Source organism: Pseudoalteromonas sp. MMG012, from assembly GCF_018100875.1.
GTDB lineage: Bacteria > Pseudomonadota > Gammaproteobacteria > Enterobacterales > Alteromonadaceae > Pseudoalteromonas > Pseudoalteromonas aurantia.
The window spans coordinates 1-57671 of the sequence record NZ_JAGJEF010000014.1 but is presented as its reverse complement, the minus strand read 5'-3'; the positions used below and the strand labels follow the sequence as shown (position 1 = coordinate 57671).

The following is a 57671-nucleotide window of genomic DNA, read 5'->3' as shown; positions in this document are numbered from 1 at the left end:
ATGCACATCAGTAGCAATAACCCCATCACCAATTGACATCAAAGTTGTTTCCAGTAGCTCTCGGTCTTGTGCTAGTTTCTTTGTCAAAGTGATTTCAGTAGTTACGTCTTTAATAACAGCCAAAGAGTTAAAGTATCTTCCTAAATGTAATGACTCCGGCTCCATAACACTGGTTAGTTCTACATCAATACTCATGCCTTTTTTATGCAGGACTTGATAACGAATATTTTCAACTTTACCCAATTTAAAAAACTCAGGAAGAACATAATTAATTGCATACTCTCGTGAGTTAGGTGTTAAAAAATCAATCGCTCTTCGACCTAAAACATCTTTCCTTGTGTAACCTAGTAAATCTAACCACTGCTCACTTACCGCGTTTACAATGCCTTTACTATCAATAGAAAGCATAGCAACTGGCGTATAATCATACATTCGTTTAATCGTTGCATGTGCTGACGTTAATTTAGCGTAAGTATGCCGATAACTTGTCAACGCAGCTGAAAGCAGTGCTGGCGTAATATAGGTGATCAGCATAGGCAGTAGAAACAAAGTTTCAGCGTGTTCACCTTTAGTGATCGTGATGAGGCCAATTGAAACGAAGTATAAACTCACAATACTATTAACTAATATATTAATAGAAACCATACTGAATGGCATGAATAATGCTGAAAGCACCAATGCTAGTGATGTATAAGCGTATGGAAAAGGTAAATATTTTAATGCAACAACATTAATTACAGTAGTCAGTCCAATAAGAAATATTGACTTATGTTCATATTGAGTTTGACCTTGTTTTTTAGTATGACAAATATAGTAACCTAACGGAAAAATAGAAACGGCGCCCAAAACAGTTGCTATTAACTTTGTACTGAAAGCAGAAAACCAAGGTTGGTTTCCTAAATTAACTTCTACGCAGGCAAAAAACAAAGCCCCTAACACACTCGGAATAACAACAACTTTATACAATAATAAAGTAAACTCAAGTACATTATATCCATTAACTTTTTTAAGCATTGCTTGCTTTACTAAAAGCGCAATTAACACCGCTTCTATAATATTGCTGAGCATAGTAATAATCGCGACCATAGAAATCTTGTCAACTAATACATAAAGTAATAAGTTACTACTGAAAATGATTAAGCAATGCTTAATCCAATGGTGGTAGCTTTGTAGGGAGAGTAGCAGTCCAAAAGCCATGTTCGCATACCAAATATCAATACCCACCCGTCCCGTAGATATAAATAGTGATATCGCACTAAACACAAGGAATACCAATACTGAGGTTGTTATCGAATATTTATTAGTCCATTGCTTAAATATCGTTCTAGAGTTCACATCTGCCGCTCCGTGCTCCTGTGATGAATGATGTACCCTAAACTGCTAGCTTCGGTCACCGTTCAAAAAATCACTTGTTATTATATTTATCAGTTATAAGGCTAGCTCAAAGAATGCTTGCTATCAAGCATTAAGCGGCTGTAAAATCGAACTATTCATCGCAAAAACGTCAAGTTATTGGTATTTTGTTGTTTCAATATTAAGGACCCTCGATGATAAAAATAATAAAATTGATGATATTGACTCTGTGTCTGGGAATAACAGGGTGTAAGCCAAACCATATTGCGCAACTTGAAACTCAATTGCAAAATGCGCAAGTAAATAGAGACTTAAATGCTCAGTATAAAGTGCTATCTGAATTAGTTAATTACGGTAGTGATGAATGGAAAATACATCTCGCGAATATCCAAGGCAGCATAGAGCAATTAAATAATGCAAATCAACTCTTAGCCGCAGGCCAAATAATTGAGGCACAACAAGCCGCACACCAAGCTAAACTGTCCAACAATTCAATACAAGTTGATGAAACTTTAAAAAAGTTACAAACTTATGCGCAAGTGTCACACCTTATTGAAGCAGTGCAATCTTACAATGCCTATATACGTGTCAGTCAACTCAAAACATTTTTATCAACTAACGCGTCACGCTGGAAAATCTTAGCATCAAATGAGCTTTATAAATCATTAATTACACATGATGACACCATTTCTCAGGTACTGTCTCAACTCCCAAAGAACACTCGACAAGACCCAATAATAAAGGAGCTAATCACTGCCAGTCAAAATCAGGTTGATCAACTACAAACTACTTTAGACCTATTACTAACAAAGCAGCTTGCCGATTTTTCCACTGCAAGTGTGTCTCAGTTAAATGAGCTTTATACAATAACAAACTATAACCTTAATTTGTTTAGCCCTGCTGTTGTCATTCCGATGATGAAACCAATGATCCGACACACTAAACATACCCTTGCATACTGGGATGAATCTCTAAATAACTCCAGAATAACATTGTCTCGCTTGAACTCTCCGTTAGCCTCCCGTGTAATCGAAGTACGAGATGCTTATTTACAGCTAATCAGCCAAGAAAGTGAATATACGAATTATCACGGAGCGAGTAAAAAAAGTATGAAAATCATTCAATCATTGGCGAAAAACAAAGAAAGGGCACCCGTAACCCACCTTGCCTCAATTCACATTAGTGCCAATATTTTATCTTTCTCACAACAATTGCAAATGTATAGGTATCTGTCACGATGAGGTATTTGAAAATAACTCAGCAAGTATAAACAGACTCTTAGCCGCAGAGAGCATTACCCTTATGATTTTTTAGCCTATGTATATTTAAATATAAGTTCTTTATCTTCTTATATTTAAATTACAACGTAATAACTCTGGTTTTAACCTTCGTTTCAAAGTACTTTTTTAAAAAATCCAGCAAAACTCATTAATGAAACCGATAAGGCCCAAAACAAGCCTTAGTTACCTATTTAAATCCAGCATATATCCTAAAAATATGCGCTCTATTAATACCACGTCAACATGCGTATGCCATTCACGTATTTTGAATGTCGAGAAGGTCTTAGCGGACAACTCCCTACCAACGCCGACAACTGACGTTCATATAACTCGTCTGTTTTGAGCTCCATCAACACATAAGCACCTAAAGATATCTGCTTACGTAAATTCAGACTAGTATGATACCGCTGATCAAACACATGCATATCTTGATCAAATGTCGCCCGTATTCGCCGGCATTTTGACTCAAAGTATTGTCTTTGATAACGACATACTAAAATCGGCATCTGCTCATTACCCCATAGCAGTTGTCCTCGATGGGGCAGCGACTTATGAGCCACGCGCAATATGTCCGGCCACCTCCCTTGCCCATTAGCTAAGTCAAAATCTAATGGAAAAGTTACTTTATACCCTTTCCCTGCTTCTCGGTGTTTAAATTCTAGCTTTGCTTTCTCAGCCTGTACCAAATCATGATACCAACGAATTCGAACTTTCTTGCGAAAACTAATACCACTTAAGTTCTCTTCATATCGCTCCAAATGAGCATCATCTAAATAAAGGCTGTTAACATAACGCTCAGGAAAACTCTCTTCAAACCCAAGTAAATGTGTTTTAAGCCATGCTTGAATATTATGTAGCCGATTTAATGGTATCGGTATCTTAACTTCAAACCGTCTATTTTGTTGCGTCATTTTGGCTTATCCGATTTCATAACTGTTTGATACAACCCTTTAACGCTTAAAGGCTGTGGTGTTATCTGTTTGTCATTTACACTAAGCATACTCCCAATTTGACTCACCATTTTTTGACCACAACCAACATCTTTACAAGTAAATTCTGAAATATCCATTTTAGCAGGCCCAAAATATGGTTTTTTGCTGTAACTCATTAACGCATAGTGATTTACGTTCATTACCGTTAATTTACTTCCTACAATCGTTGAGTCATCCTTTGCTACTAAGGCAAAGTTCACCCGAGAAAACTGACTATCATATACCGCTAATTTACTTCGCTCCCCAGCCGAGATAGCTTTATCACGTATATTAGTAAAATGCGTACCACTTATCTTTAAGTTAGACCCACTCACATCAATTCCATCGCCCCCAGAACGAGCCCCAACATCATTGAAAGCCGAGTTACTCACGCTTCCTGTACAAAAATCACAATCGAATGCATCTGATAAGGCATTTCGTATCGATAACCTCGATATTGTGACATCGCCATTGATGATATTTAGTGCATCCTCTGAGTAATTGTCACTTATTTTTAAGCCATCTATATTAACTTTCCCACCAATAAAATAGGCTGAGCCTCTTGGTTGCCACAAACCTAATTTAGGACTACTTGCATGACTCAATTGGGTATGTGTGATTGATGAACCTAAGCGACTATTTTTATTAAATACTGAAATTCCGGCCCAATATGAGGCATTTTCAGCACGTGTAATGACAATAGGTGCTTCAAGCTCTCCTTTTAACATCACTCCTCCAAATATCATAAGCCCCGAACCTTCGGTAAACGTCAAATGTGTACCTGCGTCAATGACTAAATCAATATCATCTGTAGAGACAATATAGTCATCAATAGTCCAATGACCCGTTTTAATTTTCCAGTGCCCTTCTGCCACTTCAATAAATGGATACTTTTTAAGATTTAAGTGCTGTGTTGGTCTTGGTATAAAGCTCAATGGCTGTATATTCTCTATAAACGTAAACCGTGCTTTCTTTTTACCACTTAAACCCGCAGTCACTTCTACCTGTGTTAACTCCTGCGGTAGTGAAAAGGTCAATTCAGAGCCGGCTGTAAGCATTACCGGTAATTGCGCATTTATATTCTCGAGTGGAAACTGTAAATCAAATTTATTTACACCACTGATCCCCTTTATTTCAAGAGACTGCGAATCCGGATTGCGTATAGTCACCTCAGATATCCCTGAGGATTTAGTAAAACCACTCACCAAGTCCCAACTTCTTTGCGCTACCATACTTGTCATATGTTGATGAAGCGCGCTATCCATCGGTTGAATATTTTGACAAGGCTCATCTAAATACCCATTTTCAATACAATGTAATTGTTTTTCTAGCAATGCTAAATTAAATGTATTTACAAGCGGGGCACTAGTGTGAATGCGTTGCATAAAATGCTGCTGGCGTTGTGACAGTTTTGCCAACAACTCACCACGACTAAATTGCTGTTTTAATGTTTGTAATGCTTGGTTATAGGCATGTTTCACGCGAGGGTCTGCGAGCATTTGTTTACTGATCAAAAAGTCATTTGAAGGTGGCTGCATAAGCCAGTGATGCTCAGCGGGGGTAACAGCTACGTCACTTTGAATTGGCTCTAACTTCGCTGTATGTGGATTGTAATACCAACGCCAATTATTCCACGTTAACGCATGCCATGCCCCCCATACATCAACTGTCGCCAAATATTGCCCTAGCCTTTTTACATCAAAAACATCACTCGCAGTGCGTCTGCCATCAAGAAAGTCGCTCAGCAATGCCAACGCTATTTGTCGCTGTTTACTTAGGCTGGCATTTTTCAGTACCGTGTTTCTTTGAATAACTCGTGGCTTCAATATCCGCTGCAATTGCAAATTTTCTGATGCTGTTTGCTGATGTAAATCTAACCGAACAATCATCCCCTCCGTGCGGTTATTTGTTGCAAGCATATCTTGACTAAACGCTTGCTCAAACATCATTACGCCCCAGTTCTGGCCATTAATTACCACTTTTACAGGCCTATACGTCGGAGTGATGATATCAAAGCCCGCCAGCTTTAACGTTTCAGAAAATAGCATAGGCCCTTGATGTATTCGAACATTAGAGCTCAATAAAGAAAAACGCCTTGCCGAGAATAAAGCCTGCTTCTGTTTCAATTCAACACGCAATGACCAACGATTATATGCCGCCACATGATCTAACATATCGCCTTGAAGCCTAATCGTCGCTTTTAGTTTCTTGTTTTCAAAAAATACACTCCCAGCCACCTCGCTTCTTTGTTCTGGAATTTGCCCGTGCGTAAATGCAGTATCCCGATCTTTCTCAAGCAACAACCAATCTTGGTATTTAATGTCTATTTTTAACAGAGGGTGGTCGCTATCAGCCATAGCCCAATTCAAAGGCGCTCGCACTACATCACTGACTAGCTGCATGGCTTTTTCTTTACTGTCTTGATGTAAAGATACAAAGCCACTTTGAATCAGCAGCGTTTTAACCATATTCACCGATGGCAATAATAAAATCACAATAACGCATAACGCACCTATTAGTGCTAGCTTTTCAGCCTTTGAAGTACGCGCGTGAGTTGAATCTAAACGCATCGCTATACACCTGTAATGTTATGCTGCTCTAACAACGACACATTTATTCCATTATACTGAGATTTCAAGTCATCAACTAACTTGTCAACGTGCTCTGCATTTTTGATTGAAATAAAAAATGTTGCGTCAAATCTATCATTATCAGTATCATATCTCCGCATTTCCATGCGCACGGAGTACCTTTCCAAGGTCGTCTTTAAAGCGTCTAAAGACACGTTTGTTGAAGTACCAGACTCAGGATTTAAATAACTCAAAGACAAAAATAAGCCATTCTCTTCATACGATTTGGCATGACGCTTTTTCGCTAAAGTCACTAGTACCAACGTAACCACACATGCCACAATAGCCGCTAAAGTTTGCCCTGCCCCCAGTGCAACTGCAATTCCAATGTTTAAAAACAAGTAGATAAGCTCTTCAGGTTCTTTTATAGGTGTTCTAAAACGTACAATTGACAAGGCGCCAACTAAACCCAGCGCCAAGGCCAACGATGCCTTAACAACCGTAATAATCAAAATAACGGTTAACATCAATAGTGGAAATAACCTTGAAAAGTCCTGCCGATTACAAAATGCCGAAGAATATTTACGAAAGTGGTAGCCAATAACTGATGCAAGTACAAACCCCAGTAGCAAGTTAAGCAATAACGCCCCCAATTGAACACTCGCATATGGGAAAAACATCGAACGAATATCTTTCGGTAGAAATGCAATTAAAAGTGGGTCTACTGACTCCATAAATATTTCCTTTTTGTTTCTGTTTCTATGAGCTAATACGCTATATTCAGCTCATCGTGTCATGATATGAAACTAAATATATTATTCTAAGCATAGAGCTAACATAGCGAACTGCAAAAATTCTATCTGAATAATGTGTGAATACTTCCGCTTTTTTGATGAAAATAAAATCATCATCTAAAATAGATGTTGCTACCACCTTTCATCTCTTGCAGTTATATAAATAATAGAGCTTTTACAAATTTAGCGAAATTAGGATAGCTATGAGCGAAAATAGAATGAGTTATTTTTGGTTAAATAGAATGATAGAATTTATTTTGTTAATTCTTTTTTTTGCATTAATAGGTTGTAATTATAAACCCGACGATTCGGATAATAGCCTTCCTAATATCGATATACCAGAACCCCCTCAAACTATTGAGCTTCCAGATTTACCTTTGTGCAATGGTTCATGCAGTTGTGACGAAATAGTGCTAAAAGGAAATGACACAGGGATTCAATATAGCGCAGGATATACCTCTGAAAACTTAGCTTCTTGCAACATACAAGACCCGTTTTTACAAGATTGCCAAATAGGCCGAGATTTCCTAGCCGATGCGACTGGATTAATTAAAGTCGGGTTTGGTGCTGCCAGTTTTGATTATTCTAAAATAGCAAACGATGGTCAGGTTTTACCTAATGATTTTGCTACATGGCAATGTGTTCGAGATAACCTAACCAACTTAACATGGGAAGTTAAAACACAACCTACGAGTGGCCTTTTTAACGCATCAGACCAAACCTATAGCTATGCAGATCCTAAACACCCAGAGTACTCGACCTATGATCAAGGAGAATGTAATAACCCTGGTAACTGTGATACTCAAAAATATATTGCTTACATCAACAACCAAAACCTTTGTGGGTACAATGATTGGCGACTGCCCTCAAAAATAGAATTACAAGACCTTGTAGATTATAGCGCCGTACAACCTGCTATTGATGTATCCGCTTTTCCAAATACCAAAGTTGGTAATTATTGGACAAGCACTCTCGATACCGATGATACAAATAGTATCTGGTCAATCAACTTTAACTTTGGCACAGTTGCCGGAGGGATTAGTTCAAATAAACAAATGATACGGCTTGTTAGAGGTAAACGCTTCGAAAACAAATTGCCAGAAGCAACAGTACGTGAGTTAGACCCCTCATTAAGAAATCAAGTTGCCCCTAAACAACGCTGTAACTCAATAGTATCACCTACAGCACCAATCGCTCGATTTAAACGAGATGTAACTGGAGAGATATTTGATACATTTACAGGGCTTATTTGGCAAGCCTGTGTTGCTGGACAAAGTGGTGAAAATTGCGCAGAAGGAGAAGCTTCACTCCTAACTTGGCAGGAAGCACTCGCATATGCAAATCAAAATAAAGAACAAACAAACAACAAAACCCCCTGGCGATTACCTAATATTAAGGAGCTACAAAGAACCATAGAAAACCAATGTGAAGAACCTGCGCTTAACCCCTTTGCATTTGCAAATGTACCAATGACACAGGTTTGGAGCGCAACGCCACATAGTAAAGAGACTGAAAAAACCTTCCATTATCAATATCAAAATAGCATTATTTTTTATGGTGATAGGACCGAAAAGCATGCCGTACATTTAGTACGAGATTGCCAATTCAATTAAAGGAGCTTTAATCTATGAAATACTTTTCAATTACCATATTCATATTATTACTCGCGCATAGTGTAAAAACTCAAGCCAACGATTTAGACTTTTATAAGTATCATATCGGGTTAAAAACCAGTTACCTGAGCGTAAATAATAAAACGAATAACCCTGAACAAAACTTATTGTTAGAAGACTTTGGCGTTAGTTTAGGCGCTTTTTATAGTGGCCAATACGAGTCCTTCGGGCTATTTTCAGCAGGAATTGATTTCATTTACATAGAAGATAAACTCCCCTTTTCAGAGTCTGTAAGAAATGAATTCACTGGCGAGTTGTCTGAAAAAGAGTCTAGTATTTTTGGAAAAGCTATCTACGTAGAAGCAGGTGTATTTACCAGTTTTCTTTATCAAAATGCGCTGCAGTTCGGTGTATTGGGAGGGTATCAGTATACCGATTTGACCCGAACAATATTACGCTGCGAGCAATGTACAGAACAAGACTTGTATCAATTTGAAAACTCAACTTATGTAAAACCATTTATAAAATATAAATTTACTGCTCGCTTAAGCGTTCAATTCGCATATAGCCACTACTTCAATGATATGGGGTTTGATGACGCAATCAGTTTACAAATTACACTGGTTAGATTTTAATTAGTGCATTCAACCTCGCAGCGACTCAAAGGTTAATAAACTAAAGCCGCAAAGATACTTACCAAGGTATCTCGTCACCAGTATAGCTATAAAAACCACCGCTTTGGGCATCTTGCAAATTATCTATAATATACTTGAGCCCTTGCGCTGATTCATCAGCCTCAATCAAAGCGTTAGGGCCACCCATAGAGGTTTTTACCCAGCCAGGGTGCAATGACACCGTTTTGATCCCTTCCGGTAAAAGATCATTCGATAAACTTTTTATCGCTGAATTGAGTGCAGCTTTAGAGCTACGATATATATAACCCCCACCCTTTGTATTTTCAGTATGACTGCCTACTTTTGAAGAAATAGCTGCAATGACTTTTAACTCACTGCTTTTAATATGTGCCACAAATGCTTCTGCTAGTTTAATCGGTGCAATCACGTTTGTTTCAAAAACATCTTGCCACGCCTGTGTGTCACAATGGCCAAAGCCATAATTCTGAGGGCCGTAAATTCCGGCATTATTTAACAAAACGTCAATTGGTTGGCCTTGTAGTTGCAAAGCCACCTGAGTTACTTGTACGTAATTGGTTATATCTAAAGTAAAAATAGTTAACGAACGGTAGCGAAGCGTAAGCGATTGAAGCGCTTCAGCACTTTTAGGATCTCTACATGTCGCAAGCACTTGCCATCCTGCACGTAAATACAACGTGGTTAAAGCAAATCCGATACCACGGTTTGCTCCTGTGATAAGAACCGTTTTCATGTAAAACACCTCGCTTTAAAATAAGGAATCGTAAGTTTGTACCTAAAGGTACTATTACTAAAGTCAGTAAAAATAGCAATGTAAAAACCCTAAAACAGAGCGTTTTATATTGAATCATGAATCACAATTTTTATAGCTAAAAGAAAATGATAAAAATCATTTTGCGTGACAAAAAGTTAGATATTTAAGTATTTAAATTAAAATATTTGATTTTTAATACAATTATGTTTGTGCCAAAATTGGTTTATCCGCCACATACAACTGCATAAACATAGATTCCGGATCTGGTTTATATGCTCCGTAACTATCCCGCTCGTAAAAACCAAAGTAACGATACAATGCGATTGCTTCATATTGTTTAACCCCAGTCTCAAGCATAATTTTATTTAAACCCCGCTCTGTTACCAGCGAAATCAAGTGTGATAGTATTCTTTTTGAGAGACCCAAACCTCTAAACTGAGGCTTGACATAAATTCGCTTAAACTCCCCATATTTAGCATTCTCTTCCTGCTTGAAAATAACAGCACCACATGCGGCTAACTCCCCTTCAATATAAATTCCACACAACTCACTATTACTCTGGTCAACTTCATCGACGGACAACAATATGTTGAGTTCGCTTGGGTACAATGAGTGCATCAATTTATCTATTTCTGAAAAAATCTCACTCACCCCATCACAGCTTGAAGTTAACCGTACTATTGAGCCTTTCATTTAATGTCCTTTATAACTAAAACCAAAACAAGGTACTATATAAGGTACATCCATTCAAGCTAAGCCTGATAACAGCTTGGCTCCCTAGGACACGTATTACCGCGAGTACAAATAACTCTTACTTCATTTTCAATTCCACGCTCTATCCAATTTATGTTTAAGATTCTAGCAACACTCACAAGTTGTGTTTTTAATACGTGAGGCACAACACTTGATCCCCCATGTTTAATACATAATTGCTGCAATTGACGTATTATCTCGGGGGCATCAAAGCCTTGCGCTGCAATTGCAGGAGTGAGATCAATACCAGCACATAAAATATGTGGACTTCCAGCTAAATCATGTACCTGTATAGACTCGCAACAATATAATCTCGGCTCGCCTGCCACCATTAACACAGACAATTGCGCGCTACTCACCCCTGAGTCATCAGTAAATTTACGAAACACCGCCCAATGTTGGCAAGGGTCTTCGACAACACGCATGTTACCCCATGGTAATGGGATCCCATTACCTCGGTACACCGCTTTTAGTTTGCCTGGTTGATAAGCATCAAAATAATGCCAATGAGGATAAGACGACACCACCGTCATTCTGCGCATTACGACAGATGCTGAGATATTAAGCTGTTCATGCACTTTAATCTCATATCCACAGCTATCGAGTAATTGACGAAATGGGGCCTTAGGGCACAACAAAGCCCCTGCAAAAAAGCTAGATTCAAAATCTCGCCATGCATTCAGTGTATCTTGTGCATTGGGTGTACTCAGCTCAGTCTGTACTTCAACATCACTGCCACCTATTTTTAATACACAGTGTAAGCCTTCCAAGTTATGTAACACGGCATGACCAATATGAACAGCCAGATCATACTTTAAACGGCTCTCTCGCTGATGCAATAGTGTATTTAGATTTACAGTATTTGGTGGTGTGAAATAGGATGTTACCAATACGTCATCTACCGTCCTCTCTTGATTTAATAAATTTTTTGGTGCGTTATCAAACCACTTGATATTTAAACCTTTTTCCTTGGCAATGGTGAGTAAATCGTTGGCATTTAAATAGAGGTTTTTCTTTCCCACTTCTTCGGCAGCACGCTCTAAATCAGGGAAATGATTTTGATGGTGCTCTTGATGTGCACGTATCAATAAATGAGCAAATTGACGGCCACTTATCCCCGTTTGCGACAGCATCTCAGGGATAGCAATTTGTAGTATCTCATTAGAGAATAAAAAATTAGGCTCTAACGCCATACCTTCAATTCCACCGTGATTCCCCTTAATCGGCGCGATTGTGTTGGGTTCAGGATCATTGTCTAAAAACCAATCAATGGGCTTTTGAAACACCTCCGCTAAATTGTCTAACATGTCCATACTCGGGGTTCGCTTTCCTCTTTCAATCATTGATAAATATGAAACCGAGGGTGCTGAACCTGCATCAATTCTAATACAGCGTGCCGATAAATCTTCAAGCGTTAAATTATTTCGTTTTCGCAAATTACGAATTTTTGTTCCCGTAAAATGAGATTTTCGCATCAAACTTTGGTTATTTTTCATTGTTTTTATTTGACCTCAGTGACATTGCATAGACATTAACCTTAGCATTATTTGTAAAATTCACACTGTAAAATTCTTTTTGTCAAATTATAAAAAATATTCTTCTACACTGAATTTGTCCACTCTCACAATATTTATCTGACTCGAAGAATGAGGAACATACCATGACAGCACTTACCCGTTCACCCATCGACAATTCTGTACAAGGTTGTCAAAAACTAGAACTAGCAAAACGATTTTTAGATGAACATTGCCCATTAGATTACGGCTCACATATGCAAACCACGCATTACGTTGTTTACTACAATCATCTAATGGCTTTCTTCGCAGATGGGACTCATTGTGGGCTAAAACAGCCCTGTCAATTTGTTGCTTTATGTGGACATAAAGATGATCCAACCGCTATTTTACTGAAAAAAGAAGATGGATTACACGTTGAACTCACATTTAACCGCTGTGGAAATACTGGTAAAAGTGATGTCGCGCATATCGATGATATTCAATTCGAAACAGCATTAAGTGCGTTAGATAATCAACATGTTCAGCCACAGTTAAAACGTCTTTGGGTGAGCTTTTTAACCGGTGTTCAACATGCGTTATGTAACACTTCCAGTGTTAAACAGTATACGGCCAAAGACGGAAGTGACTACCAACTTACTGCATACTAACTTAAAAAGTAGGCCATACTCATTCTAACAGTATGGCCTATTACCGGTTTTATGTTCATATTTCGCCATGTCAAAATGACAAATATGGATAGCTCATCTTTTCTCAAATCACGTGTATTTTGTTGAAATGGTCATTGCTTGTTATTCTGCACTAGAAAAAACTAAAATAACCAATTAGTAGCACCAAATAAAACAGGAAAAGCAATGAGTTGTCCGTACAGCAATAAGCCCACTGACCATGAAGGTCAAACCAACTATCGAGCAATTGAAGACAACATTCATACTGACTTTAAAGATGACATGTCATACGGTGATTATTTAAATTTAGAAAAAGTACTGAATGCTCAGCACCCTCTTTCTAACCAACACGATGAAATGCTATTTATCGTCATCCATCAGGCCAGTGAGTTATGGATTAAACTCGCAGGACATGAGCTCAATGAAGCGGTAGAAAATATCAAAAGTGGCGATTTTGGACATGCCTTTAAAGTAATCGCACGAGTAAAACAAATACTTAGCCAGCTCACTCAGTCTTGGGGAATTCTATCGACGTTAACCCCTGTAGATTACTTAAAATTTCGCGATACACTCGGTCACTCTTCGGGGTTTCAATCTTATGGTTACCGCAAGATCGAATTTTTGTTAGGCAATAAAAACGCTGAGCTACTAAAAGTACACGAAAGTAACCCTCAAGTGCATCAAGAACTGCAATACATTCTCAATCAACCAAGTTTATACGATGAAGCATTGCTTGCACTCAAATCCCACGGGTTACCAATCGATAAGGCGGTACTAGAAAGAGACTTTAGCCTGCCGTATCAAGCAAACAAAAGTGTTTTAAACGCTTGGTTAACGGTTTACCAAAACGCGGAGCAGTACTTTCACTTATATGAGCTTGCCGAGAAATTAGTGGATATTGAAGATAGCTTCCAGCAGTGGCGTTTTAAGCATATGTATACAGTTCAACGTATTATTGGCAATAAAATAGGCACAGGAGGCTCATCAGGGGTAAGCTTTTTAAAAAAAGCACTAGATATCAGTTTTTTTCCTGAGCTCTTTGAGTTACGTACTCACCTATAACTGCTTTTATTGGAGTAAAATAATGACAACAGAACTCGCCAAATTACTGCAGCCGCACTACAGTGATTTTAAAGTTGACAAACGAATCCTCTTATCAGGTCATTCTCATCAAGCGTGGCCAAACGTTGCCAAGCAAGGGATCTTAGAGTGTTACCAACACGCTGCTGAGCACATAGACGATAAATGGCAGTTGGCTTTTAAAAAAGCAGCTCAAGTGAAAGCGTTTTATGCATCTTTACTCGATGATCCCACTGCCCAAATTACATTAGGCGCATCCACTCATGAGCTATTACTCAGGTTCCTATCTGATCTATCATGCTTTAAAAAACCACGAAAACGCCCTATCAAAATTGTTACCACTGATGGTGAATTCCATTCTATGCGACGACAACTGAATCGCCTAAAAGACCTCAATATAAAGATAGTGAATGTACCTGTTCAACCGAGTGAAACATTGGCTGAACGACTTATTGAGGAAATTGATCAACACACTGACGCGGTCATGCTTTCCGCTGTATTTTATGGTACCAGCGAGATATTCAATGACATAGGCCATGTTGCACGTTACGCCCATACGCTCACGGTTCCTTGTTTAGTCGATGCATATCATGCGCTCAATGTCATACCATTTAGCCTAAAAGAGTGGGACTTAGAGCATGCATTTATTGTCTCTGGCGGATATAAATACTGCCAAGCCGGTGAAGGAAACTGCATGTTGCGCATACCACCAAGCCATCAAGGAAGCCCTATCATTACTGGGTGGTTTGCAGAGTTTAGCCTGCTAGAGCAATCACCGGGTGAGGTACGATATGGGGTGGGTAGTAGCGCATTTGATGGTTCAACATACGATCCAACGAGTCACTACCGCGCCGCTGCCGTATTTGATTTTTTTGCCCAGCAGCAACTAACCCCTTCAAAATTAAGGGCTGTTAGTCAACAACAAATTTTGTATTTAGCCAACGGCATTCAATCACAGCCAAAGCTGAATGCACACTTTGAATTTTCGTCTCACTCACTAACTCACAATGCCGGTTTTTTAGCCCTGAAAACCCCAGTAGCGGCTCAATGGGTCAGTGCATTAGCTACTCAAGGCGTGCAATGCGATAGTCGTGGAGATCAGTTGAGATTAGGCCCTGCGCCATATATAACCACTCAACAATTGGAACAAGCCATTGAAACAATAGACAAAGTGAGTAAAACCATCTCCTGAAATTAATCCATAAATTAGCCGTATCTATCGGTGACTATTTTTCTCTTAGAAGCGTATTAGAGCATCAGTCTACCCGGTTAATATAACCGATACGAAAACAAAAAAGGGATTATCTCAGCTAAAATCACAGCTCAATTGTAAAGGTTTATTTGCTAACGAATATAATCACGACTTAAATGTCGTGATGCTCACTTTCGACAGTCAAGCTTCACTATTGTGTACTTACTATCAATGTAAAGTTATTCACTTACCAGCACATACTTAAAATAGACAAATTTACTCAAAATTAAGAGCCCGCTATTTCACTCTAATCCAGACATACCAACCTTATCCGGCAGCTACTATACCAACATAGCCTAACCAAATGTTTCTAATTCTATGCTAAAAAACAAGACGCCCAACCAAAAACACAACAAAATAAAAACATTTGACACATTTTAGAAACAAAATTAAAGTAGAATATCTACGCTAAATTTTCTATTCAAAATAATAAATCTAACACGGGAACAATAAGAAAATGTTAAAAAAAGCGATTTTAGCATCACTCATTTCAGCAGTATGCGTACCAGCACATGCACAACTCATTATCTCTGAATATATAGAAGGCAGTAGTAATAATAAGGCTATTGAGCTTTATAATACTGGCACAGATACTATTAACTTAGACGGTTATGCACTCTCTTATTACTTCAATGGTAAAACGACCGCAGGCAGAACCATCAACCTTGAAGGCTCTATAGCAGCAAATACCACCTTTGTTATTGCACACGCTAGCGCAACGGCCGAACTTGCGAATAAAGCACAACTACTCTCAGGTGGCAGTTGGTACAATGGTGATGATGCCGTAATACTGAGTAATGCAGGTAATACAATCGATAGCTTAGGCCAAAAAGGGGTTGATCCTGGTAGTAGCTGGTCTGATTCAGGTGTGAGCACTAAAGATCGCACTTTAATACGCATTAGCAGTATTTCACAAGGTGATAGTGACGATAGCGACGCGTTTATTCCTTCTGAACAATGGACAGCATTGGCAAAAGATGACTTTTCTAATATTGGCAAACATAACAATGAACAACCACCAGAACCGCCGACGCTCACTTGTAACGAAAACAATGTACTCATAAGTACAATTCAAGGTAACACCGATGAGAGCCCATTATTAGGAGAATATGTTGAGATACAGGGTGTTGTTACAACAGCACTGCAAGGGGACGACCAACTCAAAGGTTTTTTCATACAAGAAGAAACCACTCAGTATGATAATGATCCTCTCACTTCAGAAGGAATATTTGTAGCCTATACTGGCTCCACTGTGACTGCTGGAGATGTAATCAAACTTTCAGGGAAAGTGCACGAAGAATACGGACAAACTCAAATTAATTCTGTCAATGGTATTGCCAATTGTGGCACAGCACCGGTATCTTCAACGGATATCACCATGCCAGTACTTCCAAGCCTAGAAGCATACGAAGGTATGTTGGTTAATGTGACCAATGAACTCATTGTAAATGATACATATGGTTTAAAACGTTATGGTGAAGTGAAGCTCGCCAGTGAGCGACTGTATCAAGCAACTCAACTCGCCCTACCCGGTGAGCCAGCTAATGCATTAGAAGTACAAAATAAGCAAAAAGAGCTGACCCTCGATGATGGTATTTCAACTCAAAACCCAGAAGTGATCCCCTATCCAACTCCAGAGCTTGATGCTTACAATACTATGAGGCTAGGAGATAAAGTCAACAATATTCAAGGCGTATTAGGCTTTGGGTACGGGCAGTATCGTATTCACCCAGTACAGCAACCGAACTTTATACAACAGAATCTCCGTACTGAAGCTCCTCATGTAGCCGAGCGGGGAGATTTGCGTATTGCCAGTTTTAACGTCTTAAATTACTTTAACGGTGACGGCCAAGGTGGCGGATTTCCAACGCCCAGAGGGGCCGACACTCAAGAAGAATTTGACCGTCAAAAAGCCAAAATAATCACTGCTATGCTTGATCTAGATGCCGATATCATCGGTATTTTAGAAATGGAGAACGATGGTTTTGATGAACTCAGTGCACTGGCCGATTTAACCTCTTCATTAAATGCACAAGATAGCACCAATCAATATGCTTATGTCAATTTGAACACCGCACAAGTCGGTGGCGATGCCATTATGTCGGCACTCATATACCGAAGTAATAAAGTCAAAGAAATAGGTAATCCGTCATTTACTGAAGCCGAACCATTTGATTACGGGAACCGTCCACCTGTCATGCAAACTTTTGAGTCGCTGGCCAGTCAAGAAGCGTTCAATGTGGTTATTACACATTTAAGATCCAAAGGGAGCTGTAGCCGTGCTGAAGGGTTAGATCAAGACCAAAATGATGGGCAAGGTTGCTGGAACCTTACTCGTATCAATGCAGTAAAAGCACTCTCAGCGTGGGTTTCAACTGAACCAACGGGCATATCTGATCCTGATACATTGATCTTAGGTGATATTAATGCCTATGCCCAAGAAGATCCTATTCGTACCTTCACTGAGCAAGGATATACCAATATCAAACAACAGTTAAATGGCAATACAGCTGACTATTCATATGTATATAAAGGACGTATTGGAAGCCTTGACCATGCCTTTGCCAGTACAGAGCTTATGAATAAAGTCATAGCCGTATCTGATTGGCATATTAATGCAGATGAACCAGCTGCACTTGACTATAACACTGAGTATAAATCTGATAAGCACAAGGCAAGTTTGTATTCAGAGCATGCTTATCGCTCTTCAGATCACGATCCCATTGTGATTGAGCTTGATACGACGCCTGCCCAAGATATCATTGAAGGAGAATTTACAGATATCAATGGCTGGTTATGGTGGCAACGTTTTTCTATTGAACTTCCTGAAGGGTATAATACTTTAGAAGTGAATATTGAGGGACAAGGTGAAGCCGACTTGTATGTTCGACATAATAAAAAGCCTTATTTTCTCAGCTTTGATTGTCGTCCATATCTTTGGGGCAGCAATGAACAATGTACCTTAACCAATGCCCAAAGCGGTACGTGGCACTTTGGTATTCGCGGCATATTCCCCTATCAAAATGTCACACTAAAATATAAAGCAACGAAATAATATCAGTTGTATTAGGGGCTGTGTTAAATAATCGCTATAAGATATCCACACTGCAATAAAAAAAGCTGGGTTACTTAAACCCAGCTTCTACTGTTATCTGATAAAAGGTGACACCCTACAGCACTAAAACCTCATCAACTTTAACACCAGTCATCTACTCACTTATTTTACATAAATACGCAGCTGGTCTTGCTCTGCACCACTGTATCGCGTGTCTAAATAAGGCCAAATATCAAATTTAGTGCTGTGCTGGTATAACGATGCACCAACAGTAAGGTAAGCATCGGCTCTAGAGGTATGTTTAGTACTCAATGAAATGTAAGAATAGTCAAGCCCTGTACTGCTGCAACCACTTACTTCATCATGCCATAAATATGCAGTATCGTAAGGCACCACGGGATAACTTAAACTAGAAACATCACTAATTTTTACGCACAAGCTACGCTGCAGTTTTTTCTTATTAATGAAAGCAACCTTGTTATTCTCATCAATGGTCATAATACCTACTTGCATTGACGTCAAAATACTCTGCCATTTATCATCTGTAAACACACCTAACTCAGTCGGTTCCACTAAGTGTTTGGTCACGAGAGTGTCTTGTGCATCCTTATGATTGGCGACCAGTGTCCAGCCTCCATCAAGGTTAGTCATATCACAATAAGCATTAAATCCATTATCTTTATGTAAGCCTGAGGGTTCTACATAATATATACCATCTGACGCATTAGGTGTTTGTGCATAGATTGATGCACAAGTAATGGCATTTGGATCTAGCGGTGTTGGCTCACTTAAATCAATGTGACCTTGCACAAATTTACCATAATATTCCAACTCACCAATCACGATAGCATTATGACCATAATTAGATTTAACAACCAACCTAACGTATCGGCCAAACGCGGGTTCATCCAAAGTAACGACACTTTGATTGACATTTTGTAAGGTAAAGCTTTCGTGATCCTCAAACGTTATATTGTCATTTGAAACTTGAAGTGTTACTTCCTGAGGCGCCATACCTCCTTTTCGTGCACCTTCATAAACAAATAATTTGAAGCCAGAAATGTAAGCAACTTGCGTAAAAGCAACTTGCAACCATTGAGGAGTATTCTTTTGATAACCAAGCCAAGCACCATTGCTTACTTTTCCTAAAGAATCAACATTCACCTTAGTGGCACTGTCATAGCCATCAAATGCACTGGCAGGTACATATCCCGGGTAGAACGTACTTGCACTATAGTGGCTGTCATTGAGTCCATTCGTCTTGTTCAGTGCTATATTTTTATTTGTACCTGTTTCTTCCGCAGGGATAAACGTAAGCCCAGGGTACAAGTTTTCATTTCTAAAACTAAAAGTATCTCCACCGTATGCCGTGTTGCTGGTCGCAAATATCTTACCTTCAAAATCTAAAATACTGACCGATTCATTCACATGTGTCACTTCGCTGTCAGCGGTACGCTCTTCGTGAATAAATAATCGACTGTCGTTAATCCTTGTGCCACTGTGATTTAACAACTCAGTTTTTACAATCAGTGACTCTCCATTAGGCATAGTTACATTACTTGATGGTGAATAAACGGCTAAGTAATTAACAGATTCCGCAGTAAAGTTAGTACTAACATTCTCTGCATAATCTAATGTAATTTTATAACTCTGCCTGGTTAAATCTGACGTCCTGACATTAAATGCATGGGCTGAGTTATTGCTCGTGGCACTCAAAAATAGCTTTGGAACTTGAGGGAACTCTTCTTGAAACACCAGTAGCTTATTCTTATTTGTTAAATTCAGCGTCCCCGCTTCCAGTATTGTGCCATCACCTAATGTATAGCGCCCTTGGCCTATAACTAAATAAGGTACTGTCTCTGTATCATGATGTTCATTTGCCGTACTCCATTCTCTAAACTTTACAGAGAAATTATGACTGGATGTTTTCTGAACACTTATGACTCCCGCTTCTTTGTCTCTATAAGAAGGCGCCCCCATAATAAGGATTGGCTCACTAATTTCGTTAATCGCAAGCTGATATGCTTGATCTGTTACTTCAATCGTGCCTACTGAGTATTCCATACCAGTACAAGTGCCAGCAAACATAGCACCAAGTAACATACATTTCTTTAACATATTTATCCTTATTAACATTCGTCTTATTGTGTACTAAAACTCTAAAAGCACTCAAACATAGCGTTTACATTGACATCAAACGCTAATTTCACCTTGCAAATAATCGATGGCTTGACCTGACAGTACCACTTTTTCTCCTTTCACATTGCACTCAACAACACCTGTTCTTGCAGAAAGCTGCTTACCAACAAGCTCTGTCTTGTTGAAGAATTCAGCCCAAAAAGGTGCTAATTCACAGTGTGCGGAGCCTGTTACAGGATCTTCGTTTACACGTAGTTTAGGAAAAAAGCAGCGACTCACAAAATCCACATGGTCTCCTTTAGCTGTGACGACAACACCTCGTTTGTCAAGCTGCTGCCATGCGCTAAAATCTGGGTTCAACGCGTTCACCGCTGCTTCATTCTCGAGTACAACCACATAGTCAAACCCAGATCTTACTTGGCAAGGTGTCATATTACCTAGCCCTTTTAACAAAACGTCAGGTGCATCAATTGGGTGGACCATAGTCGCAGGGAACTCCATTGAATACCCACCCGTTGCCTTGCTAACGTGAAGTGGACCACTGCGCGTTAAAAAGCAAATCTGCTCACGGTCATATCCCAAATGTGTAAACAATACATGTGCAGTGGCCAATGTAGCATGACCACACAGATCAACTTCTTCCATGGGTGTAAACCAGCGCAACTGATAACTATCCCCTTGGGCAACGAAAAAAGCCGTTTCAGATAGGTTATTTTCTTCCGCTATTTTTTGTAATAGCACATCATCTAGCCAATCTGTCAACGGTATAACAGCGGCAGGGTTACCTTCAAAAGCTTGAGTCGCAAATGCATCAACTTGATAAAGTGATAGTTTCATATTTAGTCCTTAGCATTTAATACCTAATTGGTTTTATTAAAAGAAAAGTGAGTCGGCGGCCCAACTATGTATTAATTACCCTTATTTGATGCAGTAAACCAGCATGTTAGCTGCATATTTAAGGTATAACGAAACACACTGCTTTAGTGCACGTTTTATCAACAAAGAAGCCATCTGTATTGAGTGTTTCCTTCTGTAATTAACTTCATCATCAATCGATGACTAGGATAATAAAAGCAATGTGACTGCTCATTATTCTCACTACTTCTACACATACCGAAAAACATAATACCTTGATTTAAAATCAAAATATATATTTCATTAGAAAACAATAGCCTAAGCAAGAATATAAAAATGTAACCTGCTGTAATTACTTTTTCGCTAAGTATGAACTAAAGTTTATATGCTCAAAAATTTGTAAACAAAAGGTAAAGTTACAAATCTAAAAAATAGAAACACTGGACAAAAATTAACAACAAGGAGCTATCTACATCAATGTGTTATCTCCTCTCATCCATATAAGGAACTATCATGACCCATTATAAATTTGGTAACGAGATAAAGTCTAAAACGATCCCGAAATCGGTAAAGGTGGCGGTTGTTGGTGCTGGTATGTCAGGTCTATATAGCGCGTGGCGGTTAGAAAAAGAACATAAAACACAAGACTTCGCGATATTCGAACGCTCAGATAGAACAGGGGGTCGCTTAGACTCCGATCTCATTAACTTTAAAAACCAACATACAGGAGAAGGTCAACCTGAGTTCATTACCGTCAAAGAAGAGCAAGGCGGCATGCGCTTCTTATTCGAGGGAATGGATGATTTAATGGCACTCTTTTTGTCGTTGGATCTACAGGATCAAATAGTTCCTTTTCCTATGAACAGTGATGGAAACAACCGTCTATATTTTCGTGGCGAGAGCTTCTCTGTTACAGATGCACAGCAAGATAATTATGCTATTTGGTCCGAGTTGTACAATTTGGCGCCATCTGAACAAGGCGTTAATCCGAAAGACATCATCAATGTAGTATTTAACCGAATTTTACAAGCTAATCCACATTTTGATGCGCGCCCTGAAGTACGCGGTCCTGAATTTTGGCAGGCATTTCGCTTAGATTGTCAGTGGCAAGATAAAGGTCTGAATGAATGGACTTTATGGGACTTATTCTCAGATATGGGTTACAGCCAAGAATGTATCACCATGCTATATCGCGTATTGGGCTTCAACGGCACTTTTTTATCGAAAATGAATGCTGGTGTCGCTTATCAATTGTTAGAAGATTTTCCTGCAGATGTACAATTTAGAACTTTTAAGGATGGCTTTAGTACATTACCTAACGCACTTGTTGATCAGATTGGTACTGAGCGCATTCACTTACAGACCAGTATTGAAGAAATTGATCACGACGAGGCATCTGGAAAATATATATTGCACTATATCCACATAGATGAACAAGGTGGCGAACACCGCAGCCAAGTCCATGCTGAAAAAGTTATTCTAGGATTACCACGCTTAGCGTTAGAACGCTTGTTTGTAAAATCAAATGCATTTAATCGATTGCCTAAAGAGCACAGTGAAAAACTCTGGAATACACTGCAAACCGCGTCCAATCAGCCATTGCTAAAAATTAACCTATATTATGATAATGCTTGGTGGGGTCGAGGGATAACAGGCCGTCCAGCGGTTGAGTTTGGACCCAACTTTGCCGACTTACCCACGGGATCTGTTTATCCATTTTATGCCGTAAACGATGAGCTTGCAGCGGCACTTATGTATGAAGAAAGAGATACCGACCCCAGTAAAAGTGTGCAACATCAACTTGATGCTATCAATAGTCAAAAATACGAACGCCCCGCCGCACTCACCATTTACTGTGATTATTTAAACATTAACTTTTGGAGTGCATTACAAAACAAAGGCGAACTTTATCATAACCCGAAACAAGAACAATCGGTAGAGAATGTCCCCAGTGACATGTATCCCGCTTCAGTTGCCGTGGTGCAACAGGCAACTAAGTTCTTCAAAGAAATCTTCAATACCCACTATGTGCCAGAGCCTATATTAACCAGTGCACGAATTTGGGAAGGCAGCGTAAATTTTGATCTTCCTGTAAGCCAACAATTTGGCTACGGTGTACACCAATGGGCCGTAGGCGCAAACGACAGACAAGTCATGGAAGATTTAATTGAGCCTCTTCCTAACTTATTCACCTGCGGTGAAGCATTTTCTGATTATCAAGGTTGGGTTGAAGGTGCACTGCGTTCAACAGATCTGGTACTTGAACGTGGATTTGGACTGGCGCCTTTAAGTGAAGTATATGAAAGCACAACACATGTTTCTCCTTCAACCGCAATTAAAGCTGTATATGAAGAAAATTCAGCAAAACTGATCAACCAATACATTGATGGTCAATTTTCAACAAGTGATGCGCCAATTGATAAACACCTCGACGAACACACGGTAATAGGGGTGAATTTAACCTATTTTGACAAACCATAACTTCCCTCGATAACAGGCGGTATTTTTGCCGCCTTTTTTGATCCAATTCAAGGAGCTGCAATGAATAACGTTATCAATGAATATTGTGTTGCTGATTATTTAAAAGATCGCCTCGAAGAAATTGGTGTTGAACAAATGTTTGGCGTAGCAGGTAATTATACAGCCGCTTTGCTCGATACTATTTTAGCCGATAAAGAAACGCCAATTACTATTTCCGGTAATGCTAATGAGATTTGTGCAGGATTTGCTGCTGATGCGTATGCGAGACTAAAAGGTGTCAGTGCGTTGTATGTTACCTATAGCGTTGGTGCTTTTAGCTTACTAAACACCATCGCTGGCTCATTTGTTGAACAAGTCCCGGTCATACTTATTAATGGCGCACCAACCAATAAAGAAGATCAAATATCAAAACAAACTGGTTTACTTTATTCACATACAACCGGGTATCAATTTGTTGATATTCATATGTTTAAGCCTATTACGGTAGCCGCTGAGCGTATAACTAACGCACAGCAAGCCCCTTTTCAAATAGACTCTGCAATTACCGCTATGCTCACTCAAAAGCGACCTATCTATTTTGAAGTCGCTGAAGATGTGTGGCGAACCCCCTGCGTAAAACCAACAGGAAAACTCAGCAGTGGTGTGAATGCCACAATAACCATCAGTGAAGCGGCTAATGCAGCAAAAGCAACCATTAATATGATGTTAAAGCGGCCAAAAAGTATTTTTTGGGCTGGCGTAGAGCTACAACGTTATGGGCTACAAGATAAGTTTTTGGCTTTGTTAGATGTGATCAACACCAGCAATACACTGCCGGCAAACCATATTCATTTCGTGACGTCTGCAATGAGTAAGTCTGTCATTGCTGAAACTCATCCTTGGTTTGAAGGCTGTGTCACACTTAAAAATGAAGAAATTGATACACTGGTTGGTGATGAAGGCGCACTCATTGGTATTGGCGCTTGGACCACCGGAAAAGATACAGGTAATGAAGACATACGCAGCGACAAAACGGTTTTGGCAGCCCATGACGGTGTACATGTTGGTGCTGAGTTTTATCCATCAGTACAGCTTAGCGACTATTTAGATCAACTTATTGTCGCTTTTTCTGAACTCGAAATACAAAAAAACGCTCCATTTTCGGGCCTACGACTAAAACAACAGCCTCCCCTCTTAGCCACCCAGTACCATGCTCAAAACACACTCGGGTATGACAATTTTTACCATACTTTAGGCCAATGGCTTTGCACAGATGATATCATGGTGGTCGATGCTGGCTTTCCACTTATCGGTGCCCAAAGTGTAAAAATTCCAAGTCAAAATGGGTTTGTAGCGCAGGCTTCTTGGCTATCTATTGGCTACTCGGTGCCAGCTGGCACCGGGGTTAAATGCGCTTATCCAGACAAACGCGCCATTGTAGTCGTGGGCGATGGCGCATTTCACGAAACGTGTCAGGCCGTTGCAGATCAACATGCCTACGGACAAAATACGGTGGTATTTGTTATTGCCAATGGCATTTATGGTATTGAGCAATACCTAGTTAATCCAAATCCTTTTAGAACACCGCCAGTCGATTATAAAGACCCACTCTTAGATGAAGTGTACCCTTATAATGAGCTGCCAAGTTGGAATATCGCCAATTTAACCGATGCTTTTGGTGGACAAGGCCGTAAAGTCAGTCAATTAGGAGAATTACTCAATGTTATGGAGGAAATTCGTGCTAATCCAGATACCAATTTCTTGGTAGAGGTGGTGATCCCAAAAGACAATGTGCCGAAATCCATTGCCATGGAAGCAGATACAGCTGTGGGTGAGGATGAAATAGATAATCCAAACTGGCCGCCATCTGGTAAATTTTAACCACACTAAATAATGAACAGCCCAATTTAACCCATCCTTAATGATGATTGGTTTAGCACTGATCATCATTATCCGGTTAGTTAATATTCAAGCTTCCCAGTTCACCCTATTTTTATGAATTTCGCCGTACTTTCTCACCTATTAGGCTCATAACACGTTATATTCTAGATATTGTACCTGTTAGGAATATCTATGACTTTTCATAAAAAAACGATCGCACTTGGCATTGCTGCATGCATCAGCACATCACTATGCAGCCTGCCAGCTTATGCATCTGACAAACAAACCACAAAAGCTGAAAATAAGAAGCAGCAAACGATTGCTGACCTCACTAAAAACCATACTAAGCACGAAGGTCTTTTTACCTTATTTCAAAGTAATAAATCAGGCGCCGTTTTACTACAGTTAAACGAATCACAACTGAACAGCGAGTTTATACACTTTGCCCAAATACTAGATGGTTCTGGTGACTTTGGGTTCAGAGGAAACTACCACGGCGGCACTGTTTATACATTCAATCGCGTCTTTAATCGCATTGAAATTCGCGCTGAAAATCAACATTTTTATTTTGATCCTAACAACGCAGTTAGCGGTGCCAAAGATGCAAATATTAACCGCCCAATTGTTGCCAGCGTAAAGATTAAAGCACACGATGAAAAAAGCGGCGATATCCTCATTGATGCCAAAAGTATTTTTTTGACAGAAGCCCTTAAGCAAATAAAACCATCTAAAAACCCCAAGCAGAAACCGGGAAAACGCCGGACACTTGGTAAGTTAAGCAAAGATAAAACAAAATATTTAGCACTGCATAACTACCCTAAAAATACCGATTTAAGCATTGAATATGTTTATGATAACGGTGCCCCAGTAAGACCGACGGTTACCAGACCAACTAGCGCGGATTTTGCCTTTACTGACGATCGAAGTATTAATATTCATGTGCGCCACAGCCTAGTCCCTATGCCGGAAAATAGTTTCAAGGCCCGTTTTGATGACCCCCGTATTGGTTATTTTGGTCAAACAAAATATGATATGACATCACTTCAAGACCCGACCCCATATCGTGATGTCATTAATCGCTGGCACTTAGAGAAAAAAGATCCAAACGCCGCAGTATCTGAACCGATAGAGCCCATTGTTTGGTGGATTGAGAACACCACACCACTAGAATACCGAGACACAATCAAACAGGCAGCATTAGCGTGGAACCCTGCATTTGAAAAAGCGGGATTTAAAAACGCCATCGTAGTGAAGGTACAGCCTGATGATGCTAAATGGGATGCAGGAGATTTACGTTACAATGTAATGCGTTGGACATCGTCTCCAAAAGTGCGCTTTTCAGGCTATGGTCCTAGTTTTGCAAACCCAAAAACAGGCCAGATCCTAGGGTCAGATATTATGCTTGAGCTATCAAGCTTTAGACGCCGTTTAGATACACTTGATTTATTCAGTGGCACACAAGCAACAACATCTAACGACCATCATGACCACTCAGCATTGTTCGAATCAGCACAATTTGGACAAGCAGCCTTAAATGCCTCTTCAGCGAGCAGTGCTGATAAAGCACGCTTTATCAGCGAGTACTTACATTATTTGGTGCTACATGAAGTGGGTCATACGCTTGGGTTAAACCACAATATGCGTTCAAGCCAATTGCATTCAAAAGACAAAGTGCAATCAATTATGCCAAGTGACAACCTTCCTCTGACTGGGTCTGTCATGGAATATCCGGCGATTAACTTTGCCCCGCATGGAAAGAAGCAAGGGTTGTACTACACCACTATGACTGGCCCATATGATAACTGGGCCATTGAATATGGTTACTCTAGTGCACTAGACAATGCGCACGCAGAGCAACAACGCTTAAATAAAATCTTAGCGCGCTCAACTGAACTGGGTAATGCGTTTGGCAACGATGCGGATGATATGCGTGCACCAGGCAAAGCCATCGACCCACGCGTTAATATTTATGACTTATCAAATGACGCAATCGGCTACGCCACCGATCGTTTAGAAACAGTAAATATACTGGTCTCCGATTTATTAAATCGCTCTATTGTTGAAGGTGAATCTTATCAAGGCTTAGTGACCGACTACGCGCTACTAAACCGTGAATATCACAACAATGTAGGTGTAATTTCTCGCTATATTGGCGGCGTATACGTAGAGCGTGATTTTGCGGGTCAAAAAAATGCAAAGACCCCATTCACACCCGTGCCTGAAAAAGAACAACGACGTGCTATGCAAGCATTAAGTAATTTTGTGTTCGCACCAAATGCATTCTCTGTCGATCAAGCGCTGGCACAACACCTGCAAACTCAACGCCGTTTCTTCTTTAACTACTCAAAAACAGAAGATCCAAAGTTTCATGATATGGCATTACGCACACAAAAATCGGTGCTCAATCATGTGCTTCACCCTGTTGTGTTAAAACGTATTGTAGATACCGAACTGTATGGTAACGAATTTAAATTAGATGAAGTATTTGCTGAATTGACGAATGCGATTTTCAAAGTCGATGCAAGAAAAGACGTTAATAGCTTTAGACGCAATCTACAACGTGAATATGTAAATCGTTTAATAAAAATTGCCAATAACGACAAGCAAGGTGCAAGCCAGCAAAGCATTCAAGCACTGGCCCGTTACAACCTGAAAGAAATTAAAGATATGATCAAGCGCCGTAAAGGTGACACGGTCAGCGCTGCGCATAAGGAACAACTGATTTATTTGATTTCTAAAACACTCAACCCAAATGGGAAAGCATAATTATGATGCAATAAGTCATAATTCCTCCGCTTACAAATGAGCTGTATACTTAAAAAAAACGGTGCTAAATTAGCACCGTTTTTTATCTAACTTTCCAGTGTTTTTAAGTGGTTCTGATACCACGATAGATACGTTCAACTTACCATTAATCATACGCATTCTGAACAAGCTCATACACCAAATAAATTTCAAGCATCAACTTAGCGTGCACCACCAATAAACAAGTGTGAATAGCGCATTAAGATTGGTAATATTCATGCGAGAAAAACAGCTTTAAATCACGGTAAAGGGGGGTGAAAAAATAGACTAGAGAGGTCCATTCTTCAGCATTACCAATTAACCCAGTGCGTGACAATCTACCGAGTAATGCACCCACTACATCCCTTTTTACATTGAGTTCTCGTACACAATGATCGAGTGCGTCTGAGTATTGCTCATGCGGGTTTGGTAAACTGTCATCATCAGCCACTCGCTCTGGTTCTTTAACGTGTAAGTCGTCAGTGTAAGGTAAGCCCCCTTCCGACAAATAGTGTAAAATCATGATCTCGCGATAAGATAGCTCAGAAAAAATCGCCAATATTTCTTGATAAAAATCAGGTTGGCGCTCAATAATTCCTTGGGTTTCACTGACAATAAATAAGTTTTTTAGCGCATTCACTTTGGCTTCAACAGATGCGCGCTCCACAGCTTCAATCGTACGAATTATACACGCCAAGTAACTCGGGCTTTTTAATTTTGCTTGTTCAATAGACAGCATGTTGCTCTCTAACATCGACAGGATCTGCTCTTGCTGGCGTTGCTCAGAGCGCTTTTTTAACGCCGAAAAAACTTTACCAGCGACTTTTGCTTCGGGGGCGATTAACCCAGTCATATTAATTCCTTTTTTATTATATATTGTGGCTCTGCTCGTTAACTTTAGCACCTTAAATATAACTTACCTGCAAGTCATCAATATTGAATTACTCAATTGCCATTATATCCAAAAACACGGCTACCCAATACATCTTTCCAATGCCTTCTCGTGTGCGAATATAATCCGCAGTCATTTGCGTATCTGCGATTTCTAATATACTAAATTGAAAGTGATGAGCATAATCAGGCCCATGAACCTCCAATACCTCAATTAAACGTTCATTGTATCCATGACCATGCTTTGAGTAGTCACACCAACGCTGCCAAATACCTTCGCAACCCGTTGCACTTCCAACATAATGCTTACCACTTGCTAGGTCGGTAATTAAATACACCCCAGACACACTTTCTAATGCCGTTTTCCAACTTTGTACTTGTTGCTTCACAATAATATCTAGATGCGCTTTTGACAGCTTTGTAAATTGATACCCTTTGAAATGCTCAACCGCCAATCTCTCTGGCATTAATGTATGCACCGTCATATCGTCGCACCAATTCTCTGCCAATAGGTAAGATTGCCTGCCTGTACGCTGAAACGCGACTTTTAACCGGCCTGCATAATCACTTGTGCCTTTTAATTTTTCTGTCGTATACACATAATGATCATCCGCCCAACGGTTGGCAATAACACGGTAGACACCAACAAATAGCCAGGTATTTGATTCGGGCAGTTGTATTAATGCCACAATATAATGGCGATTAAAGTTTTGCTTATTTTGCACCGCTTGCCATGCGTCAAACCTATCAGCAAAATACATATCTAACGGATTCTCATCACCATTATTAACAGCAAGGTGTATTTTGGTATTTTTAGCGATTAAGTCTTTATCTAGCGCATTTAAAAATGTAAATAATTCCATATACTCTCTTAATTAAATAGAGTGAATGACCCCTTATTTATTCACCCACTCAAGATGGTTTCGTAGAAATGTATTCATTCCAGTTTCGCGAATTTTTTCAATCCAGCTTTGCGCTTTATTAATGCCTACCTCAAAATGCTCTACCGCCGATTTTTGCAAAACGCGATGCTCATTTTGAATTGTGGTTGGCATTAGCGCTGCATCATCAGTATTAACACACACTGGAACAGCGCCTTTTCGTAAACCAAATCGGTTGAATTTGCTCCCAGTATTTAACCATGCTTGCTCTGGTGGATCCCACCTGAAAATAGGATGTTCATGGTAGTGCTCAAATCGACCGATATATATATTTGATGTTGGGCACGCCTCTATCATTATTTCTTGTGCTGCATATTTTTCCATTTGAAGATCTTGAATAGCTTCAAATAATTCTAATTCTGCGGCCGATATAGAGTCATAGAATCGCCCTTCATCAACGCGATAAGGCTCTCCACTTTGTTTGGCTAAACAATCAATAATGACAGGGGTCTTTCTTAATTGATAGTATGCATCCTGTCTCACATGAGCCAGAATATACTTTCTCCATAACGTCATTTCTTTTTCAGACAGAGAACCAGTCTGCTTAGGGTTAAAATCCACAACCCAATGCTGATAACCTGGGTTTAAAGCATGCACCTCTGGAATGGCATGATGCTCTGTACTTAATTTCAATGTCTCAGGACAATTGCGTCTCAATTTCCATGCCTCATAAAGAGTACGAGTGGTATAAACATCCTCTTCATGTAGTTTGCCAGACCAATAGTTAATTTTTTCTTGTAATAAATGTAACACCCCAGTAAAACGCGGGGCTTTTTGAACCACTTCCAATGCTTTTTGATATCCCCATACCAAATTATCTACATGATCTCCCAAAGTCACATAGGCCACCCGCTGCCTATTTGCCCAAAGTGTAGGTATAACGCCCAAAGCCAGTGCATGGCCCAGCCTATCACCCGCTTTAAAATCACAAAAGTAAACAGCTTCATCAACGGCTCTTAACCCAGATAATAAATGGCTAAAATCTTCCCCTGCATGCACCGTTAAAAATGGTCGTTGAAAGCGTTTACTGAAAATATCAACCGTTGGATGTTTTGCACTTCGAATAACTCGCAGTGCAGGAGCAAATACTTCTATGGGCAAGTCATTTTCATTGCCTGCTACGTCATATCCGCGAATAGCTTTGCGTAAATCAATACTTTGCGGTGCTTTTAAAAGCCGATTTGCATCAAATGTTTGAACATCTTGATCCGAAAAAGTGACCGAGCCCTTAAACCGCTGCAATGCGCCCACTTGTTGTTTTATCTGAGCCCGAAGCGACTTATGATAACGATCGTCACGCTTGATACCATGGTGCTTTAAACTACGAGAAAAGTGCACCACAAAATGGATATTTTCAGCTAAAGCGTGTTTATAGGCTGACGACAAAGCTAAGTGAAGTATCTTGGAGTCTAACTTTGCTTGTTTATCTAATAGCAAATTAGGCGCAATACGAAACTCCCGAAAAGTGCTTTGCTCAATATCCGCAGATAAACTATCAAACATGTGAGTCATTTGATTAGGCCGATTTCGCTGTTTTCTAGCACTAAAATTAGATGTTTCCACAAACTGACTCAGCCCCGTCCCCCATACGACCATATAATTACGCAGGACATTCGCTACTCGCACAAATTGTGCCGCCATGTTGGGCGCTGACGTATTAAGCACCCCTAGGCAAAACAACAACCAACGTCTATCAGAACGAATTGGCCGCTTATGTGCGCTCATAAACGCTTTTTGTGCCAAATTAGATGCGCCTTGAGTACGTAAGTAATATAAACCCAACTGAGTAGACGGCTCAAATTGGGTCACGGAGGTATCAATTGGCGTATCACTTGCTTCACTTGTAAAAGCACGCTCAATTAACTGACCACCTAACACATCGCACCAGCGTGGTAAGCTATCCTTTGCATAGTGGCCGCTCTCAAATAAGGTATATTCAGGTCGTGTAGGCCAACCGGTATTTGGCAGCGACTCACCATATAGCGCAAAGCTCAGTAATGACGGCCCTATGTGACCATGCCCACCTAAATGCACATGATTGTCAGCATATGGCTTTTGTAGTTCTTCATTGGTAAATGCATGAGGGCATTGCCGTGAAATCACGCACTCTATAATATCGTGACCACCAATCTGATAGTCTTGTGCTATATCCGTGTAAGCTTGCGCAATAATCCAACTGCCATCAACTAGTGACAACAGCTCTAACCAATGTTCTAGCTTATGTGGCTTTACATCAAAATGATCTCCCTGCCACTCTAAAAAGGTATTGGCTAAGCGAGATAATACCGACTGAATGGTTACTCCAGCTTTATCATAACCAAATGCAAGTAGCTGATTTACAATATCTTCTTTACGTAAGTTACGCTGAATATAGGGCTGATAATTTGCAATGTAACGCGTCAAATTGCTGAAAAATACATGCCCCAATACACCCTTTTTATGCAATTGTTCAATCGCGCTATCAGAGGATAAAAAGGCAATGTCACACAGCTGAACATCGTTAATTAAAATCATGATCGATGCTTCTCAACCACATCTTTTATCACCACTAATACATTATTAATGAAATCTCCATTAATTTTTTCAAGTGTATTAAAACCAAAGAATGATCTCCCTGTTATATTTGCGTACAACTTATCTAATGCTGGCGTGTATTTAATATGCTTTCTTATGACTGTCAAGTTTGGCCAACATTGAGCTAAATCATGTAGGCTATTGTCCACAATATAATCTGCAATCCCTGCAATAACACTAGGTGGTTGCTTTGAGGTAATGCTTTCTCCCCTAAGCCTCTCCAGTCGCTTCTTGCTTGCTTCATACTCTACATTTCTAGGATCATTAATACGGGGTTTCACTACAAGCTCAGACAATTTTTCTTTTTGGATTTCCCCCAGCTTCACTCTTCGTGGAATAACCGAGTCATTCATCTCATCTGCTCTTATTAAAGTAAACAGCGGGTGATCCTTTAAACTATTGATAAATAATCGCTTGACGCTATCTTCATCCGCTTCCTGTGCTTCTAATAGGGCGGTATTTCGACCGAGCGTTCGGTCATATTTTCTAAACTCTTTAGGATCTCTAATCGTTTGCTGTCGTGGTGTAATTGCAACACTGGCGTGCACGGCTGTACTTTCTATCATTGCGGTACGAGCTGCATTAACGAGCATATACTCAAAGCGTTTTATATGATCGGTCAAATACTCGTTCTCGTAACTGCTCCCTTTAATGAAATTATTAAATCTAAACGAATGAAATGCGGTAAACGTCTTATTAAACATATAAGCAAAGATGGGAATGAGTTTTTCACCGCTTATACCCTCAAACAAGGCTTGGTGTTTATTACGCCAGTTTAAAATTTCAACTTCAAGCACATCACAAATGGCATCTTTTCCAATCGCACCCGAATCATCCATATTACGAACAAGCGTAAACTCATCTTTATCCTCAATTCTTTCATCTTCAAGAGCTTTTGTCGGTGACATATTAAAGATGCTATAAAAAGGCCTGCGATTTAAAATGCCTCTTACGTTATCTGCCACCTTTAACCCACTGTCAGGCATTAAAAATGAATACACCAAAACCTCAAACGCTCTGCTTAAGCAAACAAACCGATAATTATTTACTAACGTTGAGTACGCATCTTCTTGGGTATATAAGGTCACCAAGAGTCCATCCAAACTACAGCTAGCAACTCTTGTTTGCTCTTGCTCTTTTTTAGCAACTGAGCCATCGACACCTTTGGTTGGCTGCAAAGTCGCTACTACATCAGCTGTAGTAGAAATTTGCAGCTGTTTAGACACCATACTTTTGGGGTGATAGAACTCCAGCGGCGGCATACTCATAAGTGCTCTATCGGTATAGGTAAATGCCGCCTTCAATAACGCTACATTATCTTTTTTCCAGCCATCAACGCCCTTATCACCTTTTAGCTCTGCTGCTTCTTGATTACTTTCAATACCCAATGCATGCATTTGAGAACGTAAGAACCGCTTGTCCGCCCACTGAATATGATCTTGTTTAATCTGCTTCTTTGGATTAAAACTCGGTAAGTCCAATATATTAAATAAGTCATTTTCAGAGCCATTCTTAAAGGTTAAATAAGAGTTTGCATTGGTATACGCTAGGCCTTCTTGTTTTTGCTCAGCCCAGTTGATGTAGTTTTTCCACAGTTTATAGCTTAGCGATTTATCCGTCTTTGCCAGCACTAACTCATTAGGTGGAATAGCACGCGCCAGTTGTGTAAATTCACGGGCAAATTCAGGTTTGGGCCAATGATGTAAAACTTCTTCGTTTAAACAAAGCGGGTAAAATTCAGCGTAAATACTTTTAACATAATCACGATACTCATAATACTGACTTTGTTTATCTCGCATACTTTTATCTGGTGCACTACTATCTGGTGCGGCTTTAAAGCGCAGTGTCGGATAAATATAGTGTATCGGTAGTAGCGTGATCCGCATTTGGCTCGGAAACACTTTGGTCAAATAGGCCTTGGTTAAATCACCAGCGAGTTCTTTCCCTTTTTCTACTTGTAACCCATCTTGAGTATCTTTCCTGTACGCTTTTTCATCAAAGTGAATACCCACCATTTGTTCATAGAGACTGTAATCACCGCTCACAATGGGTATGATATATGGGCAGCCTAATAAACGTCTAACCTCATCAACCACTTCATAAGCCCGACCCAGTGCCATATCAACATCATCAATGGGTAACGCTAAAGCATTACAACCCAATATATGTAAAGCACTTTCTACATAACTGTGAAAATGCTTTTCAACACTGATCCCCGATTTATATTGCAAGATTTTATCTATGCCTGTACAGCCGTCAAATTCTTCCTTTTTTCCTAATGAATCAGCCAGTTTCTGTAATGCCTTGTAAAAGCCACTTTTAGTTGCTTCATCGATTTCACGTATTGGTGAATGGCTCGTTTCACCAGTAAGACACGACTCTACGTCACTGTAAATTTGCGCTATGATCACATTGGCAAAGTTATCTTGGTCAATCAGCATCGTGGGATCTATTGCGGGCAGAAAATAAATACTGGATGTCGCAAAGTTCGTGTTTTGCTGACAATGTACCCGCCACATAGCTTGGCAATTTCTTAAAAAAACCGTTTTACCTGTTCCTCTTGTACCATTCACTAATATTGCATTGTGTGAGAGCCAAGTTTTATTTTTAACCCGACTACTTTTATAAGCTTGTGCATCTAAAACAAAATTTTGTAACTTTTCAAGTAACTTATCTCGTGCCTCAAATTGCCAAAACTCTTTGTATTCTTGATCTTCATGCGTATCCAAAGAGATAAAGTCGTCACGATATTCTTCTTTAATTAAATCTAATAAATATTTCGTAGCCATGTTACTTCCTTAATCCCTTAATCCAACTCACCGCGCTATCATGTACTTTATAATGGTCGCCCATCACTTCTTTGTCTCTTCGGTTGGTGCCTTGCTCAACTATTTCAAATAAATGTGCAAACGTTTGTTCTTGTATATAAGGTAAATCGCTCTTACTACCCTGACTACACGCAATTTCATATTCACGCTTTAAGCGCTCCAAGTGATGAACAAGCGTTTGGTTGCGAATTGAACTTGAGGTATAACCAAACAGCCTATTGCACATATAAGTGATAAAGAAGCCAGCAAAACATAATAACCCGGCGACAGCCGCAGTCTCCTTACTGAACCCAATCAATAAGATCACAAAAAATGGCACGTTAAATAGGCATAACATACAAGATTGTGTTTTCTGCCATTTATCTTTTTTAGTTTTGCTATTAAAGGGGAAATTTCTGAAGCTTACTGCGATAGCTAATAATATAGAGGGGACGCTACTCAATATCATCCAATTAAAGTCATAGCCATCCCACAATACAGTTTGCGAGAATATCGCTAAACCTTTAAACAGTTCGGATGCACAAAAGTAACTTAACAAGGTCAAAGCCCAAATAACAAATAACACCGATAGGCTTCGGGTCAATTTACTCAGTTTATTCATTTTATTATGTGCGGGAAGGTAGATCTCGCATATTAACCAATTAATTTCGCTAATTACCGGATCATCATTACTCCCTTTTTTTACTCTACCGAGATATTCTGCTTGAGTCATATTTGCCTCCTATTTTATTGTTTTTATTCATTCCATGGTGACTTTAAAACGCGAGCATTATATTTATGACTCTAAAAAGTAATCACTATCAAGTGCTTTAACTTCAAATCGATACTTGGTACTCACCCCTAAATTGTGGCTGAGCATCAGTGCACTAAGCTGCTCGCCATCGACTAGCACAATGCGTTTTTCAATCATGTTTACGTATGCTTTGGCTTCTTTACTAAAACCACTGGTGGTGATAAATACCCCTTTTTTTGCACGATGCATATCAAGTGCCCCCGCAAAGGCTTGAATATCTGGCCGGCCAACCGTTTTATCAGTGTATCGCTTAGCTTGTAAGTAAATCATTTCAAGGCCGAGCTTATCTTCTTTGATAATACCGTCAATGCCGCCGTCTTGCGTATATTGGGTGGCTTGCCCTGCATCTTGACGAGAGCCGCCATAACCCATAGCCAGCATTAAATCGACCACAAGGTTTTCAAAAAATAGCGGGCTGGCTGCCAATATTGAATTAAGTAACTCATCACGTAATGAGGTATTCATTGTTTCAACAGCTGATTCGATGACCTCTTGTGGGGTTTGCTCATCGCTCTCCACCGGCTTTTGCGTCACATTTTCACAGAATACGACATCAGCTTTTTTTGAGCGTCGAACAAAATCTTCAAATGACGAAAATTGCTTTAAATATGCATTATTTATTTGCTCACCACAGCTCAAAGCTGCTTTACCAGCATCACTGATAACACAATAGGCACGCTTCGGCTGTGTGATAAGCCCCGCTTGTACTAAATAGGTTTTTGCCCAATTTAAGCGATGATTTGAATAGGTTTGTTTACCGCTGGGTATGCGCTGTTTCAATTCCTCAGCTGTGAGGTTAAGCTGAGTATATACTTTATTTTCAATCTCACTCAGCTTCACAGGGTGAGGGTACTGCGTATTTAAAACATGCAATAATGGTTGCATAAATGCTTGATAATTAGGTACTGCCATTGTCCTTACGCCCAGCAACTGCTTGGCTCTCCTTATAAAAAAACGGTAACATAGTATGTAATTTCATGACGATGCGCAAACAACGTGCGTTTAATGGTAACACTTAGGTGTTCGATATTTAGGAGCCATACTTAGCCAAATGCCCACTTCTACCTATATAAAAAACGGTGTTAAGTTATGTGGTTCCTGAACAAGTTCGTACCTCACTTTTCAGGACGACGGAATGTGTAACAGCACTTCGATTACTAAGCATTTTTACTAAATTCAGCTCAAAACTTCCCCCTGCCGTCATCCCAAAACTGAGGAATGAGGTGTTTGGGATCCATGCTTGCCCAAATACCCACTCCGCTTGATAAAAAACCCACCGTAGTATGTTTACCCGATCTTGAACAAGCTGATAGCGCTCTTAAAGGCAACTGGCTTAGCGTTTTCTATGTATCTTTATGGTGTAAATCTAAGCGCTGTTTTGCTTTGGCTATAGAATGATGGAGGCGCTGTTCCAGCTGCTCCATAGAGACTAAATTAGTCAGGTACTCAGCAACATGAATATCGCCTTGCTCCATGCCTAACAATTCGATTTGCTCTTATTTTTTACTGGTGCACAGAATGATCCCTAAAGGTGGATTTTCATCTTCTTCTACTTCATATTTATTGAGCCAACTCAAGTACAGTTCCATTTGGCTCTTATGGCTGTGCTTAAACTTCTCAAGCTTCAAATCGATGGCTACTAAGCGCTTTAACTTGCGGTTATAAAACAATAAATCAATATAAAAATCATCATTGTCTATCTGAATACGCTTTTGTCTGGCGATGAAGGTAAAACCAGATCCAAGTTCTAATAAAAATTGCTCAATGTCACGTAAAATAGCATCTTCAAGATCTTTTTCTAAGTAACGATCATTCAACTCTAAAAAGTCTAATATATGAGGGTCTTTCAGCACCAATTCTTGATTAAATTGCCCTGATGCACGCAATTCTGACAGCTCAGACACAATAGCATCATCTGGCTTTTTGGCTATGGCTGTGCGTTCAAACATAACAGCGCCAATTCGTTCGTCAAGTGTCCGTGTTGACCAACGTTCTTGAATTGCCATCGTAGTATAGAAATCACGCTTTATCGGGTCATGAATGCTACTTAACCTCAGCTCTGGATAAGTGGAATTTGCCCAATAAAGCTATTTTCTCACTCTCGGCGTTGCTTTCATTTGCAATTGCCCGCTATTACTGCATAAAAGCACCTTGATATTGAACAAAATATCATCATTGGGTTGTACGTAAGTTTGTTTACAAAATATTTCCTATTCCAAAACCCTTATCCAAACCTGAGGTTACTTAAAATAACAAAATGGCTCCAGCTCAATTGTGCAGACACTGTCTGCACAATTGATAACTCTCTAAAAACATCTTAAAATTTAACCATTTGCATTAAGTTGCGTTGACCTCAACCTCTACCAAATTGTGCTGTTAGCGACTTAGATAAAGTAGATACAACCTGTTTGCCATAATCTGCCCGCTCTCCTGCAAGCACCTCTTGGCTGATCCGCTGACCAACATGCCAATACAGTAGCGTCAGTTCATTATTTACTGCAATTGCTGTGCGTTGTTTCGCTTGCGCAATCAAAATTGACACATCATCAACAAAGCCATGGTTACTCAGTTGTATCTTGTTGGTCATCTCCGGCCTTAAATAAAAGTATTCACACTCAATTAGTTTAACGTTTTAAGTCACCTGCATCCAGACCTCTCGGCAGAGGCAAAAAAAGTAAAAGCCTATCTGGAAATTCATAGAGACACCTTGCTATATAAAAACTACAGAATTCGGTGTTTGAAAACCATGTTCAATATGAGTACCAAAAAACAAAGCTATGACTCACTTAATCGTGTTCCACAACCATACTGAGGCACTCTGTATTCAGCAAGTTAACTTGTTGGCTGCTTTTCAAGCGTATTAATGCTCACATGTGGCCATTTAATTAAGCCTTGACCATCCCGTCTCTCAAAGAAATCAAGCATGACAATTTGTGAATATTGCAGTAACATTTTAGGCTCACCATTTGGGTGCTTTTCTGTCAGTTCATATATCCAAAGTGTTGCTTCAACTTGATCGGCATTGGCTTGGCGTACCACAAATGGAATATTATTGACCCCACCGCTGGCGAGCCTAGAGTCTACTTTCAACTGTGTGACATTAGCCACTTTACCTTGTTGGAAAAAAGGCAAAATTGCTTTATTTAGCAAATCATTAGGCTGCGTCGGGTCGAACACATTTTCAAATAAATGTTTATGAAAATGTAAGTAAGGTATCAAATATGGATTTTCTTCTAAATTATCATTAACTCCTATCGGTAAACCACTAATCTTGGGGATTTCAAACCCAGTCTTACTTTGTGCACTTTGGCCTAACGCCATCAATGAATCGCCATGGGGAATACTTGATAATCGAGCGATATTGAGATCATCCGTGGTATGGTTTTTCATATACAGCCACAGCCCCGGTTCATGATGAATAGCAAGCCCAGATCCACCAGCAAGCCCTGAATCAGGAAAATCAGCTGCTGCAATTTGTTCTATTTGCTGCACATAATCGATTGTTTCTACTTCTTGGTCACCATTCATACCTCGGTTCGGGACGTTTTTATCCACCAATTGGAAGGTAAGTATTTCATTATACTGATTATTTAGAAGCCGATAATCAAGTTCACCTGTAGGAAACGGTAGCGCTATCATATTCCAACCATGACCACTAAATTGCCCCGTATTTTTCCACACTCCCGGTAAATTAGAAAATGGGCCAAGTGCTTCCTCTTGACCCATTACCGCTTTTAACACCCGCTGAGACGGTTTTTGCTCATTACTTGCTGAATCCGACATAATTTGCTCCTGCTATGGTTAATGCATAGTGCCCCTATGCTTGACTATGGTTTTAGCAAGTAAATCGTTTTTTGGGTATTACAGTCGATTACAGGTTATATATCATCTATTTACCAGATACAAAAAAGTCAGCATACTTTAACAGAACATGCTGACTTTACAGATGTTAGCGCGCTCAGGCTAACTGGTGATAACAGTCAGTTACATATTCCCCAGCTCCATCATCATTGCTGTATACATACGTAGATTTAACTTAATTTGTTCCACCGTTAAATATTCATGCTCAGAGTGACCAGTATATTTTTTACCGGGCATGGATGGACCAAAGCTCACCGCATTATCAAACAGCTTGGCGTTAGTTCCCCCCCCAATTGATACAAACCCTGCATCTTCATCTTGGGTATAATGTTTAAATATATCGAGTAACTTTTGCGCATGAGGGGCATTATCAAGCAACATCGGTTCGCCTATATCAACCGTAATATTCGCAAGTGTCACACCGTGTTGTTGCTGCCATTTTGTCACCGCGGTACTAATTTGATGCGCCAATATTGCTTTCTCTTTGCCAACAGGTCGGCGTAAATTAATAGCCACTTCCACAATATTACCACTGCGCTCAATGAGTGTGGGCGACACTGTCATAGGCCCCATAAAGTCATGCTCATAAGCTATATTACCAAATTGCTTACCATGTAAATCTAAGCCGATGAGTTGTCCTACAAAAGTGAGTGCTTGGCCATCGCTATTCTTTTCAAGTTCAACCTCTGAGAGTAACGCTGCTAAGTAAGCTATCGCATTGACACCCGCAGCTGGTTCTGAGGAGTGGGCTGATACCCCCTTACTCGAAATTTTTATCCCATCTGCGACCACATTGAACGCAAATTTAGCTGCACTTAGCTGCATTGCCTTTGCTTTTAACTGTGTGATCACACCCTCGCTTGCATTATGCAAAACAACACTCGCATCCTCTGGGATTTGACTTTTAAAAGCGCCCCCCGTTAATTGTGATACATAAACACCTGTCTGCGCGGATGTAGCATTAAATGTCGGAGTCACTAAACTCCAGCCTTTTTCCGCAACCACAACAGGGTAACTTGCGTCGATTGTTATGGCGTATTTAGGCTGTTGGTAAGTTTTCATAAACGCTTTAAGCGGTGCCCAATCCGACTCTTCAGCCAAATAAATCATCAGTTCCAAACGGTTTTCTAGCGTAATGCCTTTGTCTTTTATTGCTTTCATTGCGTACAGCGCTGTGGCAATAGGGCCTTTATCGTCTTCGGTGCCCCTGGCAATTAATTTGCCTGGCTGTGACGTCATATCAAGTAAATAAGGGCTTTTCTGCCATTTTTTTGCATCTGCTGGCTGCACATCACCATGTGTTACAATGGTCACCTTCTCACGCTGCTGCCCCAGTCCAATTAATACGGTATAACCCAGATCTTGATAATCTAAACCAAGTTCTGCAGCTTTCATTTTCAATAATTGTTTAAAGCCAATAAACTGTGGATTTTCAGGCGCTTTAATACCTTGTTTATTGACTGTTTTAAATGACACCATGTTCGCAAGTGTATGTATTTGCGTTTGCTGATAAGTATCCACCGCGTAGTCAGCGACCCTTTTGCTAGCATCTTGTAAATTTGCTTGTACGTTGCACGCAATCATTGATAACGCAAATAAAGAAAGTCGTTTCACTGGGTTTCCTTAAATAAAAATGGGGGCAAAGCCCCCGTTAATAAAATTCACGCTGGGTATTAAGTATTGCCAAGCGTTTTTATCCATTGGTCGACATCAGCTTCTACAATTGCAAGCGGACGTGCGCCTTTTAATAGCACTAAATCATGAAACGCTTTGATGTCAAATTGACTACCCAATGCCGTTTTCGCTTTATTCCGTAACTCAACAAACTTTAACATCCCTAACTTGTAACCCAACGCTTGTCCTGGCCAAGCAATATAGCGATCAATGGCCGCTGTTACATCGCTCATAGCAGAGCCGGTTGCTTGCGCAAAGTATTCAATCGATTGCTGGCGAGTCCACTTTTTGTAGTGTAACCCTGTATCAACAACTAGGCGCGCTGCTCTATACGCTTCTGCTTGCAATCGCCCTAAGTCACCAAAAGGGTCATTTTCATACATGCCCATTTCATAGGCAACTAACTCAGAGTAAAGTGCCCAACCTTCAATATACCCATTAAACGATGCATTTTGTCGCATTAAACCAATATCTGTTTGCAGCATGTTCAGAGCGATTTGAAAGTGATGACCCGGTACAGCTTCATGGTAAGTTAACGTCTTCATGCCAAAGCTCGGAACCGCTTTCATATCTTTTAGATTGATTGCAAATACCCCAGGACGACTACCATCAAGTGACGGGCCATTGTAATAGCCACCAGGAGCGCCCGCTTCTACCGCTTTCGGGATACGCCTTACTTCTACTTTTTGTGGCGGTAAAGTTGAAAATAACGTTGGTGCCTTGGCATTAATAGTCTCAATTTCACCACGTAAGAAAGTCAATAACTTTTCACGCCCTTCATCTGTGTCATCATATAAAAAACGTGGTTCATCATTTAACTGTTGCATACGCTCACTCACTGAGCCTTTGCTATAACCATTTTCTTTAAGTATTTCATCCATACGCTGCGTAATGCGTGCAACTTCTTGCAAGCCGATGTCGTGAATTTGCTCTGCAGTCATATCCGAATCTGCAAGGTAGGTAATTTCATGCTGATAAAAAGCCGCACCATTGGGCTGTGCCCAAATACCCACCTCTGTAGGCGCTTTTAGTTCAAGAACCTGCATTGTTTTAACCACTTTGTTAAATGCCGGGTAAATTTCTTGCTCAACAATGTGCTGCGCTTTTGCCAATAAAGCCTGCTGCGCAGGTTTATCAATCGAGTCAACAGCTGCAAGTTTTGTCGCGAATGAACTCACTAATGGATGGTCAGACGCGTTCGGGGCGGTAAAATTATTCAAATAGCCAAAGGTGTTTTCAAATAAAGGTTTAGGTAACACTATGCCCTTTTTTGCATCCGCAAGTACTTTTTCTCTCACTTGTTCTGTCAATATTGCAAACGCCGATAAGCGCTTAATGTAATCTGCTGCATCTGACGCTGTTGCTACACCATGCTGGTCTTTCAAAATGTTGGGTATATCAACCAAAGGGCCTGCTAACTGATTAATTATAAAAGGTAAGTGCCCACCCCATGTATCGATGTAACCGCCACTGAACTTTGCATCCCCTGCATAATAACGCGCAATAACTTCGTTAACACTGACATGCAGCCTGTCATTATCTGATAAGTTTTTACTCTGAAGTTGCTTTAGCTGCTCTGCTGCCTTATTCATATCAATTTGTAATGCTTGCATACCCGCCACTGAATAGTCTGGTAATCGGTCGGCGTATGAACCATATAGATCATCAGTCAATTTCAATGAGGTCGCCAGTGCTGGTTGATGTTGTATAAAATTACGGGTGTATTGCGTAACCACTTTATCAACGCTTACTCTGCTGACGACTTGATTTGCCGAACTTTCTACATTACTAGCTTGCGATTGACTACGTTCACTGGAGCATCCAGCTAGTGCAGTAATAACCGCGAATGCAAGTAGGCTTTGTTTGATCATAGTAGAATTCCTTGGAGTGATGAACATACGAGTATTATTGTTATTTTTAGCACGTTTCTACGTTCTTGTTTGAGTTATTTATAATACATTGATGCTGTAAAAACATTTATTGTATCCAATATACACAGCAATGCGATTAATCGCCGTTCATTTCAGCTGTTTCACAATAATTGCGGCTAATTCGGTAATGGCTTTACGCCATGGTATAGTGTCATGAAAGTTGGCCAAACTAAAGCGAATACAATGCTCAAACTGATGATTTGTTGCAAATAAACGACCCGGTAATATGCTTATGCCGTGTTGCAAAGCATCTTCATATACACGATAAGCACACACTCGTACTGGTAATGTTAACCAACACAAAAATGACCCCTGCGGATGCGTTAATTGATAGCAACCCTTCAATAGTGGGTGATGATCCAACGCTTGTCTTAAACGTGTACAAAATACGTGTAAATTTTCTTGATATTGTTTTCTTGCACATTTGAGATGCTGTTTGTATTTACCACTGGCTAAAAAATCAGCCACTGCGGACTGAATTAAATTATGGCCTCCCATACTTTCGCTGATCAAGCGCTTACTAATGCTAGTCTGATATTGTGCAGATATGACCCACCCTACGCGCAATCGAGAATCGAGTGTTTTCGAAAGGGAGCTTACATAAATCACCGTATTATGCTTATCAAGCATTTTTAAACTCGGCAAGGAGCCTGAGAAAGTCAATTCACCAAACACATCATCTTCAATGATCGGCGTATTGCCACATACACTTAGCAGCAGCTTTCTTTGTGCAAGCGGCATTAATGACCCTGTCGGGTTACTAAAATTGGGGGTTACTAACACGGCCTTGACAGGCCATTGCTTAAGCGCACGCTCTAAAGCGCTGACATCCATTCCGTTGTGTATCACATGGGATCTCCAAGATTTTCAAGCCGAGTGATTCTAGCATTAGTAACAAACCAAAGTAGCATGGGGTCTCTATCGCAACAATATCACCAGGTTCAGTGATTGCACGAAGTGCCAAACTGATAGCTTGTTGTGCCCCATTGGTTACTACAATGTCTGCCGGCTTAACGTTAATGCCCTGTTGTTGAGTTATTTTATAAAGCTGTTTCAGTAAGTTATCATCCCCTGGTGGCAGTTGATAATAACTTGGTGTGTGTGTTTGGCGACGACTATGGCGCCCAATCTCAGCGTAAAGTTGTCGAACCGCTGGCAACTCACTACTTGGATGTGCTGACCCTGCAGGCATGCTATGACGGAGCTTAGAGTACTTAAGCACTTCTTTAGAAACAGACAGTAAATCGACTTCTTTTGGCTGCGGTAAATTGGCTACCTCTTCAATAATGAGCTCTTTAACTCGATAACCCGATCGCGGTACGCTATATATAACATCCAATGCTTCCAGCATATCATATGCTTTTATTATGGAATTCTTACTCACACACAGTAATTGGCTTAACCCCCGAATTGACGGGAGCTTTTCACCATACGATAAACTTCCCTGTACAATTTAGTTTTTAATATACTCAACCACTTTTTGATACTTAAACCGACCGCTACTAGGGTTACCCAATTTACTACCTGTACCCTGAAAATCATTCAAAACTGTGCCTATTTATTTTATCTGTGCCCATTTAAAGTTACGATAAGTTAATTATTTAAGCCAGTTGTTTCATATGCTCATTAAATTTATACCCGTTTTGTTTATTGTACTGTGGGCTTCTGGCTTTATTGGGGCCCGGTTTGGTCTCGCTTATGCAGAACCAGCAACCTTATTGTCAATTCGCATGATCATCAATATTATCTTCTTCATTGCCTTAGTCGCACTATTAAAAAGGCACATTCCTAAAGGACGTGCATTCCTACACAGCTGTGTTGTTGGCTTACTGATCCATGCCATGTACTTAGGAGGTTCTTTCCAAGCAATTTCACTTGGTATGCCTGCGGGACTCAATGCACTTTTAGTCGGTATTCAACCTATTCTCACCGTTATCATTTTATTAGTGCTGTCACATAAGCATTTTTCTGTTGTTCAATAGACTGGATTATTACTGGGTTTTGTCGGGATCACTTTAGTATTACAAGGCAACATTCAATGGCAAGATGCTGCACAGAGTCAATTTGCTATCGGTATGAGTCTATTAGCATTAACCGGAATCACTTTGGGTACTTTGTACCAAAAGCGATTTTGTAAAAATGTCGATTTGGTTGGCGCCACATTGGTTCAATACATTGCTGCAAGCTGCTTATTTATTCCATGGGCGGTGCAATTTGAGACAATGCAAGTGCAGTGGACCATCGAATTTATAGCAACACTTGCTTGGTTGGTCTTGGTGCTATCGGTCACAGCAATATTACTGCTGTTGTATATGGTTAAGCAGGGAGAGTCTGAAAGTGTCGCATCAGTGTTTTACTTGGTCCCGCCAGTTACGGCATTACAAGCTTGGTTAGCATTTGGTGAAACATTCGACATTTATGGTATCGCAGGCTTTATTTGTGCAGCCTTTGCAGTCTATTTTGTCGTTAAGGACCCAAAAATGTCAACAACTTCGAAAAATAGCAAAATACTCGTTGAGAATGATTAGCCTTGCTATGTTACTAAAGTAAATGCCTGAAATTTCCCATTCGCTTAGCTAGTAACTTCTCCTTGCTATTCGTAAATGACTCACGTTAAATGATGACTCTATTTTACTGAGTGCTGTTACTTTAGGGTCATGATATTATCAGCACAAATCTCACTTTCGGATACCCGCTATGAATTTAGATAAATCAACAAAACGTATCGCTAAAAGAGTTAAAAATGGATTTCAAGGCTACCCACAAATCTCACTCGCTTATTATGGCGCATCGAGTGACTGCGCAAACGAAGTCATTGTCGAGTTTATTGCAGAAGAAGGGGCGCAGCCACAAGCGCAAAAATTTTCCAGTAAAACAGATGCAAGAAAAGATGAAACGATTCAAACAACCCTTTTAAAAGTCATTGAACGGGCTGATGCAAAAACGGTGTTAGAAACAGCAGGGGTAGTAATTAAAACATGTTGATCTAATCGGCTGAGTATTAAGGTACTCAGTTATTTTTGTTTCGCGGGTCTAACCTGAGTTTTATTTAATTGCCAGTTAGCGTTAACACTCACGGCTTATATTATCACACTCCATTGCTACCTAGCCACCCTTATCTACGTACATCTTATCTAAGTGCATGATACCAAGGTAACATTACTCCGTAAGTTAAGTTATCACTGTGGTGGCGTTGTGAGCAACTAACACGCTTTAATAACATACTTTTTAAGTTAGAACGAACGCGAATAAAGAAAAGTGAAGAAGGTAATACGATTAAACGAGTGCTTGCGTACAATTAAGAAGGCTCAAAAGCCAAGCTTCTGAGCCTTCTTAATGAATTAATTAACCTTAGTACCCAAGTCAATTAAGCCTAAGTCAGCTGATATAACAGTACCTTGCTCACGTAATGTATTCACAACTGCCGTTAGGTTAGACTCTGATGACGTGACAACATAAAATGTTTTGTAGGCTTGCTTCAATGTTAGCCCGTGTGCTGCTGCAACTTTATCTGCATCAGCAAATGATGCCAACTCGATAATGACTTCACCAGTTGCCTCATATGCGCTCAGACCATTTTCACCAATGATAACCTGACCTTTCTCAACACTTTGCTTGCCATTAACTGTGCCAAATTGACCGCCTTGTGCCAATAAAACACTGACATCTTGAAGTTGGTGTTGTGCAAGCTCGTCATTTGTCACATCAGTGTTTGCGATTGCCACTGAAGATGCTGTCAAAGCAGCCATTACTAATAGTTGTTTCATATGCATCGACCCCTTAGTGACCATAAATTCTTAAAGACCAATCTTTTAATACGCCATCTACACTGTTATTTGCATTATTTGTCTCAAATAAGCCAATGTTTTGATTATAAATTAGCGTGTTACTTGTGCCTTTATCTGTATCTATTACTTTAATTGTCCAATTACCTTGCGACTGCTCACCGTAAAAATGGTGGCTTAGCATAATTGCGTCAGTAAACCCGCCATCTGTGCCATTTAAGAAACCGGTACGAGCACTTAGGACCACACTGCGAGTACCCGATGGTGACGTTAACTCTATCGCAATATCGCGTAAACGTTCGTGGTCAATGTTCAGTTTCAATTGTACCGCTTCAACAGTTAGATTTTCTTCAACAACGGTTGTGCTCTGTGCACCTGCCAAACTTGCATCAGGAATAGTCACGTTCGCTTCTTGTCGCTGCCACTCAAGTGTTTGCAACTTAGGTAAAGACACACCTGTAAATAACGCTTTATAAACAGCATCATCGACATTGACTGCCCCTAAGCCATAGAAGTTATGAAAGTGATACCCTGCCGCATTTGTTTGCCATGCAGGAATCGCATCATAGCTCACTTGCTCGCCTGTTGCCGATTCAAAATTAATGGTCACACCATTATGTGTTGGGTCAGTTTTACGTGCTGTAGAAGCGAGTAAATGGCGAACCGTACGAGAATCTAGCGCAGGGTTCGCCGACATGACCGTTGCAACCGCGCCAGAGGTATTTGGTGCTGCTGATGATGTACCGTTCATAGTACCGCGATAGTCACAATTTGGATCAAGCTCTGAACCACCATGTAGGACATTTTTGTGTGCACCAGCTACGTTACCACCTTTGTCACAACCGGTTAAATCCACCGTCACCATCGCGGGCTTATCTTGACCATATTCACCACCTGGTGCTGACAAGAAAACATTCGCACCGGCCGATGAATATGACGATAACTTACCATCTGCATTTAATGCTGACACCACAAGGTTCCAATTGGTCGTATTACCTAAAGTAATATTGGCGTCATGAAATGGTAACCCTTGGTTATTGAAAAACTGGTTATTTTCATATGGTAATACTAAGAATCGGGTACCTTGAATGTAGGTCGAATAACTTCTGAATGAGTTACCCGCTGATTTTACATAAACAGCACCACGTCCCCAATGGCTGTCCAACGTAATATCTTGCATTACTTGCTCTTCTAACGCAAAACGCGGATTGTTTTCTAACTTGCCATTGACCGGTGCTGACGGTGTGCTGCCGTAGCTTTGGTTAAATACACGTGGATCTGTAAAGCGATCTAACGCACGGAAATCTTCATTTAGTCCATGAGATACCATCCAAGATTGGATAGACTGCTCATCTAAAAAGTTAAATCCGACTAAATTTGCATATGGTGAAACACCTCGTCCACCCAAACCATTACCTTCTTCCGCTGCAATTAAACCCGCAACAGCAGTACCATGACCATGGGTATCGGTTGGTGAATTAGTACCATCAATTAAGTTTTTAGAACCGGCTACAACATTGTTGACGAGATCTGGGTGAGAAATTTCAACACCAGTATCAATCACTGAGACTGTAATACCTCGACCTTTAATGCCCATGCGGTCAGAAAAGTCGACATTTAAATCCTCACCAACTTGGCCTGCTGATAATGAAAAACCAGTTTGACCTGTATTTTGTAGATGCCACTGTTGGTAAGTCAGCGGATCTTTTTTTATGAGTTCTTGTGTTGGTGCTGTGTTCGCGTTTGCCACACACGTTGCAGAAAGCACGGCTGCTGCAATGATATTTTTTTTATGATTCATTATTTCCCCTAGAATTAAGCCCCGAAAGGGGAACTAAACATAACACTGAGGTCACAATTCAGCAACAGGAAAAGACACTGCCGTCATGTTAATATTTGCAATTATTTGAATTTACAGCAACTTATAGAAAAAAATAAATAACAAAAAACACAAAATAAAAACATAAAAACGTAAAAACGGAACTAGCAGTGAGAATTTTTATCGTATTATTTCCATTGTGAGTGCATTAGCAATACAATACCGGGCTGTTATTGAGGAGCCACCAATGAACCGTAAAAAAAAGATATACGAAAAGCTAAAGAAAAAAGACAAGCGCGCCAATGCAAAACTACATAAAAGCAATAAACCGCGTTATATTTCGAAAGCTGAAAGAGAAGCGCAACACGAAGTAGTCAATGAATCAGAATCTCCAGAGTAACAACAGCCGCTCTGCAGAAAACGCCCTCTTATTCTTTCCCTACTATTTATTTGTAATGCACTGTAATTACATTATTTGCTTATTATTACTATACTCGTTGTTAATTAGTCATCATTGAACTTTGAACAAGTACTTGCCCGCTCAAAGCGATTACCGTCGTCTTAGATAATCATGATTGTGTAACAACAATTAATGAACCGAAATTGCATGGCATGTGCCAATGCAACTAGGTGGTATTTTGTCTCATGTTCAACTATATATCCGTAGACTTTAATAATAAGGAAGTATCATGGCAACAAACACTCAAACAGTCCCTCTAAAGCAAGCAGTCAAAAACCCTAACAATGTTGAAGCAAAGAAATATTATGTTTTCAACGAAACTGGGAATATCATGATGTCTAGTACCATAGACGCTAGCACCCCTTTATCTGAGTCCGTTCAAAAGGTGTTTGCCGAAGTATCTGTATTTTTTGCAGGCATGTCACGCGCAATAACAACCACAAAAAACCCAGCAACTAAAAAACCATATTCTCTATATAACTACGAAGCCCTACAAAATATCATTAGTGGCTCAGGGCTCTTTGTTCATGTTACTGAAGAGGATGTAAAATACGAAACAAAAAGTTTCGGTGCTGATTTTAGTAAGGAGCTTATCGAATCACTGCTAGGTTTAGCAACTGGCCCCGGCGAAATGAGCTTTGCCTCAGCCATGGTCTCTTCAATTGGTAAAGAGGGCCTAAATATATCGGGTTCTAAAAGCCACTCAAGCAGTAAAGTAGGTAACATCGTTTTTGTGTGTGAATACTTACTAGGTATGCCTATAGTGAGTGCCATTGTCGTCTATGCAGATTGCGAGCAAAATAAGCAGCAACTTAAATTAGGTCCTTGTTTTAGTGAGTCTTCAATCTCAACAACGTGGACACTACATAAAGATACTTATATGTTTGTTACCCCATCGTTCATTAAATCATATGCAGGGGACTTAGATGCCATCAACTCTGATCCTGACTACTTAGAGTTAATCAACTGGTTAAGTGGCTTGCTGACACAAACACCGACAATAAATGACATCGTTGATGCTAAAACATTCTCCATCATTGAATCTGGTTCAGCACTTTCTACGGGTACAACCTACCAAATCCAAGGTCAGTTTTTACCAGTAGAGGCTGGAAAGTTAAGGTTTGCAGATGGTGACGGTGTGATCACTGCTGCTAATTGGGGTACTGATTCAATTAACTTCACCGTGTCAGGTACACAAGCAACGGTTTCTACTATAGAAGTACTTGATAAGTCGGGTAATGTAGTTGCTCAAAGTGCTGAAACATTTAACATAGCAACTTCATAAAGTATACTTTTTGAGGCTTAGTCCACTTATGGCTAAGCCTTTAATTGATGGAGCATATTATTTTTGAAATGGTTTAGCCTATTTAGCCGTAAAAGCCGTGAAACATCAGCCAATACCCAGCTTTGCACCACGCTGCCCCGTTATACTTACTTTAATGCAACTGGTCATATCTTGTTTTCCACACATCATGATCCAAGAAAACCATTACCGAGTGCCGTACAGTTGCAATTTTTTAAAGCAGTCAGTTTATTCTCGGCAATGATGAAAACACTTTCGACAACACCGAACCCTGCAACAGGAAAGCCATACTCCGCATTTAATTATCACGCATTATCAACGTTAATTAATAAAACGGGTTACTTTGTGCAAACATCAAATATTGAGTTGACAATAAACCACCAAGATTTGCGTCAAAATAACCACCCGAAATTATTTGAAACACTGTTAGGAATTAATGTCTCAGGTCAAGAACTCGCCTTCGCCCCCGCCATTATTCATAGTATAGAAAAAGAAACACTACGAATGAGTAAAGCGGAGCAAAAAAAAGACTTTAAATCAGCATACTTGGTGTTTGTTTGCGAATGTATTGGTGGCATGCCACTCATTTCAATACAACTTTTTTCTTTTGATAGTATTAAACAAAGCGATGTATTGAAGCAAAAAACATGCTCAACCAAAACGTCAAAAGATCTCGCTTGGACATTAAACAAAGAAAGCTATTTGTACTTACCTGATCAAGTAATGTGAGCATAACATCATGTAATATTACATGATGTTATGCTGTGCAACAGAGCTTAAGCAAACATTATGGGTTAGCTGAATTTCTTAATTCTTCAAGCATTCTCTCATCGCCTATAATGCTTTCTAATAACTGTTTCAATTTCGCATCAGGCGCATTGTCATAAAGTGCTAAAATATCTTCCGCTACTTTCTTACTGTATTCAGGCTGTTTGCTTTGCGCTTTATAATATTGAGCCACAAGCCCTTCCGCTGCCATACTTCTGATATAATCATTTTGTTCTTTCTCTAACATAGTGACAAAGCTATCCGACACCCTTGGATCAGCAACAGGTGTATGTGCGACCACCTCAAGTGCTTGAATTTTAACTTTATCATCACTGCTGTTTTTACTAATTTTCAAAATAGCATCAACAGCTTCATAATCATATTCTGGCATTTCCGTCTTATTAAGCATAAACATTGTCATCTGTAACTGGCTCATAGCTGCAAGTCTATCCATAACCGGTAAGTTCTCATCGATGATCTGTCGTTTGAGATCCTTACCAACTTGTCGCGCATACTCTGGATCTGTTTTAATTCTGATTTCATAATCTTCTGGTAAATCTTCGTAGAACCCATACATCGGGTTTTGCTCACGAAGTTTTTCACGTTCTTTTTGCTCTTTATTTTCCAATACTTCTAATACCGCGTCAGCAAAGTTCCCAGATACACCTGCGACAATGCCTGTCTCTTTTTGACTATACTGAATATTATTTATGCGCTCTTCCAAATCTAAAATATAACGACGTAGTTCCAATATTTCCGTATCAACATCATCATTGTCAGACCCTGTCCCCCATTGCTGAGTGTTTTCATGATCGGACGCTGCATTTATAACGCTAACCTCCGAGGCTCCTTGTTTAAAAAACGTACCATACACAACAACAGCCAACGCAGAAGCCGACAGAACCAGTGACAAATTAATTTTATTGGAAGACATAAAAAGCTCATTAAATATAAAAACTGAAAGTTATACAAAGAACAGGGACTGGTCACGCATAAAACTGTAAAAAGTTGTATGACTCAACACCAAACAATGATTTTACGGCGAATAACCAAAAAACAATGCTAAGACATACGTCATTCCTTGTACTAATAGCCAACACACTAGCATTTAACACGCCAAACATGCGAACATTAAGCGATATATATAACAAAAACTTCAGCATTTTTTCAAACTCCGCTAATATTCATTACTCAATAAGAAAATACAGAACGTAAATGCCAATAATTAAAGTATGGATTTATCTCACGCTCACCATTTTTTTATTTAATATACAACAAGGACTTGCAAGTGATATTTATCTTAGCGCTTCACAAGTAAAGCACACGATACCATTTCGCCAACAACATGTTGATTTTGACCCTATTGGCGTGAATGCACTTGCCTCATTTGACGTCACAGCAAAACATACCATCTCGTTCAATTACGGTTTATGGGCACAAGATACCCAGATCACTGAATCTCTCCAAGCAGATATTGAGGTTGATACATATGGCATTGCCCTTACTTACTATTTCGATGATGCCTGGTATGGGTCTGTTTTTTACGATCACTGGCAAGATAATGTTCAGATACAGAATACGGCGCGCAAGTTCAGCGCTTTGGAACAAAAAAACCGCGCTTATAGTTACACAGGTACCCTTGGCTGGGGTACAGAAATGGGATCTTTTTATTACAATGTATCCACAACAATACAAAGCAATAAATGGGAAAGTGATGAATCTATAACTCTCCCCAAAACTCGAAGCGCACGTACCATTCAAGAAATTGACACAACGTTCGCCTCTATCGCGCTTGATGCGTCTCGCTATGCTACATTGAGTCAACATAACGCACTTATCTATGGTATTCAGGTCAGTTGGCACCAACTAGTCAAAGACAATAGTATAACCGCGCTAAACACCAACCCAATACGTCAAGGCAATACACGTCGAACTAATTCAAGAACAAACATTGGCATTACTGATCACCTGAGTACTGATAGCTACGGACAAGCACGTTTTTACACTATGTTGCTGCTGGGTGAGTTTTGGACAATGGATGTGTCATTCAGCCAAGATTTTTCAACTGATACCTCTGGTAATGATTTGTCTATGGGCCTTGGCTATCAGTTTTAGTGTCATTCCCTGTTGGTATGTCAGCCCCCGCCTTTTCTTATACGTTTTCGCTGTATTGCTCTTTGCTTTCTCTGCTTCGTTTGTCGAAACTTATCTCGAAGCGCACGCTGCTGTGCTTTTGGCAACTTATTAAACTTTTTATGCACATCGCGTAGCTTTTTTTGTTGCGTGGCTGGCAATTTTTTGAATTTATCATATTGAATTTGCAGTTTTTGTTGTTGTTCTTTAGGCAAGCTTCGCCACTGTTCAAATTGTTTAGTACTACTTGTGCGTTGCTGTTCATTCATACTTAACCAACGGTCAGCACCTCTCATAAGCTGCTGCTGTTTGCCAGTATCCAGCTCAGCCCATTGCTCCTTAACATTAACCAACACTTGCTTGTGCGCTTTACTCAAAGTCTCCCAGCTTTGCTGTGCATCCACACTCATACAGGTAAAAAAAACAGCTAAAAAGACCAAAAAAATGATTCTCATTTTACCTCCTCCTTTACTTTCAATGGCTGTTTACTCTCTGCTTCAACGCGTTTCTCTGTATTTTCATGCGTATCGGCTTCCTGCACTTTTGTCATATCTAAAGGCCCAACGATATCACCATTAACTAGTGTTAAATCAGATAAATATAGTAAAAATTCTACCGAAATAGCGCCTTTAGATACGGCGCCAGTATCTTGCTTTTTCAATTCAGTAACCTTGTGCTCATTAATTTCATTCGCACTCAGTAAGCTGGAAGCGCTTAACATCACTACCCATGCTATTTTATAGCTCATAGTCACTATTTGCTAACCATTGCACAAATTCGATATCTTCTAACATGGCAATATCCTCCGATGGCAGCATATCATTTGCGTGTAACATTGCTGTTGGGATACTCGTGACTGCCATCGGCGACTCTATTAACAAATTAGATAAAAATCCCCCTCCAATCATCAGTACAATCGCAAATGCCGAAGCATACTTTAATTGAACCTTCATTGGCTGGTGCTGTACATCAGTGCTTGCTTCGATAGCTTTTAGTCGCACCTTTGCGAGTTGAGATGCTGTCAAGCTATCAGTATCATTTAGTTTCTGATCCAACACATTGCATATCTGTTGTTCATGCTGTGCTAATGGCCTATCACTCATTTCCTACCTCAATACCTACTTTCAGTTTTGCACTCGCTCTAGAGAAGTGGGTCTTAATTGTTCCTTGCGAACACTTCATTATCTGAGCCGTCTCTTTAACCGATAACCCTTCCCAAGCGCGCAATAAAAAGCACTGCTGCTGCTTCACTGGTAACTCATTTAACATTGCCAGCACATATTCACTCTGTTGTTTCTGCTGTGCACTTTGCTCAGGGCAATCGGCAAGTGAAGCCAGCCAAGGTTCCGGCGTCCCGTCTTCTTCACGCCAAAAAGTCATAATTCGACGCACCTTTTGCTTCCTATGCCAATCCATAATTAAATTTTGTACTATGCGGTAAAACAGCGGTTTCCACTGCTCTTGTGGTTTACAGTGATAATGAGTAGCAAACTTTAACATCGCATCTTGCACAATATCTAGCGCTTCAGCATGATTTGCCAAAGAGATAAGCGCCATGTTATACGCTTTTTTCTCAACCACCATTAGAAAGCTATTTAACGACATCTGGCTAGGTGTTTCACCCATATTTGCAATCACCATTATTTCCTTTAGCCACCGCCAACTCTGTTGCTTTATGAATATTGCCACCTACACATTACTGGTCCTCATTCTATTAAACGTATCAGAAATTTGATGGTTGACAAACTGAGTCACATTTTTTGCACATTTACCCTTCATTTTAGATTTAACGAACACGAGATAATTGGTAGATGCGTTCCGAAAAATAAAATTGCTTTTATTTCATAAAGTTAAAAATAAACAGTTTTTTTACGGTAACTTTGTCAACCATTCACTGACTTAACCGTTGTAACCTTTGAATCTACTAAAAAGAGAATGACTATGAACCTTTCAATCATCAATATCGCATTAATCGGCACTGCATTAACCGCGCTTACGCTCAGTAACCCTGTAGACGCACGTAAAGGTGGAAAAAGTAAAAAGAAAGCCCCTGAAATTATGTTTGCACGCATCGATGTAGACGAAAGTACCACCATTACTTTGGATGAGCTACTTGCAAACATTGATAGTCGCGCACAGAAAAAACTTGATAAAGCAGATACCGATACGAGCTCTGAAATTGAGTTAAGCGAATTTTTGGCTAAAAAGCGCAACCAAACAGATTTATCAACTTATGCTGCTGCTATTGTACAATGTGTTCAAGACGCTAAAGATGCCAGTGGAGACAACAGCATAACGGTACCGGATGTCGATAAATTCGCATCACCTGAAGATAAATTTTCAGCATTAGATACTGATGTTAACGGTGGTCTCAGCTTATCAGAAATCACATCAGCAATGACAACACATAAAACAGGTACTTTCACTGCAATGGACTCTGACACTAGTAGCGATGTCACTTTAGATGAGTTTACAGTCTATTTTGAAGGAAAAAAAGCCACGCGAATGGCAGTAAAAACATGTATCAATGAACTTATTGACGACTCAGATCCAGTCTAGTTAAATTAGCTCGAACTACGCAGATAGTGTTCAACTAATTTAAGTGTTCACATGGACAAGTATCGATAGCAAAGCTGTCGGTACTTTTTCCCTCCTCATCAACAAACCCCAACAGACTCAAAGCTTAATAATAACTCCCCTCTAAAGTTGCGATATCAAGATATCTTGTCTGGCATACTCATCAAACAGCACTCAATGCTTCAATATATGCCCATTTGTTAAGATTATGTAATGATAGCACCTAAATTGCTTGTATTATCACTTGATAATGTCTTGAAAACACTCGCACGGAAGGAGTTACCAATGATTGTCAATCAAACCAGTTATGTAAACCACTCATATACAACACAATCTCAGAAGCCAATTGCAGCAAGTAGTCAAACAACAACATCGGCTGGTAAATCTGATCAAGTTTCAATTAGTGATGCTGGTAGGCAAGCACAAGGAAAATGGCAAGAAATTGCCAATAAGTATGATGTGCACAGTATTACAGCTAAAGATATGCGCTCACTCTCCAAAGAGCTATATGACGGGGGCTTTATTGGCACAGGTCAAATGATGTCAATAGGCGCGCCAACATCTATGAACGAAGACCCTAACCAAAAGCATGACTTACTTAATGATATGCGAGAAACATTTAAAATATCTACGGCAATGGGCGGTCATACCGAGCAGTCAGAGCAAATATATTTATACTCAATAGCAGTACTAGAACGCTTAGTACAGAGCAAAAATCAATAATATAAAGTCAAAATGTACGCTTTATCATTTCCTAAGCTAAGACGGCTTATGACTTATAGCCCATACATAGGTCAAAAACACGATCTTCATATCGCTCTTCTGACATCCCCCCTTGCTTAGTTTCAATAACCTAACATATCCAAGCTGGCATTTAAAGCTCTATCGCATGAGCCTACTAAAA

The 57671-nt window shown here is 39.9% G+C and carries 47 protein-coding genes and 1 pseudogene (1 of these 48 running past the window's edge); 19 read left to right on the top strand and 29 right to left on the bottom strand.

Annotated features, from left to right (window positions below; translation table 11 throughout):
- A protein-coding gene (locus J8L97_RS07215; protein ID WP_211048433.1) for a diguanylate cyclase domain-containing protein crosses the window boundary here: on the bottom strand, positions 1 to 1335 show its 5' portion. It extends 1632 nt beyond the left edge of the window; 1335 of the gene's 2967 nt are visible here — the first part of the coding sequence; its start codon is at positions 1333 to 1335; the stop codon falls past the left edge of the window.
- A gap of 212 nt (positions 1336 to 1547) precedes the next feature.
- On the opposite strand from J8L97_RS07215, the gene J8L97_RS07210 reads away from it, so the two are divergent.
- On the top strand, positions 1548 to 2594 hold the full coding sequence (locus J8L97_RS07210; protein WP_211048431.1) for a hypothetical protein: 1047 nt from the start codon (positions 1548 to 1550) through the stop codon (positions 2592 to 2594).
- Positions 2595 to 2860: 266 nt separating this feature from the next.
- On the opposite strand, the gene J8L97_RS07205 is transcribed toward J8L97_RS07210, so the two are convergent.
- From J8L97_RS07205 to J8L97_RS07195, 3 genes are read right to left on the bottom strand one after another with little or no spacing between them, the layout of a single operon-like run.
- Complete coding sequence (locus J8L97_RS07205) at positions 2861 to 3544, bottom strand: polyphosphate polymerase domain-containing protein (RefSeq protein WP_210995182.1); 684 nt, start codon at positions 3542 to 3544, stop codon at positions 2861 to 2863.
- Complete coding sequence (locus J8L97_RS07200; RefSeq protein WP_211048428.1) at positions 3541 to 6174, bottom strand: CotH kinase family protein; 2634 nt, start codon at positions 6172 to 6174, stop codon at positions 3541 to 3543. Before J8L97_RS07200 ends, J8L97_RS07205 begins: the two co-directional genes overlap by 4 nt.
- A gap of 2 nt (positions 6175 to 6176) precedes the next feature.
- Complete coding sequence (locus J8L97_RS07195) at positions 6177 to 6908, bottom strand: DUF4956 domain-containing protein (RefSeq protein WP_192509724.1); 732 nt, start codon at positions 6906 to 6908, stop codon at positions 6177 to 6179.
- Positions 6909 to 7171: 263 nt separating this feature from the next.
- On the opposite strand from J8L97_RS07195, the gene J8L97_RS07190 reads away from it, so the two are divergent.
- A complete protein-coding gene (locus J8L97_RS07190) occupies positions 7172 to 8581 on the top strand; it encodes a DUF1566 domain-containing protein (protein WP_211048426.1) in 1410 nt (469 codons plus the stop codon).
- Positions 8582 to 8595: 14 nt separating this feature from the next.
- Entirely contained in the window at positions 8596 to 9216 is a 621-nt protein-coding gene (locus J8L97_RS07185) for a hypothetical protein (RefSeq protein WP_211048425.1), read from the top strand.
- Between the two features lie 58 nt (positions 9217 to 9274).
- On the opposite strand, the gene J8L97_RS07180 is transcribed toward J8L97_RS07185, so the two are convergent.
- The 3 genes from J8L97_RS07180 to J8L97_RS07170 all read right to left on the bottom strand — a co-directional run bounded on the left by J8L97_RS07180 (position 9275) and on the right by J8L97_RS07170 (position 12237).
- Positions 9275 to 9967 carry an SDR family oxidoreductase gene (locus J8L97_RS07180; RefSeq protein WP_211048423.1) on the bottom strand — a complete coding sequence of 231 codons (693 nt, stop codon included), beginning with the start codon at positions 9965 to 9967 and terminating at the stop codon, positions 9275 to 9277.
- A gap of 222 nt (positions 9968 to 10189) precedes the next feature.
- A complete protein-coding gene (locus J8L97_RS07175) occupies positions 10190 to 10681 on the bottom strand; it encodes a GNAT family N-acetyltransferase (protein ID WP_211048421.1) in 492 nt (163 codons plus the stop codon).
- A 59-nt stretch (positions 10682 to 10740) separates the two neighbouring features.
- On the bottom strand, positions 10741 to 12237 hold the full coding sequence (locus tag J8L97_RS07170) for a DUF3612 domain-containing protein (protein WP_211048418.1): 1497 nt from the start codon (positions 12235 to 12237) through the stop codon (positions 10741 to 10743).
- A gap of 164 nt (positions 12238 to 12401) precedes the next feature.
- Between J8L97_RS07170 and J8L97_RS07165 the strand changes: the two genes are divergently transcribed.
- The 4 genes from J8L97_RS07165 (at position 12402) to J8L97_RS07150 (ending at position 18310) form a co-directional block, all read left to right on the top strand.
- Complete coding sequence (locus tag J8L97_RS07165) at positions 12402 to 12905, top strand: malate synthase (RefSeq protein ID WP_211048416.1); 504 nt, start codon at positions 12402 to 12404, stop codon at positions 12903 to 12905.
- 204 nt (positions 12906 to 13109) lie between these two features.
- A complete protein-coding gene (gene kynA / locus J8L97_RS07160) occupies positions 13110 to 13985 on the top strand; it encodes a tryptophan 2,3-dioxygenase (RefSeq protein ID WP_211048414.1) in 876 nt (291 codons plus the stop codon).
- 22 nt (positions 13986 to 14007) lie between these two features.
- The gene (locus tag J8L97_RS07155) at positions 14008 to 15195 is read left to right on the top strand and encodes an aminotransferase class V-fold PLP-dependent enzyme (RefSeq protein ID WP_211048412.1); all 1188 of its coding nucleotides are present in this window, start codon (positions 14008 to 14010) and stop codon (positions 15193 to 15195) included.
- Between the two features lie 517 nt (positions 15196 to 15712).
- Positions 15713 to 18310, top strand: coding sequence for an ExeM/NucH family extracellular endonuclease (locus J8L97_RS07150; RefSeq protein ID WP_211048409.1), 2598 nt, complete (start codon positions 15713 to 15715; stop codon positions 18308 to 18310).
- A 162-nt stretch (positions 18311 to 18472) separates the two neighbouring features.
- Here the strand turns inward: J8L97_RS07150 and J8L97_RS07145 are convergent, their stop codons facing one another.
- Together J8L97_RS07145 and J8L97_RS07140 are read right to left on the bottom strand one after the other, a co-directional pair.
- Complete coding sequence (locus tag J8L97_RS07145; protein WP_211048407.1) at positions 18473 to 20428, bottom strand: fibrinogen-like YCDxxxxGGGW domain-containing protein; 1956 nt, start codon at positions 20426 to 20428, stop codon at positions 18473 to 18475.
- Between the two features lie 75 nt (positions 20429 to 20503).
- Positions 20504 to 21286 (bottom strand): PhzF family phenazine biosynthesis protein, encoded by a 783-nt coding sequence (locus J8L97_RS07140; protein ID WP_210995168.1) that lies wholly within the window; start codon positions 21284 to 21286, stop codon positions 20504 to 20506.
- Between the two features lie 531 nt (positions 21287 to 21817).
- Here J8L97_RS07140 and J8L97_RS07135 point away from each other — a divergent pair.
- The 3 genes from J8L97_RS07135 to J8L97_RS07125 all read left to right on the top strand — a co-directional run bounded on the left by J8L97_RS07135 (position 21818) and on the right by J8L97_RS07125 (position 28411).
- Positions 21818 to 23785 carry an FAD-dependent L-amino acid oxidase gene (locus J8L97_RS07135; protein WP_211048405.1) on the top strand — a complete coding sequence of 656 codons (1968 nt, stop codon included), beginning with the start codon at positions 21818 to 21820 and terminating at the stop codon, positions 23783 to 23785.
- Between the two features lie 60 nt (positions 23786 to 23845).
- Complete coding sequence (locus tag J8L97_RS07130; protein WP_211048403.1) at positions 23846 to 25645, top strand: alpha-keto acid decarboxylase family protein; 1800 nt, start codon at positions 23846 to 23848, stop codon at positions 25643 to 25645.
- A 192-nt stretch (positions 25646 to 25837) separates the two neighbouring features.
- Entirely contained in the window at positions 25838 to 28411 is a 2574-nt protein-coding gene (locus tag J8L97_RS07125) for a zinc-dependent metalloprotease (protein WP_211048401.1), read from the top strand.
- A gap of 238 nt (positions 28412 to 28649) precedes the next feature.
- Here the strand turns inward: J8L97_RS07125 and J8L97_RS07120 are convergent, their stop codons facing one another.
- From J8L97_RS07120 to J8L97_RS24050, 13 genes and pseudogenes are all read right to left on the bottom strand, one after another.
- Positions 28650 to 29282 (bottom strand): hypothetical protein, encoded by a 633-nt coding sequence (locus J8L97_RS07120; RefSeq protein WP_211048399.1) that lies wholly within the window; start codon positions 29280 to 29282, stop codon positions 28650 to 28652.
- Between the two features lie 88 nt (positions 29283 to 29370).
- Positions 29371 to 30183: a GIY-YIG nuclease family protein gene (locus tag J8L97_RS07115; protein WP_211048398.1), complete on the bottom strand. Its 813-nt coding sequence runs from the start codon at positions 30181 to 30183 to the stop codon at positions 29371 to 29373.
- A 33-nt stretch (positions 30184 to 30216) separates the two neighbouring features.
- Complete coding sequence (gene rdrB / locus J8L97_RS07110; RefSeq protein ID WP_211048397.1) at positions 30217 to 32775, bottom strand: antiviral RADAR system adenosine deaminase RdrB; 2559 nt, start codon at positions 32773 to 32775, stop codon at positions 30217 to 30219.
- Positions 32772 to 35624 carry an antiviral RADAR system adenosine triphosphatase RdrA gene (gene rdrA, locus J8L97_RS07105; RefSeq protein ID WP_211048396.1) on the bottom strand — a complete coding sequence of 951 codons (2853 nt, stop codon included), beginning with the start codon at positions 35622 to 35624 and terminating at the stop codon, positions 32772 to 32774. Before rdrA ends, rdrB begins: the two co-directional genes overlap by 4 nt.
- Position 35625: 1 nt before the next feature.
- The gene (locus tag J8L97_RS07100; protein WP_211048395.1) at positions 35626 to 36375 is read right to left on the bottom strand and encodes a hypothetical protein; all 750 of its coding nucleotides are present in this window, start codon (positions 36373 to 36375) and stop codon (positions 35626 to 35628) included.
- Between the two features lie 63 nt (positions 36376 to 36438).
- Complete coding sequence (locus J8L97_RS07095; protein ID WP_211048394.1) at positions 36439 to 37368, bottom strand: restriction endonuclease; 930 nt, start codon at positions 37366 to 37368, stop codon at positions 36439 to 36441.
- A 431-nt stretch (positions 37369 to 37799) separates the two neighbouring features.
- Positions 37800 to 37931 (bottom strand): hypothetical protein, encoded by a 132-nt coding sequence (locus tag J8L97_RS23765; RefSeq protein ID WP_282098507.1) that lies wholly within the window; start codon positions 37929 to 37931, stop codon positions 37800 to 37802.
- 21 nt (positions 37932 to 37952) lie between these two features.
- The gene (locus tag J8L97_RS07090) at positions 37953 to 38462 is read right to left on the bottom strand and encodes a PDDEXK nuclease domain-containing protein (protein ID WP_247688567.1); all 510 of its coding nucleotides are present in this window, start codon (positions 38460 to 38462) and stop codon (positions 37953 to 37955) included.
- 347 nt (positions 38463 to 38809) lie between these two features.
- On the bottom strand, positions 38810 to 39043 hold the full coding sequence (locus tag J8L97_RS07085) for a DUF1016 N-terminal domain-containing protein (protein ID WP_247688566.1): 234 nt from the start codon (positions 39041 to 39043) through the stop codon (positions 38810 to 38812).
- 245 nt (positions 39044 to 39288) lie between these two features.
- The gene (locus J8L97_RS07080; protein WP_211048393.1) at positions 39289 to 40239 is read right to left on the bottom strand and encodes a heme-binding protein; all 951 of its coding nucleotides are present in this window, start codon (positions 40237 to 40239) and stop codon (positions 39289 to 39291) included.
- A gap of 201 nt (positions 40240 to 40440) precedes the next feature.
- A complete protein-coding gene (locus J8L97_RS07075; RefSeq protein WP_247688569.1) occupies positions 40441 to 41901 on the bottom strand; it encodes a dipeptidase in 1461 nt (486 codons plus the stop codon).
- 89 nt (positions 41902 to 41990) lie between these two features.
- A complete protein-coding gene (locus tag J8L97_RS07070) occupies positions 41991 to 43862 on the bottom strand; it encodes a DUF885 family protein (RefSeq protein ID WP_211048391.1) in 1872 nt (623 codons plus the stop codon).
- Positions 43863 to 44009: 147 nt separating this feature from the next.
- Positions 44010 to 45333, bottom strand: a pseudogene (locus J8L97_RS24050) (PLP-dependent aminotransferase family protein).
- Between the two features lie 208 nt (positions 45334 to 45541).
- On the opposite strand from J8L97_RS24050, the gene J8L97_RS07055 reads away from it, so the two are divergent.
- The 3 genes from J8L97_RS07055 (at position 45542) to J8L97_RS07045 (ending at position 46907) form a co-directional block, all read left to right on the top strand.
- Entirely contained in the window at positions 45542 to 45904 is a 363-nt protein-coding gene (locus J8L97_RS07055; RefSeq protein WP_211048389.1) for an EamA family transporter, read from the top strand.
- 93 nt (positions 45905 to 45997) lie between these two features.
- Positions 45998 to 46450, top strand: a complete 453-nt coding sequence (locus J8L97_RS07050; RefSeq protein ID WP_211048388.1) for a DMT family transporter — start codon at positions 45998 to 46000, stop codon at positions 46448 to 46450.
- 169 nt (positions 46451 to 46619) lie between these two features.
- Positions 46620 to 46907, top strand: coding sequence for a hypothetical protein (locus tag J8L97_RS07045; RefSeq protein WP_192509699.1), 288 nt, complete (start codon positions 46620 to 46622; stop codon positions 46905 to 46907).
- A 356-nt stretch (positions 46908 to 47263) separates the two neighbouring features.
- Here the strand turns inward: J8L97_RS07045 and J8L97_RS07040 are convergent, their stop codons facing one another.
- Positions 47264 to 47689: a hypothetical protein gene (locus J8L97_RS07040; RefSeq protein WP_211048387.1), complete on the bottom strand. Its 426-nt coding sequence runs from the start codon at positions 47687 to 47689 to the stop codon at positions 47264 to 47266.
- A gap of 13 nt (positions 47690 to 47702) precedes the next feature.
- The gene (locus tag J8L97_RS07035; protein ID WP_211048386.1) at positions 47703 to 49508 is read right to left on the bottom strand and encodes a S8 family peptidase; all 1806 of its coding nucleotides are present in this window, start codon (positions 49506 to 49508) and stop codon (positions 47703 to 47705) included.
- A 265-nt stretch (positions 49509 to 49773) separates the two neighbouring features.
- On the opposite strand from J8L97_RS07035, the gene J8L97_RS07030 reads away from it, so the two are divergent.
- The 3 genes from J8L97_RS07030 to J8L97_RS07020 all read left to right on the top strand — a co-directional run bounded on the left by J8L97_RS07030 (position 49774) and on the right by J8L97_RS07020 (position 52018).
- The gene (locus J8L97_RS07030) at positions 49774 to 49926 is read left to right on the top strand and encodes a DUF2986 domain-containing protein (RefSeq protein ID WP_192509696.1); all 153 of its coding nucleotides are present in this window, start codon (positions 49774 to 49776) and stop codon (positions 49924 to 49926) included.
- Between the two features lie 289 nt (positions 49927 to 50215).
- A complete protein-coding gene (locus J8L97_RS07025) occupies positions 50216 to 51271 on the top strand; it encodes a hypothetical protein (RefSeq protein ID WP_211048385.1) in 1056 nt (351 codons plus the stop codon).
- A 63-nt stretch (positions 51272 to 51334) separates the two neighbouring features.
- The gene (locus J8L97_RS07020) at positions 51335 to 52018 is read left to right on the top strand and encodes a hypothetical protein (protein ID WP_210995157.1); all 684 of its coding nucleotides are present in this window, start codon (positions 51335 to 51337) and stop codon (positions 52016 to 52018) included.
- A gap of 58 nt (positions 52019 to 52076) precedes the next feature.
- On the opposite strand, the gene J8L97_RS07015 is transcribed toward J8L97_RS07020, so the two are convergent.
- The gene (locus J8L97_RS07015; RefSeq protein WP_211048384.1) at positions 52077 to 52991 is read right to left on the bottom strand and encodes a hypothetical protein; all 915 of its coding nucleotides are present in this window, start codon (positions 52989 to 52991) and stop codon (positions 52077 to 52079) included.
- Positions 52992 to 53272: 281 nt separating this feature from the next.
- On the opposite strand from J8L97_RS07015, the gene J8L97_RS07010 reads away from it, so the two are divergent.
- Entirely contained in the window at positions 53273 to 54172 is a 900-nt protein-coding gene (locus J8L97_RS07010) for a hypothetical protein (RefSeq protein ID WP_211048383.1), read from the top strand.
- 20 nt (positions 54173 to 54192) lie between these two features.
- Here the strand turns inward: J8L97_RS07010 and J8L97_RS07005 are convergent, their stop codons facing one another.
- The 4 genes from J8L97_RS07005 to J8L97_RS06990 are packed head-to-tail and all read right to left on the bottom strand — an operon-like array spanning position 54193 to position 55831.
- Positions 54193 to 54645 carry a DUF3106 domain-containing protein gene (locus tag J8L97_RS07005; RefSeq protein ID WP_211048382.1) on the bottom strand — a complete coding sequence of 151 codons (453 nt, stop codon included), beginning with the start codon at positions 54643 to 54645 and terminating at the stop codon, positions 54193 to 54195.
- Positions 54642 to 54938 (bottom strand): hypothetical protein, encoded by a 297-nt coding sequence (locus tag J8L97_RS07000; protein ID WP_211048381.1) that lies wholly within the window; start codon positions 54936 to 54938, stop codon positions 54642 to 54644. Before J8L97_RS07000 ends, J8L97_RS07005 begins: the two co-directional genes overlap by 4 nt.
- Positions 54928 to 55293 carry a hypothetical protein gene (locus tag J8L97_RS06995; RefSeq protein WP_211048380.1) on the bottom strand — a complete coding sequence of 122 codons (366 nt, stop codon included), beginning with the start codon at positions 55291 to 55293 and terminating at the stop codon, positions 54928 to 54930. Before J8L97_RS06995 ends, J8L97_RS07000 begins: the two co-directional genes overlap by 11 nt.
- Positions 55286 to 55831, bottom strand: coding sequence for an RNA polymerase sigma factor (locus tag J8L97_RS06990; RefSeq protein WP_211048379.1), 546 nt, complete (start codon positions 55829 to 55831; stop codon positions 55286 to 55288). Before J8L97_RS06990 ends, J8L97_RS06995 begins: the two co-directional genes overlap by 8 nt.
- A 300-nt stretch (positions 55832 to 56131) precedes the next feature.
- On the opposite strand from J8L97_RS06990, the gene J8L97_RS06985 reads away from it, so the two are divergent.
- Both J8L97_RS06985 and J8L97_RS06980 read left to right on the top strand, forming a co-directional pair.
- The gene (locus J8L97_RS06985) at positions 56132 to 56749 is read left to right on the top strand and encodes a hypothetical protein (protein WP_211048378.1); all 618 of its coding nucleotides are present in this window, start codon (positions 56132 to 56134) and stop codon (positions 56747 to 56749) included.
- Between the two features lie 303 nt (positions 56750 to 57052).
- Positions 57053 to 57490 (top strand): hypothetical protein, encoded by a 438-nt coding sequence (locus J8L97_RS06980; RefSeq protein WP_211048377.1) that lies wholly within the window; start codon positions 57053 to 57055, stop codon positions 57488 to 57490.
- The last annotated feature ends 181 nt before the right edge of the window (positions 57491 to 57671 follow it).

What these genes read in the sequence shown, in the direction of transcription:
- J8L97_RS07210 (WP_211048431.1), top strand. Translation starts at nt 1,548, where the DNA reads ATGATAAAAATAATAAAATTGATGATATTGACTCTGTGTCTGGGAATA.
- J8L97_RS07205 (WP_210995182.1), bottom strand. Translation starts at nt 3,544, where the DNA reads ATGACGCAACAAAATAGACGGTTTGAAGTTAAGATACCGATACCATTA.
- J8L97_RS07200 (WP_211048428.1), bottom strand. Translation starts at nt 6,174, where the DNA reads ATGCGTTTAGATTCAACTCACGCGCGTACTTCAAAGGCTGAAAAGCTA.
- J8L97_RS07195 (WP_192509724.1), bottom strand. Translation starts at nt 6,908, where the DNA reads ATGGAGTCAGTAGACCCACTTTTAATTGCATTTCTACCGAAAGATATT.
- J8L97_RS07190 (WP_211048426.1), top strand. Translation starts at nt 7,172, where the DNA reads ATGAGCGAAAATAGAATGAGTTATTTTTGGTTAAATAGAATGATAGAA.
- J8L97_RS07185 (WP_211048425.1), top strand. Translation starts at nt 8,596, where the DNA reads ATGAAATACTTTTCAATTACCATATTCATATTATTACTCGCGCATAGT.
- J8L97_RS07180 (WP_211048423.1), bottom strand. Translation starts at nt 9,967, where the DNA reads ATGAAAACGGTTCTTATCACAGGAGCAAACCGTGGTATCGGATTTGCT.
- J8L97_RS07175 (WP_211048421.1), bottom strand. Translation starts at nt 10,681, where the DNA reads ATGAAAGGCTCAATAGTACGGTTAACTTCAAGCTGTGATGGGGTGAGT.
- J8L97_RS07170 (WP_211048418.1), bottom strand. Translation starts at nt 12,237, where the DNA reads ATGAAAAATAACCAAAGTTTGATGCGAAAATCTCATTTTACGGGAACA.
- J8L97_RS07165 (WP_211048416.1), top strand. Translation starts at nt 12,402, where the DNA reads ATGACAGCACTTACCCGTTCACCCATCGACAATTCTGTACAAGGTTGT.
- kynA (WP_211048414.1), top strand. Translation starts at nt 13,110, where the DNA reads ATGAGTTGTCCGTACAGCAATAAGCCCACTGACCATGAAGGTCAAACC.
- J8L97_RS07155 (WP_211048412.1), top strand. Translation starts at nt 14,008, where the DNA reads ATGACAACAGAACTCGCCAAATTACTGCAGCCGCACTACAGTGATTTT.
- J8L97_RS07150 (WP_211048409.1), top strand. Translation starts at nt 15,713, where the DNA reads ATGTTAAAAAAAGCGATTTTAGCATCACTCATTTCAGCAGTATGCGTA.
- J8L97_RS07145 (WP_211048407.1), bottom strand. Translation starts at nt 20,428, where the DNA reads ATGTTAAAGAAATGTATGTTACTTGGTGCTATGTTTGCTGGCACTTGT.
- J8L97_RS07140 (WP_210995168.1), bottom strand. Translation starts at nt 21,286, where the DNA reads ATGAAACTATCACTTTATCAAGTTGATGCATTTGCGACTCAAGCTTTT.
- J8L97_RS07135 (WP_211048405.1), top strand. Translation starts at nt 21,818, where the DNA reads ATGACCCATTATAAATTTGGTAACGAGATAAAGTCTAAAACGATCCCG.
- J8L97_RS07130 (WP_211048403.1), top strand. Translation starts at nt 23,846, where the DNA reads ATGAATAACGTTATCAATGAATATTGTGTTGCTGATTATTTAAAAGAT.
- J8L97_RS07125 (WP_211048401.1), top strand. Translation starts at nt 25,838, where the DNA reads ATGACTTTTCATAAAAAAACGATCGCACTTGGCATTGCTGCATGCATC.
- J8L97_RS07120 (WP_211048399.1), bottom strand. Translation starts at nt 29,282, where the DNA reads ATGACTGGGTTAATCGCCCCCGAAGCAAAAGTCGCTGGTAAAGTTTTT.
- J8L97_RS07115 (WP_211048398.1), bottom strand. Translation starts at nt 30,183, where the DNA reads ATGGAATTATTTACATTTTTAAATGCGCTAGATAAAGACTTAATCGCT.
- rdrB (WP_211048397.1), bottom strand. Translation starts at nt 32,775, where the DNA reads ATGATTTTAATTAACGATGTTCAGCTGTGTGACATTGCCTTTTTATCC.
- rdrA (WP_211048396.1), bottom strand. Translation starts at nt 35,624, where the DNA reads ATGGCTACGAAATATTTATTAGATTTAATTAAAGAAGAATATCGTGAC.
- J8L97_RS07100 (WP_211048395.1), bottom strand. Translation starts at nt 36,375, where the DNA reads ATGACTCAAGCAGAATATCTCGGTAGAGTAAAAAAAGGGAGTAATGAT.
- J8L97_RS07095 (WP_211048394.1), bottom strand. Translation starts at nt 37,368, where the DNA reads ATGGCAGTACCTAATTATCAAGCATTTATGCAACCATTATTGCATGTT.
- J8L97_RS23765 (WP_282098507.1), bottom strand. Translation starts at nt 37,931, where the DNA reads ATGGAGCAAGGCGATATTCATGTTGCTGAGTACCTGACTAATTTAGTC.
- J8L97_RS07090 (WP_247688567.1), bottom strand. Translation starts at nt 38,462, where the DNA reads ATGGCAATTCAAGAACGTTGGTCAACACGGACACTTGACGAACGAATT.
- J8L97_RS07085 (WP_247688566.1), bottom strand. Translation starts at nt 39,043, where the DNA reads ATGACCAACAAGATACAACTGAGTAACCATGGCTTTGTTGATGATGTG.
- J8L97_RS07080 (WP_211048393.1), bottom strand. Translation starts at nt 40,239, where the DNA reads ATGTCGGATTCAGCAAGTAATGAGCAAAAACCGTCTCAGCGGGTGTTA.
- J8L97_RS07075 (WP_247688569.1), bottom strand. Translation starts at nt 41,901, where the DNA reads ATGATTGCGTGCAACGTACAAGCAAATTTACAAGATGCTAGCAAAAGG.
- J8L97_RS07070 (WP_211048391.1), bottom strand. Translation starts at nt 43,862, where the DNA reads ATGATCAAACAAAGCCTACTTGCATTCGCGGTTATTACTGCACTAGCT.
- J8L97_RS07055 (WP_211048389.1), top strand. Translation starts at nt 45,542, where the DNA reads ATGCTCATTAAATTTATACCCGTTTTGTTTATTGTACTGTGGGCTTCT.
- J8L97_RS07050 (WP_211048388.1), top strand. Translation starts at nt 45,998, where the DNA reads ATGAGTCTATTAGCATTAACCGGAATCACTTTGGGTACTTTGTACCAA.
- J8L97_RS07045 (WP_192509699.1), top strand. Translation starts at nt 46,620, where the DNA reads ATGAATTTAGATAAATCAACAAAACGTATCGCTAAAAGAGTTAAAAAT.
- J8L97_RS07040 (WP_211048387.1), bottom strand. Translation starts at nt 47,689, where the DNA reads ATGAAACAACTATTAGTAATGGCTGCTTTGACAGCATCTTCAGTGGCA.
- J8L97_RS07035 (WP_211048386.1), bottom strand. Translation starts at nt 49,508, where the DNA reads ATGAATCATAAAAAAAATATCATTGCAGCAGCCGTGCTTTCTGCAACG.
- J8L97_RS07030 (WP_192509696.1), top strand. Translation starts at nt 49,774, where the DNA reads ATGAACCGTAAAAAAAAGATATACGAAAAGCTAAAGAAAAAAGACAAG.
- J8L97_RS07025 (WP_211048385.1), top strand. Translation starts at nt 50,216, where the DNA reads ATGGCAACAAACACTCAAACAGTCCCTCTAAAGCAAGCAGTCAAAAAC.
- J8L97_RS07015 (WP_211048384.1), bottom strand. Translation starts at nt 52,991, where the DNA reads ATGTCTTCCAATAAAATTAATTTGTCACTGGTTCTGTCGGCTTCTGCG.
- J8L97_RS07010 (WP_211048383.1), top strand. Translation starts at nt 53,273, where the DNA reads ATGCCAATAATTAAAGTATGGATTTATCTCACGCTCACCATTTTTTTA.
- J8L97_RS07005 (WP_211048382.1), bottom strand. Translation starts at nt 54,645, where the DNA reads ATGAGAATCATTTTTTTGGTCTTTTTAGCTGTTTTTTTTACCTGTATG.
- J8L97_RS07000 (WP_211048381.1), bottom strand. Translation starts at nt 54,938, where the DNA reads ATGAGCTATAAAATAGCATGGGTAGTGATGTTAAGCGCTTCCAGCTTA.
- J8L97_RS06995 (WP_211048380.1), bottom strand. Translation starts at nt 55,293, where the DNA reads ATGAGTGATAGGCCATTAGCACAGCATGAACAACAGATATGCAATGTG.
- J8L97_RS06990 (WP_211048379.1), bottom strand. Translation starts at nt 55,831, where the DNA reads ATGGTGATTGCAAATATGGGTGAAACACCTAGCCAGATGTCGTTAAAT.
- J8L97_RS06985 (WP_211048378.1), top strand. Translation starts at nt 56,132, where the DNA reads ATGAACCTTTCAATCATCAATATCGCATTAATCGGCACTGCATTAACC.
- J8L97_RS06980 (WP_211048377.1), top strand. Translation starts at nt 57,053, where the DNA reads ATGATTGTCAATCAAACCAGTTATGTAAACCACTCATATACAACACAA.